Here is a 56,473-nt window from a genome sequence, read left to right as displayed (position 1 = left end):
TCTCGACCCGCTTGCCCAGTTGTCGATCGATGCCTTCAATGGCCTGGGCGGCGGTACCGGGGCGATTGTCCAGCAGCAACACCGGATGGCCGGCTTGCGCCGCGACCTGGGCGATGCCGGCGCCCATGGCCCCGGCGCCGATCACGGCGATGCGTGCAGAGGTGTTCAATGCGGTCATGACTCAGCGCCCCTTGAAGCTTGGGGTGCGTTTTTCCATGAAGGCACCGACGCCTTCGCGATAGTCCTCGCTGCGCCCAGCCAGGCGTTGCAGGTCGCGCTCCAGTTCCAGCTGTTCGTCGAAGCTGTTGCTCAGGCTGGCGTTGAGGCTGCGTTTGATCAGCGCCAGGCCGTAGGTGGGTTGAGTGGCGAGGTGGCGGGCCAGTTTCAGTGCTTCGTCGCGCAGGTCGGCGTCGTCCACGCACTGGTAGATCAGGCCCCATTGTTCGGCCTGTTCGGCGCTCAGGCGATTGCCAAGCAAGGCCAGGGCCTTGGCGCGGGCCATGCCGACCAGCCGTGGCAAGGTCCAGGTGCCACCGGAATCGGGAATCAGGCCGATCTTGCAGAACGCCTGGATGAAACTGGCCGAACGCGCCGCCAGCACCAGGTCGCAGGCCAGCGGAATGTTGGCGCCGGCGCCGGCGGCGACGCCGTTGACCGCGCAGATCACCGGTAGTGGCAGGTCGCGCAACTGGCGGATCAGCGGGTTGTAGAACTTCTCGATGGATTCGCCCAGGTCCGGCACGGCACTGCCCGGTGCGACATTGCGGTCGCTCAGGTCCTGCCCGGCGCAGAAGCCGCGACCTTCACCGGTCAGTAGTAAAACGCGCACGTCCGGGTTCTGCCGCACTTGCTTGAGAGCTTCTTTCACTTCGCCGTGCATCTGGGTGTTGAAGCTGTTGAGCTGCTCCGGCCGGTTGAGGCTGAGCAGGGCGACGCCGGCGTCGATGGAAAACAGGATGTGTTCGAAGTTCATGGTCTGGGCGTTCTCTTGGCAGTCGTTCGAATTCGTTGGATTACTGGCCGGTGAAGGTCGGCGCGCGTTTTTCCTGGAAGGCCGCAATGCCTTCGTCGCGGTCACGGGTGCCGGCCAGCACGGTGAAAGCGTGGCGCTCGAAGCGCAGGCCGCTGGCCAGGTCGGTGTCCATGGCCTTGAGCAGCGCTTCCTTGGCCAGGCGCACGGCCAGTGGCGCCTTGGCCGCAATGTTGCGGGCGATGTGCAGGGCGCGGTCGACGGTGAACTCCGGTTGAGTCACTTCGCTGACCAGGCCGGCGCGCTGGGCCTGGCGGGCGTCGATCGGCTCACCAGTGAGGACCATCTGCATGGCCATGGATTTGCCGACGGCGCGCAGCAAACGCTGGGTGCCTCCGGCGCCGGGCATGATCCCGAGTTTGATTTCCGGTTGGCCGAAGCGCGCGTCTTCGCCGGCAATGATGATGTCGGCGTGCATCGCCAGTTCGCAGCCACCGCCGAGGGCGAAGCCGTTGACCGCGGCGATCAGCGGTTTGCTGAAGTGGGTAATGGTTTGCCAAGAGGCCTGGCGCGGGTCGTCGAGGATGCCGACCAGGTTGCGTTCGGCCATTTCCTTGATGTCGGCACCGGCGGCGAAGGCCTTGCGGCTGCCGGTGAGGACCACGGCGCGGGTGTCGGGGTCGGCTTGTGCTGCGTTCAGTTCAGCGGCCAGTTCGCCCAGCAACTCGGTGGTCAAGGCATTCAGGGCTTGCGGGCGCTGCAGGGTAATCAGGCGGACGCCAGGCTCGATCAATTCGACGGCAAGGGTCAGAGGCATGGCGGATGCTCTCGCGGTGCACGCTCGGCGTGGTGCCGGCTCGTTATTGGATCGGCCGCAGGGGCCGGTTTTGCCCAAGTATAGCTACAACGTGATACGTAAATGCAATATGAAAATAGATTTAATGTGTCTTATTTGTTTGATTTTCAATTTTCTGTCTTCCTGCTTATGAGGCGCTGATAACGGGTTTTTCCCAGAATTCATTGGGTTTTGTAGCGTTTTTAGAGGCGCGCTGGCCTTCGTCGAAAAGGTGCGTTTCAAGTGATACGGTTTTTAGTCTTTGTGCTGGTAAAAGTGATGTGATACAAAATAGGCCATTATTTGCATCGCTTTGTGAGGGAACCTGCCATGACCTGCTACAGCCTTGATGGCCTGACTCCGGTGGTTGACCCGAGCGCTTATGTGCACCCGTCTGCCGTATTGATCGGCGATGTGATCATCGGCCCGCATTGCTATGTGGGGCCGTTGGCCAGCCTGCGCGGGGACTTCGGGCGGATCGTGCTGGAGGAGGGCGCCAACCTGCAGGACACTTGCGTGATGCACGGTTTCCCCGACAGCGACACGGTGGTGGAGCGCAACGGCCACATCGGCCACGGCGCGGTGCTGCACGGGTGCCGGATCGGCGCCGATGCGCTGGTGGGCATGAATGCGGTGGTGATGGACAACGCCCGGATCGGCCCGCGTTCATTCGTGTCGGCGGCGGCGTTCGTCAAGGCCGGCTTCGAATGCCCGGAGCAGTCGCTGGTGATGGGCGCACCGGCCAGTATCAAGCGCAGCCTCAGCGATCAGGAAGTGGCGTGGAAACAGGCCGGCACCCGGGAGTATCAGCAACTGGCCCAGCGTTGTCTCGAGCAGATGCAGGTGTGCGAGCCGCTGAGCGAACCGGAACCGGATCGCCCGCGTATCAGCGACAGTGGGTTGCGGCCCAAGGGCAGCGGTCAGTGAGTGCAGAATTTCCCTGTGGGAGCGAGCCTGCTCGCGAAAGCGGCGGGTCAGTCACCACAGATGTTGGATGTCAGACCGGTTCGCGAGCAGGCTCGCTCCCACAAGGGGATGCGATTAACTCGCAGACATTCGGTATATTCCTTTTCTTTTTTTGCACGGAACGCCCATGTCGTCCCTGACTCCCTTGAACCACCTGATTACCCGCTTCCAGGAGCAGACGCCGATCCGCGCCAGTTCCTTGATCATCACGTTGTACGGGGATGCCATCGAACCCCATGGCGGCACCGTGTGGCTGGGCAGCCTGATTCAGTTGCTCGAACCCATCGGCATCAACGAGCGACTGATCCGCACCTCGATTTTTCGCCTGACCAAGGAAGGCTGGCTGACCGCCGAGAAGGTCGGGCGGCGCAGCTATTACAGCCTGACCGGCACCGGTCGTCGCCGTTTCGACAAGGCCTTCAAGCGGGTCTACAGCACCACGATGCCGGCCTGGGATGGTTCCTGGTGCCTGGTGATGCTTTCGCAACTGACCCAGGACAAACGCAAACAAGTGCGCGAGGAACTGGAATGGCAAGGCTTCGGCGCGATTTCGCCGATGGTGCTGGCCTGTCCGCGCAGTGACCGTTCCGACGTCAACGCGACCCTGCTCGACCTCGGCGCCCAGGAAGACACCATCGTCTTCGAAACCACCGCCCAGGACGTGCTGGCCTCCAAGGCCCTGCGCCTGCAGGTACGCGAGAGCTGGAACATCGATGAGCTGGCCGCGCACTACAGCGAGTTCATCCAGTTGTTCCGGCCGCTGTGGCAAGCCCTGCGCGAGCAGGAAAACCTGCAACCGGCCGACTGCTTCCTGGCGCGGGTGCTGTTGATTCACGAGTACCGCAAGCTGCTGCTGCGCGACCCGCAACTGCCGGACGAGTTGCTGCCCGGCGATTGGGAAGGCCGCGCCGCCCGCCAGTTGTGCCGCAACATTTACCGTTTGATCTACGCCAAGGCCGAAGAATGGCTGAACGCTGCGCTGGAAACGGCCGACGGCCCGTTGCCGGATGTCGGTGAAAGCTTTTATCGGCGTTTTGGCGGACTGAAGTAGCACGTCATTGTTCAGGGAGTGGTGCGGTTCAGGAGACTTGAAGCATCCGGTGTCGTGTGGATTGACGTAGACAATAAAAATAAGCCTGCGTGAGGCCTGACATGATTTCTACAACAGCACAGCGCCATGATGGGTTCGACCAGTGGATCCATCAGATCAACCAGATCTGTGGCGCCTTCAACGCACAACCCCTGGGCAGCGAATTTTCCGGGCGCATCCGCGAATACCAGAGCGATGCGCTCAAACTCAGTTTCGTCGACGTGTGCCAGGCGCGTTTGTACCGTACGCCCCAGGAAGTCGCGGCGGGCGAGGGCGGCAAGTATTTTGCGGTGTTCCAGCTCGACGGCACGGCGGGCATGGCCCAGGGCGACGACAAGGTCTTGCTGTCCCCCGGTGACATCACGCTGATCGATGCCTCTCGACCCAGCGATTTCACCTACGGCGAAAACTCCCGGCAGTTGTCGCTGATCCTGCCGTATCAACTGGTCGAGCAGACCCTGCGCTTCAACCCGGTCAAGTGCGGCCACCGGATTGCCGCGACCTCGCCCATCGCCATGCTCTCGCACCGGCTGATCCTCGATGCCACCCGCCAGCAACACCTGACCCGACAGGAAAGCGAAGCGACCCTGGAGGCGATCGTCAGCCTGCTGCGCCCGGCGATCAGCCAGGCCGAAGACTGCACCGATGCCCATGAGCGGATCTTCCGTAAGACGCTCACTTGCATCGACGAAAACATTCGCTCCGAAGACCTGTGCCCGGAATGGCTGGCGCGGGAAGTCGGCATGTCCACCCGTGGCCTGTACCGGATGTTTGCCAAGAAAGGGCTGGTGGTAGCGCGCTACATCAAGAACCGTCGCCTGGACCTGTGCGCCGAATCCCTGCGCCAATCGGGCAAGGAGCAGAAGTTGTCGGTGCTGGGGTATTCGTGGGGGTTTTCCGATTCGAGCTACTTCTCCACCGCGTTCAAGTCGCGCTTCGGCATTGCGCCGGGGGAGTATCGCAAGCGATATGCCTGAACACCGATGAACCCTGTAGGAGCCGGCTTGCCGGCGATGGCGGTGTGTCAGACGGCAATGATGCTGTCTGACACACCGCCATCGCTGGCAAGCCAGCTCCTACAAGGGGTTTGTGTGCGGCATCCAACCTGTAGGACGATTCGCAATCTTGTTAACGCCAGGCGCCGCAGTTGCTTTTTGTGTTTAAAGGCCCTCAAGGTTACTTCGCGAAAGCCACAGCGCCTTGCGTCGTTGCCTACAGCTACGCCAGAATCCGCCGGCTTGTGCGCCTTGGGGCCGCTCGGTAACTTGATTCGTGTCACTGATTGTCAGTGATCGGGTTTAGTCGCCCGGCTAGTTTTCCTCGGTTGCATCAGTGTCATCCAGTCAGGCATCCGCCTGCACTTGATGGTGGCTGTGCGCATGGCGTCTTCGGGCGCACCGGGTTTTGGGAAACTTTACCGGTCGACTAACTTGCGCACGGCCACCACCCTTTCGTTTAGTCGCGAGATGGTTGTGGCCCTTACTGGAGAAAATTCCCATGTTCAAGGTCACACCGAATCCGCCGGACACCCCTCACGAACCCGCCGACCCTATTCCCTCAGCTGCCAACATCATGGCCACCCCGCGCAAACTCAGCACGATGTTCATCGTCAACCCGGAACTCGATACCGCAACCCTGCTGGCCCATGCCTGCGAGTCACTGGCATCGGCCAACGTCATGACCCTGGATCTGGCGGATCGAACGCAGGGGACAAGTCGCAATACCCTGCTGGGCATCGCGCAAGTGATCCTGTTGGGGGAGCTGGCGGTGAACCAGGCGCTGGACCGCATCGATGCGCTTGGGTAGAGGATCAACGATCGGGATGAGGCCTGACACACTGATGGACTCGCCTGACCACCGATGAACCTTGTAGGAGCCGGCTTGCCGGCGATGGCGGTGTGTCGGATGGCAATGATGCTGTCTGAGACACCGCCATCGCTGGCAAGCCAGCTCCTACAAAGGGGGTGTGTGTTTACTTCGGTGCGCTGAGGTTCAACGTCGGCGTTTCATCGAAGAAGTTCCACGGCTTGAGCAGCACATGCACCCACTCGGTCGGCATGATCGGCCATTCCTCGGCACGGGCGATGTGGGTGGTGCCGGTGGTCAGCCAGACCACATCGTCGGTGTTCTCGATGGAGTGATTGTCCTGGGTGAATTGCCCCAGGCCCGAGTCCTTGTCCGAGCGGTTCGGGTACTTGCCTTCCGGATATTTTTCCTCGGGATTGTATTGGGTCACCCACAGCTGCTTGTCCATGAAGCTCAGGCGGTGGTAGAGCCATTCGTCCTTGCCGAAGTTGGCGCCCTTGGCCACCGGGTGGGTGCCGCCGGCGTACGGAATCAACTGATAGGAAACCGGGTTGCCGACCTTGTTCTCCTTGCTGAAGTTGGTCAGCAGGCGCACGGTCGACGGGTCGAATTTCTGCGCCGCTTGCTGCTCGGTGCCGACCACTTTGGTTTCGGTCTGCATGGTGCTGGTGCGCGGGCCGCCACGGTCGTTGGGCAGCACCACCGGGTTCACTTCCACCAGTGAGTTCTGCTCGCCGTCCACGTCCATGTCGAGGCGGAAGTTGTAGATGTGCTGGTGCGTGGTGCCGACGATGTTGTGATCGAGCAGGGTGCCGTAGCGCGTGTCTTCCCTGGCGGTGTCTTCGTGCATGGTTTTGGACTTCACGCCCTTGACCGCTTCGATGCCGGTGGCGCCGGCGTCGATGCCGATGGTGCCGTTCTGCTGGAAGACCCAGTCGAAGATGTAGTCGTAGTTGCCGACGGTGCTGATCCAGCGCACCACCAGTTCACGACGCTCGGTGCTGAGGTTGGGCTGGCCCATTTCCTGGTGTTTGTATTCAGGGCCGGCGTAGCGCTCGAACACCGCCATGGCGCGGGGGATAGCGGTCGGTGCGCCGGTGTAGTCGGCGATGGTGGCGTCCAGCAGCACGGCGTTTTGCGGGGCGTCCTTGCCACGGGCAATCGGCGAGGTCAGGGTGCCCATGCCGTAGTCGCCGGAGTCGAGGTAGGCCTTGAAGTACCAGCCGATGTCCGGGTCGCCGTAAGGCACGATCATGCCGCCCAGCGAGCCTTCGTACATGATCTTGCGTTTCTTGCCCTTGTCGTCGTAAGTGACGGTGGACAGGATCGGCCCCACCCGCGAATCGAGGCGAACGTGGAAGTCCCAGTTCTGCCAGTGAATGCTGTTGCCGCTGATGGTGTAGTTCTTGCCCTCGGGTTCGATGATTTCCAGCGGCTTGACTGCGACGCCCTGGCGTCCGCGCCCGTCATACGGCGTCGGTTTCATCGGCACCGGAATGAGCGCGTCGTCTTCGATCTTGATCAGTTTCTTCTGTTCCAGGTCGACAATCGCCACCAGGCCCTCGATCGGGTGCGCCCAGTAGTTGCCGTCACCGGTGTTGAGGTAGCTGACGATTTTCAGCAGGCGCTTGTCCTGCGCCAGGCCGTCCTTGCCGTCGAAGTAACCGACGGTCAGTGGCGTGGCCACGACCTTCTTCACGTCGTTGATGCCGCGCTTGGCCAGGGCCTGGGCGTATTCCGGGCTGGTCTCGACGGCCGATTGCACCGTTGCGAAGTCGTCCAGCAAGACCATGCCGTGGGCGCCTTCGATGGGCTTCCAGGACTTGAGTGTTTTCGTGTCGAGATCCACCAGCGCTTCGATCACGTGTTTGCCGTCGAGCACCACGATCGAGGCCTCGCGCGGCTGGGCGACGTTCTGCCCGGTGAGGGCGAAGTTCCACATCTGATCCTTGGGCGGCGCCTTGACCGAGACTTCGGTGAAGCGGAAACCGGGCTGGTAGTTGTCCGATTTCTTGACGATGTCCACGGCCGTGGTGATTTCGGCTGCGCTCAAGGGATTGAGCGGGTTGGGGCGGGTCTCGACGACGAAGGTCTTGTCCAGCCCGGACTGGAACACCTGGTTGATGAAGTCGGTGGACATGAACGCCTTATGGTCCTTGAACACCACCGGCACCGTCAGCTCGATGCGCTTGCCGTTGAGCATGGCCACTTTGCTGTCGGGCTTGACCTTGAGATAGACCCCGTCCTTGGCAATGGTGAACAGGTTGGCGTAGTCGTCCCATTTCACCGTGGCACCAAAGGCCTCCAGACCCTCTTGCAGCGGCACCATGTCGGCATGACCGCCGTGGGCCTGGGCATTGCCCGCCCAGTAAGGCAGGCCAAGCGTGCCCAGCGTAATAGCCAGGGCGAGGCGGGCCAGCGGTTTTCTGTTTCGCAATGCAAGGGAGGTGAACATTCTGGGTTCCTTCGGAAAAGCCGATAACAGCCATGCCCGCACTTTGCTACAGCCGGTGAATGGCTGCATTGGGAATCCTGCCAAAAACCTTTGGATCTGTGCCTGATTGAGCGTAGTCGGGCGGATTTTGACTGTTTTGCTATCGGTTGTCGTACAACAATGAAGGGTCGATGACCCCTTTCAAAACTCATAAGGGAGCGAGTGGCGCGTCGCGGTACCAGGGCCCAAGAGCCTGTTTAACGGGTTTATTCGATTACATGTCGCATTTTCAGGGCGGTCAGGCCGTTCAGGTCTAAGGCGTTTTCTTGTTGACAGTGTCCCATGGGACTAGCTATAAATCTCCTAAGTCATACGACGACATATGACACGCACGTCCAAACTAAAAATAAAAAGAGTGTCGACCTCAACATGAATCCAATCGCCTCCCTCTCGCCCCTGAAGCTCCCGTGTTCAGCCATCGGCTTCTACGTGCACACACCTTTGCGCCCGTTACCTGAGACAACCCGTCACTGACTCGCGTAAGAAACGCGGGCTGAGCAATCAGTCTCTGTTTTCCAGTGAGTTGTCTGATGAGTTGTCCGAAATCAGTTGGCCCAATCCCTCGGCGGAATATGGCCCGTTTCGTCGTGGACTGATGCATTGAAGTGAAGCCCGGCGGCCCAATCGATCTCGTTTTACACCGAGAGATCATCACCCAAAATCTACAATAAAGTGATGCCATGAACTTGAACGAGCCCATTACTGCGCAACGCGTCAGCCAGTCTGTCGGTAAATACCGATGGACCATTTGTGCATTGTTGTTTTTTGCAACCACCGTCAATTACCTCGACCGCCAGGTGCTCAGCCTGCTGGCGCCGGATCTGTCGAGGCAGTTTGGCTGGAGCAACACCGATTACGCCAACATTGCCGCCGTCTTCCAGTTCACCTACGCGATTTCCATGCTGTTCGCGGGCCGTGTGGTCGACAAGATCGGCACCAAGGCCGCTTTTGTGGTGGCGATTTGTATTTGGTCGACCGGCGCCGTCATGCACGCCTTTGCAGAACCCATGGGCGAAGGTATCGCCGCCATCTGTGGCGCGCTGGGTATTGCGGTCATCCCGGTCTCGATCGCCGGTTTCATGCTGTCGCGCGCCGTGCTGGCGGTCGGTGAATCGGCCAACTTCCCGACCGCAATCAAGGTCACCGCTGAGTATTTCCCGAAGAAGGAACGCTCCTTCGCCACCGGCATCTTCAACTCCGGGGCCAACGTCGGCGCGATCCTGGCACCCATTTCGGTGCCGCTGATCGCTGGCTTGTGGGGCTGGCAGACAGCGTTCATCGTGATCGGCATGCTGGGCTTTATCTGGATGGGCGTATGGCTGGTGTTGTACGACAAGCCGGAGCAGCAGAAGCGCCTGTCGGCGCAGGAACTGGCGCACATCCGCAGTGATTCCCCCGCCAGCGCCGCTGTGCAGACGGGCGTCGACAAAAAGGTTTCGTGGTTCCAATTGCTGAAATATCGTCAGACCTGGGCGTTCGCCTTCGGCAAGTTCATGACCGACGGTGTGTGGTGGTTCTTTCTCTTCTGGCTTCCGACCTACCTGTCGGAGCAGTACGGCCTGAAAGGCGCAGCCATCGTGGTGCCACTGGCCGTGCTGTACAGCATGACCATGGTGGGCAGTATTGGCGGCGGCTGGTTCCCCAGCTATTTCATGGCACGTGGCGACAAGCCGTATGACGGCCGCATGAAAGCCATGCTGGTGATTGCCGTTTTCCCGTTGGTCGTGCTGCTGGCGCAGCCATTGGGTCACATCAGCGTCTGGGTACCGGTGTTGCTGATTGGTGTGGGTGCGTCGGCGCATCAGGCCTGGTCGGCCAACATCTTCACCACGGTGTCCGACATGTTTCCGCAAAAGACCGTCGCGTCCGTGGTCGGCATTGGCGGTATGGCGGGTGGGTTGGGCGGAGTCCTGCTGACCAAGATCGGTGGCTGGGTGTTTGACTACTACAAATCGGTGGGTGAAATCCGTACCGGCTACATGATCATGTTCGCCGTCTGCGCGCTGGCCTATCTGGTGGCGTGGAGTGTGATGAAGATGCTGGTGCCTCGCCACAAGGAAATTACCGACCTGTGAATGACGGCTTCGATGGCATCTTCGAGACGGAGTAACCTGTCGGATTGAACAAGGCCGCTGAGCAATCAGCGGCCTTTTTGCGTTTCGGGTTACGGGGGCCGTGTTTGAGGTGGGAAGCGATTGCTTTGGTTTAATAAGAAGCATTACTATTCACGCTCGTTTCCACAGCACACCGCAATGACCCTCAAGCTGCCCCGCAGACACGGCTTTTTCGAGCATTACGAAGAGTTGGTTGGTACCTGGACCCGTCGCCTGAGGAATCGTCAGCAGGCCGAGGACCTGGCCCACGATACCTTCGTGCGGGTGCTTGAGTCCGATTCGGCGCGGGTGGAACAGCCCCGGGCATATTTGCACCAGACCGCGCGCAACATTGCCGTGGATGGTTATCGGCGTGAGGACCGGCGGGGCGCCATGGAGTCAGAGGCGATCGATCTCAGTGAGTCGCCGACCGGCGACCCGGAGCATTTCATGCACGCGATCCAGCTGGCTGATTCCATCGAACGGGCGCTCACCGAGTTGCCGGTCAACTGCCGCAAGGTGTTTGTCTGGCAGAAAATCGAGGGCCTGACCCAGGCTGAAATCGCCGAACGCCTGGGGCTGTCCAAGAACATGGTGGAAAAGTATATGATCCGCACGCTTCGGCACCTGCGCGATCGCCTGGACGGGTTGCAGTCATGATCGGTCGCGCCATCTCCTCCCCAGCCCAACAGGAACTTCCATGATGGATACTCGTGATTGTGCGTGCGGGCAAACAACGGTTCGCGATGACGCGGCGCTATGGTTTGTACGTTTGCAGGAGCCTGTCGTCGATGTCGACGTGCGTCGCCGGTTTCAGGCCTGGCTAGACGAACACCCCCAGCACCGAAACGAATTCGACGTGCTCCAGAATTTGTGGAGCGCCGCCGATTTGCTGCCGGCGGCGCGTTTGCATGCCTTGTGTGAAACCCCACCAGCCCTGAAAAAACCTCGCCCTGTGCTGCGTTACGCGGTCGCCGCCAGCGTGCTCGCGGTGGCGCTCGGCCTGGGTCTGTTCAGCAGCCTGAATCATCCGGCACTTTACACCGCCGAGTTTTCAACGGCCCTGAATGAGCGCCGCCATGTGGCGTTGCCGGATGGTTCGGTGGTGGATCTGGACAGCCGCAGCCGGATTCAGGTGCGTTTTGAAAAGGGTCAACGCCACGTTGAGCTGAGCGAAGGCGAAGCGATGTTCAGCGTCGAGCACGACACCCGCCGACCCTTTGTGGTCGCGGCGGGCAGTGGCAAGGTCACGGTCACCGGCACCCGATTCGACGTACGCCGTGGCGCCAGCGAAATCCGGGTGGTGGTGGAGCAGGGCACGGTCAAGGTCCAGGGGCGCGAGGCGGCCGATAACGATTTCATCCATCTGACAGTCGGCCTGGGCACCCACGTCGATGCCCAGGGCAAGGTCGCGGCCGCCTATGCCGTCAACCCGGCGGAAATGACCGCCTGGCGCAGCGGCAAACTGGTGTTCAACAACGCCAGCCTGGCCGACGTCGCCGAGCAGGTCTCACGTTATCGGGAGAAACCGCTCAAGGTCGCCAGCGCAGCGGTCGGCGATCTGCGCCTGACCAGCGTGTTCAAGTCCGACAACACCGACGCACTGCTCAAGGCCTTGCCGAGCATTCTGCCGGTGGCCGTGCGCACCCTTGGCGATGGCAGCCAGGAAATAATTTCAAAATAAAATTCAGGTTTTTTTCGAGTTCATCGTCTTCCTGTTCAACTGCAACTGGTTTGCATTAACAAGCGCACACTTTTGCGATCCACAGGATTACGTTCGACGTGAAAAACTCCACCGCTAAAAACAACAAATTCCCCTGGTTGCCGCTGGCGCTCGCCCTGGCGGTCAACGTTGCGCTGCCCCAGGCCTTTGCCGCCGACGGCATCCACATTCCGGCGCAACCCTTGGGACAAGCCTTGAGCCAGTTGGGCCAGCAAACCTCGCTTCAGGTGTTCTTCAGCCCTGAGCTGGTCGCCGGCAAACAGGCTCCGGCGGTGGACGGCAATATTTCCCCGGAAGACGCACTGCGCCAGTTGCTGCAAGGCAGCGGCCTGCAATACCAGATCGATGAAGGTTCGGTGACCCTGATGCCGGCACCGACTTCGGCGGCCAACGGCCCGCTGGAGCTGGGCGTGACCGACATCAAGGTGGTGGGTGACTGGCTCGATGACGCCGATGCCGCCCTGGTGCAGAACCACCCTGGCGCACGGACGGTGGTGCGCCGCGAAGCCATGGTCGAGCAGGGCGCGATGAACGTCGGCGAGGTGTTGAAACGGGTTCCCGGCGTGCAAGTGCAGGACGCCAACGGCACCGGTGGCAGCGACATTTCCCTCAACGTCGGCGTGCGGGGCCTGACTTCGCGCCTGTCGCCTCGCTCCACCGTGCTGATCGACGGCATCCCGGCGGCGTTCGCGCCCTACGGTCAGCCACAACTGTCCATGGCACCGATTTCCTCCGGCAACCTCGACAGCATCGACGTGGTACGCGGTGCCGGCTCCGTGCGCTACGGACCGCAAAACGTCGGCGGTGTGATCAACTTCGTGACCCGCGCGATCCCGGAACAGGCCTCTGCGGAAATCGGCACCACCCTGGAAACGTCGCAGCACGGTGGCTGGAAACACATCGACACCGCGTTCATGGGCGGCACCGCCGACAACGGCATGGGCGTGGCGCTGTTGTACTCCGGCGTAAATGGCAACGGTTACCGTGAAAGCAACAACGGCAACGACATCGACGACGTGATCCTCAAGACCCATTGGGCGCCGACCGATGTCGACGATTTCAGCCTCAATTTCCACTACTACGACGCCAAGGCCGACATGCCCGGCGGCCTGACCCAGGCGCAGTATGACGCCGACCCCTTCCAGTCGGTGCGCGACTACGACAACTTCAGCGGCCGTCGCAAGGATGTGTCGTTCAAGTGGGCGCGGCAGATCGACGATCGCACCCAGGCCGAAGTGCTGACTTACTACACCGACAGTTTTCGTGGCAGCACCATCGCCTCTCGTGACCTGACGACTCTCAATTCCTATCCGCGCAGCTACTACACCTTCGGTATCGAACCACGGGTGTCCCATGTGTTTGATGTGGGCCCGACCACCCAGGAGGTCAGCGTCGGTTATCGTTACCTGAAGGAAGCCATGCACGAAGAGGCCAGCCGTGTGGCGCTGGTCAACAACGAGCCCGTCGTGCGTCCGGGGGCGGACGGCCATGTCTATCAGGACCGCACCGGTGGAACCGAGGCCAATTCGGTCTACATCGACGACAAGATCGACGTGGGCAACTGGACCGTCACCCCGGGTATTCGCTTCGAGCACATCAGTACCGACTGGCATGACCGCCCGGTACTCGACACGGCCGGTAAACCGGTGCCGGAGAAAAAGCGCAGCATCGAGAGCAACGAGCCGCTGCCGGCGCTGAGCGTGATGTACCACATGTCCGAGGCCTGGAAGCTGTTCGCCAACTACGAAACCTCGTTCGGCGCGCTGCAGTATTTCCAGCTGGGGCAGGGCGGTATCGGTAATGAGCCTGCCAACGGCCTGCAGCCGGAAAAGGCCAAGACCTACGAAATCGGTACACGCTACAACGATGACGTGTGGGGCGGTGAGGTGACGCTGTTCTACATCGACTTCGACGACGAACTGCAATACATCAGCAACGATGTGGGCTGGACCAACCTCGGCGCGACCAAGCACCAGGGCATCGAAACGTCGGTGCACTACGATATGGCGGCGCTGGACCCACGCCTCGACGGGCTGACCGCCAACGCCGGTTTCACCTACACCCGTGCCACTTATGAGGGGGAAATCCCGGGCTTCAAGGGCCGTGACCTGCCGTTCTACTCCCGTCAGGTGGCCACCGCCGGCCTGCGTTACGACATCAACCGCTGGACCTGGAACCTCGATGCGTTCGCCCAGTCGAAACAGCGCTCGCCGGGCACCGGGGTGAACGCCGACGGCAGCTTCAACGGCAACTACATCACCGAAGGCTCCGCCGACGGCCAGTTCGGTGATATTCCGGGTTACGTGACCTGGAACGTGCGTAGCGGCTATGACTTCGGCCCGCAGGTGTCGAACCTGAAACTGGGGGCGGGGGTGAAGAACATCTTCGACAAGCAGTACTTCACCCGCTCCAGCGACAACAACTCGGGCATGTACGTCGGCGCGCCGCGTACGTTCTTTGTGCAGGCCAGTGTGGGGTTCTGATAGACAGAGGTGAATTCATCGCTGGCAAGCCAGCTCCTACAAGGGATCCTGCGAGCACATTATTTGTGTACGACATTGATCAACTGTAGGAGCTGGCTTGCCAGCGAAGCTTTTCAGACCTTCAACACCCTCCCGCCAATGGCCACCGCCACCAGCAGCACCGCCATCAAGGCAAAGGCGAAACTCAGGCTGCTGCCATGGGCGATGAAACCGATGACGGCCGGTCCCGCGAGAATGCCCGCATAACCCAGGGTGGTAATGGCCGGCACGGCGATGCTTTCGGGCATGACCGTCTGCTTGCCCACGGCGGTGTACAGCACCGGCACGATGTTCGAGCAACCGGCGCCCAGCAGCGCGTAACCCACCAGCGCCGCCTCCCAACTCGAGGCGAACGTCGCCAGAAACAGGCCCGCGGCAGCCGTCAGCCCGCCGAACACAATCACCCGTGTCGCGCCCAACCGCCGTACGATTTTGTCACCGGTCAGGCGCCCGGCCGTCATGGTCAAGGCAAACGCTGCATAGCCGAGGCCCGCATACGCCGTGTCGATGCCACGTTCCTGGGCCAGGAATACCGCGCTCCAGTCCAGCGCCGCGCCTTCGGCGAGGAACACGATGAAGCACATGCCGCCGATGAACAGGACGATGCCATGGGGCACGGCGAACGCCGGCCCTGAGCTCTCACTGCCGTAGGGCAACAGGTGCGGCACGGCCTTGGCCAATGCGATCAGCAGCATCACGATCACCACCAGCGTGGCCCCCAGCGGCGAAATCCCCAGGCCCAGCAAGCCGCTCACGCCTGCCGCGCCGACTATCCCGCCGAGGCTGAACAGGCCATGGAAACCCGACATCATGTTTTTGCCGCTGGCGCGCTCGACGATCACCGCTTGCAGGTTGACCGTCGAATCCACCGTGCCGAGGCCCGCGCCGAACATGAACAGCGCCGCGATCAAGGCCGGAATCGATGACACCGTGGCCAGCAGCGGCAGGGCGGCACAGATCAGCAAGGTCCCACCGGTCGTCACCCGCCGGCAGCCGAAACGCGTGGCCAGGATCCCGGCCATCGGCATCGCCAGAATCGAACCTACCCCCAGACACAGCAGCAACAGACCCAGGGTGCCTTCATCCAGCCCGGCCCGGGCCTTGGCATAGGGCACCAGCGGCGCCCACGCGGCGATGCCGAACCCGGCGATGAAAAAGGCGATGCGCGTGGACATCTGTTCCAGGCGGCCGGGAACGAAGGCGGTTTGGCTGTTGAGGCTGGTCATATCAATCCCTGGCAAAAAACGTCGCGTCCTCAACGGACAGTGATCGACCGAGGAGGGTTCGATCAGTGCCCGGAAAGTTTTACGGTTAAACAGGGCGACATCCTTGCACAGCGCCGCTGTTTTTCGCGATATGTTGAGCCATTCCAATGACACACGGAGGGCGCCATGGCGCAGAGGTACGATGCACGGGGCAACATTTACATCGTGGTAGCGCCCGAAGAATTGCGCCGCCAGGGCATCGACTTGCCCGCTCAGGCGAGCCTGGCAGCACAAACTCGTCAGGCATGGGCTGCAGCGGCCATCGAAGCCTGCTGCAACTGGGCACCCGGCACACAACCGGCCGGCAGCAAGGATCATCGCAGCGACGGATTGCTGGTCGGACCGTTCCAGTCCTCGCCACCCTTTGACCTGCTGATCGTCAACACCGACGGTACCCTGGCCGAACGCAGTGGCAACGGGCTGACGATTTTTTCCCAGGCGTTGAGCGACCAAGGGCTTTTACCCCGCGACGAAGCCTGTCTGCTCAAGGTTCACCACGATAAATCCGACACGCCTTCCCCGGGGCAGACTTCGGTGAAAGTCGCTGAAGTCGAGGACGTGCAGGGTTTCTGGCTTGACCTTGGCCAGCCTGGTTTCGGGCCATCAGCGGTCAGTGCCGAGGGTGTTGAAACGGTGCTGTTGAATGGCCGCGAACTCAGCCACGTCAAACCGCTGTCGGCACTCAATGGCGCATGGTCACGTAGCCAGTTCGCGCGGGTCGGCAATCCGCATTGCGTGACGCTGGTCGAAAACGCCGACGACTTGCCGGGCAACGAGCAGATGCGAGAACCGGCGCTGGGTGAAGGGTTGATGCGAATTGCCTACGCCATGCCGGTCGGTGCAGGCAAACCCTGTCCGGCGGGGATCAATCTGCAATGGGCGATGCGCTTGTCCGAAGGACACATCGCCGCGCGGGTATTCGAGCGCGGCGAGGGGCCGACGGCGTCTTCGGGGACCAGCGCCAGTGCGGTGGCCTGTGCGGCCTGGCGCGTGGGTTGGGTCAGGGCCGGGGAAGTGAAGGTGACGATGCCGGGTGGCACGGCGCCGATCTTGCTGGAAGAGGAGCAGGGGGAATTGAGTCGGGTCAGTCTGTTTGGTACGGCTCGGATGATCGATTGATTTTGAAATAGCCTTCGCGAGCAGGCTCGCTCCCACAGGGGGTTTGTGAACAACATCAATCCAGTGTGGGAGCGAGCCTGCTCGCGAAGGGGCCAGTTCGGGTCAATGCAAATCTCAGCTCAGATCAGCGAACTCCACCACCGGCATCGTCCGCTTCATCAACACCTTGCCCTCGCGCACCGAGTACAACGGCAACCCCTGGCTGCGGATCACTTCGTAATCACTCTCCGCCGACAGAATCAGCAGGTTCGCCGGCCGCCCGCGTTCCAGGCCATAGCGCTCGCCGAGGTTCATGGCCCTGGCGCTGTTGTCCGTCACCAGGTCCAGCGCGCTTTGCAGGTTGCGATAACCGAGCATGTGGCAGATGTGCAGCCCGGCCTCGAGCACCCGCAGAATGTTGCCATTGCCCAGCGGGTACCACGGATCGACGATGGAGTCCTGGCCGAAGCACACGTTCATGCCCGCTTCCAGCAACTCGTTGACCCGGGTCACGCCCCGGCGTTTCGGGAAGTTGTCGAAGCGACCTTGCAGGTGGATGCTTTCGGTGGGGCAGGAGACAAAGCTGATCCCCGAATGCCCGAGCAGGCGAAACAGTTTGGCGCAGTAAGCGTTGTCGTAGGAGCCCATGGCCGTGGTGTGGCTGGCCGTGACCCGCGAACCCATGTCGCGGCTGCGGGCCTCTTCGGCGAGCACTTCGAGAAAGCGTGAATGCGGGTCGTCGGTTTCGTCGCAATGCACGTCGACCAGGCAACCGCTGCGTTCGGCCAGGTCCATGAGGAACTTCACCGAGCTGACACCCTGGTCGCGGGTGTACTCGAAATGCGGAATGCCACCGACCACGTCCGCCCCCATGCGGATCGCCTCTTCCATCAACTCGCGACCATTGCGGTACGACTCGATGCCTTCCTGAGGGAACGCGACGATTTGCAGGTCGACCAGGTGCCGGCTTTCCTCGCGCACTTCGAGCATCGCCTTGAGCGCGGTCAGTTGCGGGTCGGTGACGTCGACGTGGGTGCGCACATGCTGGATGCCGTGGGCGGCGAGGGCCTGGATGGTTTTTTTGGCGCGGGTCTTGGTGTCTTCCTGGGTGATGGTCGCCTTGCGCTCGCCCCAGCACTCGATGCCTTCGAACAGCGTACCGCTCATGTTCCAGCGCGGCTCGCCGGCGGTGAGGGTGGCGTCGAGGTGGATGTGCGGCTCGACAAAGGGCGGCACCACCAGATTGCCGCCGGCATCCAGGTCGCCAGGGCCCAGGGTCGGGGCCTCGATCTGGCGGGCGATGCTGCTGATCAGGCCGTTTTCCAGGTTCAACTCATGCAGGCCTTCCTGGTTGCGCAGACGGGCGTTGATGATGTGCATCGGGCGAGTCCTTTTAGCGATTCGTGTAGGCAATATCTCTACGTTAGCTCGCCAACGGCGGTCCCCGCCAGTGACATTGATCCAATGTGGGAGCGAGCCTGCTCGCGAAGGCGGTGTGTCAGCCAATTCGATGTCGGAGGTGACATTGTCTTCGCGAGCAGGCTCGCTCCCACAGGGGATTGGGTTTGTTCAGGAGGATTGTTGCAGGGGCAGAAAACGCATCAGCGCTGCGACTATGGCTTCGGGCGCATCTTCCTGAACCAGATGACCGGCGTTGGGTATCGGATGGAACTGCGCGCCGGGAATCATCTGCTGCAAGGCCCGCCCGCGTTCGACGGGAATCCACTGATCGTCTTCACCCCAGAGAATCTGCACCGGGCAGCGCATCGTCGGGTACAAGCCTTCGGCCTCACGGGTATAACGCTCGTCCATCTGCGCGATCTGCCGGTAGAACGCCGCTTGCCCCGGCTCCCCCAGCCACGGCTGAACGTAGGGGGCGAGTTCGGCGTCGGGGATGTCGCGCTGGATGGCCCCGCGAATATAGGTCGGCACGATGGCGCGCTGAATGTAATCGGGCAATCCGCTGAACGCCGCTTCATGCTGGCGCACATGCTGCACGAATGGCGAACCCCAGGGCGTCAACGACACCGGATCGATCAGCGTCAGGCTGCGGTAATCCTTGCCGTTGAGCAGGTGTGTGCGCAGGGCGGTGGCGCCGCCGAAGTCGTGGGCCACCACGTCGGGGCGATCCAGGCCCCAATGCTCCAGCAACTGTGACAGCAACTCGTTCTGCACACCCAGGGACACGTCACCATCGACTTTCTCGGATTGCCCGTAGCCCAGCAAATCGAAATAGTGCACCCGGTGCGTGGTGATGAAGTGCGGGGCAATCCGGTGCCAGACACAGGAGGAGAAGGGCGTGCCATGCACGAACACCAGCGGCGGGCCATCGCCGCGCACGGCGTAGCGCACGGCGTGCCCTTTGAAGCGATAGGTCTGGGGCAGTGGCCAGTCAGTCATGGGCTTGTCCTCTTGGTGGGGGAAGAGGCAAAAAGCATAGGCATAAAAAAACAGCCGATGAAGGCTGTTCTTTATTTCTCTGACCAACTGTAGGAGCGAGCTTGCTTGCGAAGAACGTCAACGATTACGCGTGGTATCTGGCAGCCCGCGGTGCTCTGGCGTCCATCGCGAGCAAGCTCGCTCCTACAAGGGGGCGGTGTCTTTATTCGCCGCGATAGATGCAACCGCTGGTGCAGGTTTCGTGGATACGAATCGCACTGAGCTCCGGCAGCAGGGGCTTCATCTCATTCCAGATAAACTTGGCCAGCACTTCACTGGTCGGGTTTTCCAGGCCGGGAATGTCGTTCAGGTAGTTGTGGTCCAGACGCTCGTACAGCGGCTTGAAGATCGCCTTGATCTCGGAGAAGTCGCGGATCCAGCCGGTGTGCGGATCAAGATCGCCGCTCAAATGGATCGCCACTTTGAACGAGTGACCGTGCAGGCGCCCGCACTTGTGGCCGTCCGGGACGTGGGGCAGGCGGTGGGCGGATTCGAAAGTAAATTCCTTGAAGATTTCCACAGTGTTTTCAGCTCTGTTCAGGTGGCGTTCGCCGCAGCGATTCGGGCAGGCGGCGAGTTTACCAGTTTGTCCTGACTAAAGGGTCAGCAAGCGCTCGCCGAGGCGACCGTTGGCGGCCAGTTCGAGGAATTCGTCGCCCATGCGGCGGCTTTCATCCATCGTCGTACGCCAGTATTTCTGCCGGCTCGGGGCGTCGCCCATGAAGCGCTTGAAGTCGTTACGGTCCGGCAGTTTGCCGTAGGGCAGGCGCGCCAGGTATTCCTTCGACGGGGCCAGCAGCAGCACGTTTTGCAAGCGGGCCGGGCAGGCGCGGCGCCATGGCAGGGTCTTGTCGAACCAGCCGGGAATCACCCGGTCGGTGAAATGTGGGTAGAGCACGATGTCATCGCCGCTGTAGGGCAGGTCCAGGTGATAGTCCAGCAGACCGCCGTCGCGGAAGGTGCCGGCGCCGGCGCCCGGCAGGTCGCGCACGCCTTCCATGACCATCGGGATCGAGCCCGAAGCCAGCAGGGCCTGGCGCAAATTGCCGGCATTGAGGGCGACGAAGCGCGACGGGAAGTCGTTCAAGGCGTCGACCGGCGGCGCCAGGCGGGGGTCGTGGATGATCAGGCGTTCGAAGTGCCGGGCCAGCCGCGCCCGGCCGCGCAGGTTGTCGGCGATGACCGAGGACAGCCCCAGCCCCAAGCGACCGCGATGGTCGTCGGCGAGCAGGCCGTGGCTTTTGACCACCATGATGTTCAGGCGGTAAGCGCTGTTGCCGAGGATCGAGGCATCACGACCGTCGAGCAGGTCATCGAGCATGCGCCGCGAGCTCTGGCTGATTTGCGCCATGGTCACGCCCTTGGCAAAGTTTTGCTCGGTGTACAGCTGCCCGAGACGCCGGATGCCCTCGGCGGCGTCCGGCAGGCAGGCGCTGGCGAAGCGCCAGGAGCCCACCGATGCACCAATCAGCGAGCGCTCCCGCGGTGTCGCCGGCAGCCACTCGCCGAACAGCGCCAGGTCCAGCCCTTGAATCCCCAGCGCCTTCGGACCGCCCGCCGCACCGGGCAGGGTGCCGACCTCGGCGGCGTTCAAGCCGCTTTCACGGATGCGCGCAAACGCCCGCGGACCAGCCTTGAGGGTCAGGGAAGGAAACTTGATGTGGATGGCCGTCATACCGGTCTCGAATGTTGGCAAGCGGGGAATTATAAACACCACATCCCCTGTAGGAGTGAGCCTGCTCGCGATGGTCGTCAACGATTACGCTGGCAACCTGACACCTCGCGGCGTTCCAAGGTCCATCGCGAGCAGGCTCGCTCCTACAGGGATGCGGTGTGGCCAATGATGGCAATTCAGTTTCAATTAAGTTCAGCGGGTTAAGGTGGCTCGCCTGGCCCCCCGACGCAACGCTGGTACCATTGTCGCTTTCGAGAAGCTCACACCACTCGCACTGGCCAGGTATCCCGGTAATCGGCAGCAAGGTATCGACCGGGTTCTGGAATTAGACCCGGTCAGCGGGCAGTGACTCAAGGATCATCAGGATTCGTAATGAAGGTGTTTCTACTCAATCGATGTTTCGCACGCAGGATGGCGCTGCTGCTTCTGGCATTTTGCTCGGCAGTGATGGCCCGCGACCTGGATCAGGATGAAGCCCTGCGCCTGCGTCAACAGGGCGTGATCCTGCCGCTGGAGCAGCTGTTGCAGCAAGCGATGGATCGCTACCCCGGCGCAAAACTGCTGGAAGCCGAACTCGAAGAGAAGCACGACATCTACCTTTATGATGTCGAACTGCTGACGCCCGAAGGCGTGGTCCGTGAGCTGCACATCGATGCGACTGACGGCCGATTATTGAAAGACAAGGAAGACTGATCCATGCGTTTGCTTCTGGTGGAAGACCATGTGCCCCTGGCCGACGAACTGCTGGCCGGTCTCAACCGCCAGGGGTATGCGGTGGACTGGCTGGCCGACGGTCGCGACGCGGTGCATCAGGGCAGCACTGAACCTTACGACCTGATCATCCTCGATCTCGGCTTGCCGGGCGTGCCGGGGCTTGAGGTGCTGGCGCAATGGCGCGCAGCAGGGCTGGCCACGCCGGTGCTGATCCTCACGGCCCGGGATTCCTGGGCCGAACGCATCGAAGGCCTCAAGGCCGGCGCCGACGATTACCTGACCAAACCCTTTCATCCCGAAGAGCTGTTTTTGCGCATCCAGGCGTTGCTGCGCCGCTCCCATGGCCAGGTCAACCAGCCGACGCTCCAGGCCGCCGGGCTGCACCTGGACGAAGGTCGCCAGTGCGTTGTCCGCGACGGTGCGGACATTCAGCTGACCGCCGCGGAGTTTCGCCTGTTGCGTTATTTCATGCTGCACCCCGAGCGGATCCTCTCCAAAAGCCACCTCGCCGAACACCTCTACGACGGTGAAACCGAGCGCGATTCCAATGTGCTGGAGGTCCACGTCAACCATTTGCGCCGCAAGCTCGGCAAAAGCGTGATCGAAACCCGTCGTGGCCAGGGCTACCTGTTCGGCGGGCAAGCCCGGTGAGATCGATCCAGCGTCGCTTGAGCCTGGGCCTGATCAGCGTGATGGTGGTCGTTGGCCTGGTGCTGGCGCAAACCAGCCTGTGGCTGTTCGAAATGGGTTTGCAGCGCTACCTCGAAGCCGGGTTGCGCAATGACAGTGAGAGCCTGCTGGCGGCGCTGGTGCGTGGGCCGCAAGGCTTGCAACTGGATGAGCGACGTCTGTCGCCGGCCTATCAGCGGCCGTTTTCCGGGCATTATTTCCGCATCGATTTCACCGATGGTCATTGGCGTTCCCGTTCGTTATGGGATCAGGAACTGCCGGCGCTCGATCACCCCGGCCTGCACGACGATCTGCAACTGGGGCCGGAAGGGCAACAGTTGCTGGTGCTGCGTACGGACTATCGACGCCTGGGGTTGCCGATCTCCATCAGTGTCGCCGAGGATTACACGCCGATACGCGAAAGCTTCCGGCGCGTGCAACAGCTCGGGTTGGGCCTGGGTTTGACCGGGCTGCTGCTGATTCTGTTGCTGCAACGGATTACCGTGCGCCGCGCCTTGCGTCCGCTGGAACAGGCCCGCGAGCAGATCGCGCAATTGCAACAGGGCCAGCGCTCGCAACTCGATGATCAGGTACCGCTGGAGCTGGAGCCACTGGTGGCGCAGATCAACCACTTGCTGGCCCACACCGAGGACAGCCTCAAGCGCTCACGCAATGCCCTGGGCAACCTCGGCCACGCGTTGAAAACACCGCTGGCGGTGCTGTTGAGCCTGGCCTCGAGCGAGCAGCTTGAGGCGCACCCGCAGCTGCGCAAGACCTTCAAGGAACAACTGCATCAGGTCGAGCAACGGCTCAATCGGGAACTCAATCGTGCGCGGTTATCCGGTGATGCGTTGCCGGGCGCGCTGTTTGATTGCGATGCCGAACTCCCCGGCCTGCTGGCAACCCTGAACATGATCCATGGCGAACACCTGGCGCTGAGCTACCGCGCTCCGGCCGGCCTGCAATTGCCCTGGGATCGTGAAGACCTGCTGGAGCTGTTGGGCAACCTGCTGGATAACGCCTGCAAATGGGCGGATGCCGAGGTTCGCGTGAGTGTCGCCGAGTTGGCGAACGGGTTTGAACTCAGTGTGGAGGATGACGGCCCGGGCATTCCCGAAGAGCGTCGCGATCAGGTGTTTGGCCGAGGGACGCGGCTGGATGAGCAGACTCATGGGCATGGCCTGGGACTTGGCATCGTGCGCGACATCGTCGATAGCTGGGGCGGGAAACTGTCGTTGCTGGAAAGCGAGTGGGGCGGGTTGAAGGTTGTCATCGAATTGCCCAGACACACTTGAAGCCATACCGGGAACCCTGTGGGAGCGGGCCTGCTCGCGAAAGCGGCCTGCCAGTCACATTGATAGTGAATGTGCTGCCGTCTTCGCGAGCAGGCTCGCTCCCACATTGAATGTCACTGCTCTTGTGAGGTTCCCCGGGTCAGGTGTGATGAATCTCCCGATCCTTGGTTTCCGGCATGAAGAAAATACCCAGCACGGCCGTCATCACCGCGATGACGATCGGATACCACAGCCCGTAATAGATATCCCCCGTGGCCGCCACCATGGCGAACGCCACTGTCGGCAGGAAGCCACCGAACCAGCCATTGCCGATGTGATAGGGCAGCGACATCGAGGTGTAGCGGATGCGCGCCGGGAACAGTTCCACCAGCCAGGCGGCGATCGGCCCGTAGACCATGGTCACGTAGATCACCAGGATCGTCAGGAGCAATAGCACCATCGGGTAGTTGGTCTTGGCCGGGTCGGCCTTCTCGGGGTAGCCGGCGTCCTTGAGGGCGGTGGCGAGGGTGGCGGTGAAGGCATCGTTTTTGGCCTTGAAGTCGGCGGCCGGCATGCCAGTGCCCTCGAAGCTCTCGATCACTTTCTCGCCGATGCGCACCTGCGCAACGGCGCCCGGCTCGGCGTTGACGTTCTTGTAGGGGATAGCCCGTTTGGCCAGCACTGTCTTGGCCAGGTCGCAGGAACTGGTGAATTTGGCCTTGCCTACCGGGTCGAACTGGAACGAGCACTGGTCGGGATTGGCGACCACCGTGACCGGGTTCTTCTCCTGCGCAATGAACACGTCGGGGTTACCGTATTGGGTCAACGCATGGAAGATCGGGAAGTAAGTCAGTGCTGCGATGATGCAGCCGGCCATGATGATGCCCTTGCGGCCGATGCGGTCGGACAGGCTTCCGAATATGACGAAGAACGGTGTGCCGATCAGCAGCGAGCCGGCAATCAGCAAGTTGGCGGTCTGTGGGTCGATCTTCAGCGTCTGCAACAGGAAAAACAGCGCATAGAATTGCCCGGTGTACCAGACCACGGCCTGGCCGGCGGTGCCACCGAGCAGGGCCATGATCACGATCTTGAGGTTTTCCCAGCGGGCGAAGGATTCAGTCAGCGGTGCCTTGGATGCCTTGCCTTCAGCCTTCATTTTCAAGAACACCGGTGATTCGCTCAGTTGCAGGCGGATGTACACCGAGACAATCAACAACAGGATCGAAAGCAGGAACGGAATCCGCCAGCCCCAGGCTTCGAAGGCTTCCGTGCCCAGCGCGGTACGGCAGGCCAGGATCACCAGCAGTGAAAGAAACAGGCCAAGGGTGGCTGTCGTCTGAATCCACGAGGTGAAGTAGCCGCGCCTGCCCTTGGGGGCATGCTCGGCCACGTAGGTGGCTGCGCCGCCGTACTCACCGCCTAGCGCCAAGCCTTGCAGCAAACGCAGGCTGATCAGGATGATCGGCGCGGCCACGCCTATGCTCGCGTAGCCGGGCAGCAAACCTACCACGGCCGTCGAGACACCCATGATCACGATGGTGATGAGGAAGGTGTGCTTGCGTCCGATCATGTCGCCCAGGCGGCCGAACACAATGGCGCCGAACGGCCGGACGGCGAAGCCGGCGGCGAAGGCGAGCAGGGCGAAGATGAAGGCAGTGGTTTCATTGACGCCGGCGAAGAAGTGCTTGGCGATAATCGCCGCGAGGGAGCCATACAGGTAGAAGTCATACCATTCGAACACGGTGCCCAGGGATGAGGCGAAGATGACCTTGCGCTCCTCCTTGGTGATCCCGTGGTGGGGCGCGCTGCCCGTGGTTGTATTGTCGATTGCTGCCATGAGTCTTCTCCGTTTTGCTCTTGTTGTAGGCCGGAGTTCTCACCAACACTTGCCGTACCCAGGCCCTGGGGCTGAAGTCATCGGATTACGTGGCTTGCATTCAAGTTGACGCCAGAAAAAGCTGCAAGGTTCCATGAAGCATAATCGGCTTGCGGCAGATATCCACTTGCCACCATTTCATTGAGCCGTGCGCAGAAAAAAATGTGGGAGCGAGCTTGCTCGCGATGGCGGAGTGTCAATCAACAAAAATGTTGTCTGACCCACCACCATCGCGAGCAAGCTCGCTCCCACAGGTATTTTGTTCGACCAGCAAGGCTTAAACGCGGAACTGGTCCATCAGACTCTGCTGCTGGTTCGCCAGGCTGTTGAGCGACTGGCTGACCCGTGCCGACTCATTGGCCTGGCCCGACAGCGACTCGGTCACGTCGCGAATGGTCGCCACGTTGTTGTTGATCTCCTCGGCCACCGCGCTTTGCTCTTCGGCGGCGCTGGCGATCTGCATGTTCATGTCGTTGATCACGGTCACCGCGTCGCCGATCTGGCGCAGCGCGGTCACGGCCTGGCCAACCTGCTCGACACTGCCCTGGGCCTGGCGATGGCTGTTGTTCATCGAGCCCACCACTTCCTGCGTGCCGCTTTGCAGTTGTTCGATCACCAGACGGGTTTCCTCCACCGACTCCTGGGTACGCCGCGCCAGGTTGCGCACCTCATCGGCGACCACGGCAAAACCGCGTCCGGCCTCACCGGCACGGGCCGCTTCGATCGCCGCGTTGAGGGCCAGCAGGTTGGTCTGCTCGGCAATCGCGCGGATCACTTCGAGCACCGTGCCGATCTTCTCGCTGTTGGCGGCCAGGCCTTCGACCTGAACCATGGCCGCGCTCATGTCGGCGGCGAGGTTGTCGATGCTGGCGGTGGTGCGGTCGATCACGGTCAGGCCCTGACGGGTCGCCTGATCGGCATCGCGGGCGGCATGTGCCGCTTGCGCGGCGCTGCGGGCGACGTCCTGGGCGGTGGCGCTCATTTCATGGGAGGCGGTCGCGACCTGATCCACCTGGCGGTACTGCTGCTCCATGCCGGCGCTGGTCTGGGTGGCGATGGCGGACGACTGGTCCGCTGTGCTGCGGGCGTCCTGCACCGAGCGTTTCACTTCGGCAATGATCGGTTGCAGCTTATCGAGGAAGCGGTTGAACCAGCCGGCCAACTGGCCCAGCTCATCCTTTTTGTCGTAGGCCAAACGGCGGGTGAGGTCGCCTTCGCCGCTGGCGATGTCCTCGAGCATGTTTGCCACGCCGAGAATCGGTCTGGTCACGCTGCGGGCCATCAGCCACACCAGCACCAGGCCCAGCAGCGCGGCGAGCCCGCCCAGGCCGAGCTCGACCAGTGTGCCGGCGGTGTTGCTGTCGTCCAGTTGCTTTTTCAGGGTTTCGGCGGGGCCGACCAGGACTTTCTCCGGCACGTCGAGCAGGACGCCCCAGGACTTGCCGCCGGGAATCGGCTGGAAGGGGGCCAGCACTTTCAATTGCTGATGGCTGTGCAGGCTGGCGGTTTTGCTGCTGGCGGCCAGCATGCGCAGCAGTTCGGTACCGCTGGCCTTGTCCACGGCATCCAGGCGCTGGCTGAGTTTGCTGGCGTCCGGGCTGTAGCCGGCGAGCAGGCCCGCCGGGCTGATGATGCTGACACTGGTCTGGCCGTCGTAGAGTTTCTTGCTGGCCCCCAGGCTGACCGCTTGCAGGCTGTTGAGGTTGATGTCCACCGACAGCGAGGCGATCACCTTGCCGTTGACCATCAGCGGAAAAACGATGCTGGTCATCAGCACGTTCTGGCCGTCGATCTCATAGAAGTAGGGTTCGATCACGCACGGCTTGAGCGTGGTGCGCGGGCAGGTGAACCAGGCGTTGGCCGCTTCGCCGCTGGGGCCGGTGCTGGTGTCGGCCATGTCCTTTTCCGGCAGCGCCATGGACGTCAGCTTGCCCGGCGTCGGCTGCGACCAGTAAAGGGCGAAACGGCCCTTGTCGTTGCTGCCCAGTTCCGCCTGGCCGGCGAACAGATCGTCCTTGCCGTCCAGCCCGTTGGGTTCGAACACCAGGGACAGGCCGAGCAGGTCCGGATTGGCCTGCAGAGCCGACTTGACCTGGCGGGTCAGGTCTTCGCGCAGGTCGAAGGCATCGAGGAAGCGCTTTTCGGCCTGCTCGCGCAAAAACAGCACCTGCCGGGAGAAACCGTGGCCGTACTGATAGGCGTCCATGAACTGCTGGCGAATCCCAAGTGCCTGGTTCTCGCCCTGGGACTCGATCCGGGCCTGGGCCGATTCGGTCAGCATCTCCATGCTCGAGGCTTTCACCAGCCCGGAGCTGTGCTCCATGCGGTACAGCGAAAGACCCACCAGCAGGGTCACGATGCCCGCCAGGCACAGCCCGGCCAGCAGGGTGATTTTCCATTGAATGGAAAGTTGTCTGAGCGACATGGAGGCGTCCTTATTCGATAAATATCTGAGACTTTGCACTGTAGCGGCCGCCGTTCGGCATTCTTTAAGCCGTCCACCAAATATCGAATCACCCCTGTAGGAGCTGCCGCAGGCTGCGATCTTTTGATCTTTGGCGTCTCTGCTGATGTTGAAGATCAAAAGATCGCAGCCTGCGGCAGCTCCTACACGGGTTTGTGTGGGCTTTGACAAGGCGGCAACGGTCCGGCAAAGTGCGCGCCCTCTAATAAAACCCATTCCTGTTATCCGCTGGCGGCTCACGCAGACTGCCGGCCGGACTCTTTCCGTTTGTCACGAGGTTACGAAATGAATGCAGTCATTGCCGCGGTCGGCATCATGCTGGTGCTCAGCCTGTCCCGCGTGCATGTGGTGATCGCCCTGATCGTCGGTGCGCTGGTAGGTGGCCTGACCGGTGGCCTGGGCATCGAGGCGACGCTCAAGGCTTTCAACAGCGGCCTGGGTGGCGGGGCGACGGTGGCGTTGTCCTACGCCTTGCTCGGGGCTTTTGCCGTGGCGATTGCCAAATCCGGCATGGCCCATGCGCTGGCCGACAAGGCGCTGGCGATGGTCGATCGCCAGCACGCCAGCGGCGGCGGCCAGGTCAAATGGCTGTTGATTGGCCTGCTCTGGGCCGTGGCCATCGCCTCGCAGAACATCCTGCCGATCCATATCGCGTTCATTCCGTTGCTGGTGCCACCGCTTCTTTATGTGCTGACCAAGCTGCAACTGGACCGTCGACTGATCGCCTGTGTCATGACCTTCGGCCTGATCACGCCCTACATGTTCCTGCCGGTGGGCTTCGGCAATATCTTCCTCAATGAGATCCTGCTGGCCAACGTCGCCCGCAGCGGTGTGGACATCAGCGGCATCAACGTGACCCACGCCATGGGCATTCCGGCGCTGGGCATGGTGGCGGGCTTGCTGATCGCGTTTGTCAGCTACCGCAAGAAGCGGGTCTACGACCTGGCAAAGATCGAGCAAGTCGAGCAAGTGGCGGTGCAATACAACCCGCTGAGCCTGATGGTGGCCGGCGTGGCCATCGCCGCGGCGTTCATCATTCAGTTGTTGCTCGATTCGATGATTATCGGTGCACTGGTCGGCTTCCTGATTTTTTCGGTGTCGGGCATCGTCAAATGGCGCGACACCGATGACCTGTTCACCGAAGGCATGAAAATGATGGCAATGATCGGTTTCATCATGATCGCCGCCTCGGGTTTTGCCGAAGTGATGAAGGCCACCGGTGAAGTGCAGACGCTGGTCGAGTCGTCGGCGTCGTACATCGATCACAGCAAAGGCATTGGCGCCTTGCTGATGTTGCTGGTGGGGTTGCTGGTGACCATGGGCATCGGCTCGTCGTTCTCCACCGTGCCGATTCTGGCGGCGATCTTCGTGCCGCTGTGCATGCAACTGGGCTTCAGCCCGTTGGCGATCGTGTGCATCGTCGGCACGGCCGGTGCCCTGGGCGATGCCGGTTCACCGGCCTCGGACTCGACCCTCGGCCCGACCTCCGGCCTGAACATCGACGGCCAGCACCATCACATCTGGGACACCGTGGTCCCGACCTTCCTGCACTACAACCTGCCGCTGCTGGCGTTTGGCTGGGTGGCGGCGATGGTTCTTTGACTTCACTTGCAGGAGCCGGCTTGCCGGCGATGGCGATTTCAAGGGCGCCATCGCCGGCAAGCCAGCTCCTGCGGTTTTGGTTTTGGGTGCCGTTAAAGCTTTTAACCACGCCAACAAAAACCAAAAGAGTGAACGTCATGCGCATGAGCCTCAAGGCCAAAACCCTGTCCGTTGCCGTCCTCCCAACGGCGGGAGCGAGCCTGCTCCCGGCTATGTTTTTCAATGCGAAGTGCTCTGGTTTTTATCGCTAAACAGTATTGAATGACTGTCAGGTTTGACAGTTGTCGGGTTTGGCTTATTGGACTTTTATTTCACTGAGGTAGCGAGGTAACTGAAAAGCTTTATAAAAAAACGGGGCCAAGTATGAGGTTTTCGCGACTCTCATGTTTCATCCTGGTTGGTGGCTGTGTTGTTTCGGTACAGGCTCTGGACATACCCAGCTCAGTGGACTGGCGTACCAGGGGAGCGGTTACCAGCGTGAAGCAATTGGGGACTTGTGGTTCCGGTTATGCTTTTTCAGCCGTGGGTGCCCTGGAGGGCGCATTGTTTTTGGAAACTGAAAAACTGGTTGAGCTTTCTGCGCAACAAATCCTCGATTGCAGTAGTGAGCAAGGTAATCAAGGTTGTGATGGCGGGCTGATGGATTACACCTATGACTATGTCAAGCAGAACGGTATTCAGTCAGAAGAGTATTACCCCTACACGGGCGGCGGTGGGCGCTGTGATGCTGGCGTAATCAGGGCTGTCGCAGCCAATACGGTAACCTATACGAACCTGCCTGCGGGCGATGAAGAGGCACTGCGTCAGGCCGTTGCCAAAGCGCCTGTATCAGCAGCGATTGACGCCTCTGACAACTTTCAAAATTACGCTGGCGGGGTATTGAACGATGATAGTTGCAATGAGGACGACTTGAATTACGCCGTGCTTATTGTTGGTTATGGCACCGAAGATGGCGAGGATTATTGGCTGGTGAAAAATAGCCGGGGGGCAGAGTGGGGAGAGGGGGGTTATATAAAGATGTCCAGGAATAAAGGTAATCAGTGTGGAATTGCCTCTTACGCGTCATTCCCAGTGGTTAACAAGCGAATAATTTATCAAGGACTCAAGTGAGCGATCGATCGCTCAATAAAGCGTCAACGGCAACACCTCTCCCCCAATAAATAACCCATCGGTTCCTGCAGCGGCGCTGCGCTTGCATTGAGCGGTGTCGATTGCGCTGTGGCAGTCGAGCCCTACACTGAACAGCACGGGTTGTATTTCATCTCCCCCGACGACCACCCACAGGAGTCAGACCCATGATTGACCGTGAAAGTATCTGCGATTGTCCGAAATGTTCCTGCAAACTCGGTGAACATCCGATTGCCCGTCACGGCAAGCATTACTGCTGTGAAGCCTGCGCCAAACACCATGAGCACGGCGAGGAGTGCGCTCATAAAGGCTGCAAGTGCTCCCATGGCTGACGGCATTCGCGACAAGCTATGAAAAGTGGAGCCTAGTCCGGCTCCACTTCCAGCCTGAGGCTGTCGTCCTCCAGGCGTTCGCTGTGGCGAACGGTGCCCTGCAAGCGCCGCCCTTCGACCCGCAGCACCAGGGTCCTGGCTTGCTCCAGATCTTCCGGCAGTGGCGCCGGGACGCGTACGGCGAAGCAAAACGGGTCATTTTCGACCGCTTCCAGTCCGATCCGGCACTCGGCGCTTTTGGTGATGCGGCCGAGCTGCGTGTCCAGGTCATAGTCCAGCTGTGCAGGGCTGTAGACGGATGTCGCACTCATATCGCTTCCCCCGGACCTGACGGTTGCCAGTGATTAGTTCGCCGGCCGCCACTTGACGTTTTCCACGCCGAATTTTTCAGCCATCGGCTTGCTGGTCTTTTGCACCTTCTCGCGTCCAAACCGGGGAATTCGCCCCACCCCCGCGTCACAGCTTGCCCAATGCCAGGCTTCTGCGTTATCCATTTTTTCCAGTCGGATAATGAATGATTTCGGAGTGCCATGGAGTGTGTACTCGATGACGAATAATTTTGCACTGTTCATAAAGCCCCGGTTCCTCCCTGTTGTACATAAAAGGATCGCGTGCCATCAGGAAAATTCACTCGGATTGTCGGATGCCGCTGGTTGCTGGCGACAAGTTCGGTGCCCCGTTACCATGGAATCTTCCCGAACCCCAATGAACATAGACCATGGCCCTCGCTGCACCGCCTGACCTGAGTGACACCGATGTGCCGGTGCAACCGCTGGCTCGCACCTATCCGCGTGGGTTGTACATCGAGCCTCATGAGCACGTCTGGGGCCAGTTGCTGTATGCGATGAGCGGGGTGATGTGGGTCGAGACGCCGCATGAGGCGCTGGTGGTGCCGCCGGGCGTGCCCCACGGGATTCGCGTGGTGTCTGACCTGCAAATGCGCAATATCTACCTGCGGCCGTCCCTGGCAGCGACCCTGGATGACAGTGTGCAAGTCATCGAAGTCGGCGGCTTGCTGCGCGAGCTGATCGTCGGTCTGGTGGAGCAGGGTAACGACGGAGCGCCCGAGTATTACGACGCGCTGGTGGGCCTGGCGCTGCTGGAACTCAAGCGGGCCAGGCGCTCGCTGCTGAAAATCCCGCTGCCGGACGATTCCGACCGGCGATTGATGAATGTGTGTCAGGCGGTCATGGCCTCGCCTTCACTGGATATTCCTTTCGAACACCATGCCGATAACGCCGGTGCCAGCGTGCGCACCCTGGCGCGGCTGTTCAAGGACGGTCTGGGCATGGGCTTCGCCGAGTGGCGGCGTCAGGTGCAACTGGCGACGGCGGTGGCCGGGTTGATCCAGGGCGTTGCGGTCAGCGCGATTGCCCGGGAGCTGGGCTATTCGCCGAGCAGCTTCAGTGACATGTTTCGTCGTGAACTGGGGGTTGCCCCTTCGCAGTTTCCTGTGGCGCAACGCCAGGGCTGAATTCGCCGACGCCATGCTTTGGCCGACATTCAGAAGCACTTGGCCGATGCTAGAAGGCGTCGCCCTCTAGACTCAGCGCATACCTCAATTGCTGCGGAATCTGCCATGAACTACCTCATGTCACTGGCTATCGGTCTGGGTGTCGGTCTGCTCTACGGCGCCCTGGATTTTCGTTCCCCCGCACCCCCGGCCATCGCGCTGGTGGGCCTGCTCGGCATGCTTGCGGGCGAAAAGCTCTGGCCGATGGGCCGCGAGCTGGTGGCTGGCTGGATCTCCTGAACCCTTTTCGACTCGATGGATACGCCCATGAAAGCTCTGCAATTCGATAAAACCGGTGATCTCTCGGCCCTGCGCTACGTGGAGGTGCCTACGCCTGTTCCGGGCGCCGATGAAGTGCTGGTCGAGATCAAGGCCGCAGGCCTCAACCCCAGCGATGTGAAGAACGTGCTGGGACGTTTTCCCTACACCACCTTGCCGCGAATTCCCGGTCGGGATTTTGCCGGGGTAGTCGTGGCCGGCCCGCAGGCGCTGATCGGTCAGGAAGTCTGGGGCACGGGCCGCGAACTGGGCTTTTTCGCCGACGGTTCCCATGCCCAGTTCGTCAAGCTGCCGGCCAATGGCGTGGCGCTCAAACCCAAGCACCTGAGCTTTGCCCAGGCTGCCAGCCTCGGTGTGCCGTACACCACGGCGTGGGATGCGCTGGAACGCAGCGTTGTCACTGCCCAAACCCGGTTGCTGGTCATCGGTGGCGGGGCGGTCGGCAGTGCCGCGCTGGCCTTGGCCAAGGTGCGCGGAGCCCGGGTACTGGCGGCCGCGCGGCGTCCGGAGCAGGTCAAGGACTTGCAGGATCAGGGCTATCAAACCCTGCAACTGGATAAACCCGAAGATCTCGCAGCCCAGGTCAATGCGGTCTATGCCGGCGGTGCCGAGGTGATTTTCGACACCACCGGATTCTGGTTGCCGGCCTCGGTGCCAGCCCTGGCCGCGTTCGGCCGCATTGCGATCATCGCAGCACCCGTGGACGGTCACGTGCAACTGCCGGCCCTGGCGTTGTATCGCAAGGGTGGCTCTGTCGTGGGGATCAATTCGCTGTTGTACGGTGTGCAAGCGTGCGCAGCGATGCTTGACCAGTTCGGAAAGTTCTTCGATCAGGATTTGTTGCCGTTGCCGCAGGGCTTGTTCGAGTCGCCATTGGCCGAAGGGCCGGAGCGTTATGCCGAGGTGAATCAGGGCAGCGGTGACAAGGTGATTTTACTGCCTTAACTGCGATCAATGTGGGAGCGAGCCTGCTCGCGAAGACGGTGGCACATCCAGCAATGATGCGACTGGCACACCGCTTTCGCGAGCAGGCTCGCTCCCACAGGGGGGCAGTACCCACCAGCGCATCTCCTGCAAAGAAAAAGGCTCGTTTGCTGTAGGATTAGTTACCTAGACTCCAAGAGGTGACCCTATGAGCGAGCCGATTCGCCTGACCCAATACAGTCACGGCGCCGGGTGCGGTTGCAAAATTTCCCCCCAGGTGCTGGAAGTGATCCTGGCCGGCAGCGGGGCGCAGAATCTCGACCCGAAACTCTGGGTCGGCAACGCCTCGCGTGACGACGCGGCGGTGTATGCCATCGATGAAGAACGCGGCGTGGTCTCGACCACCGACTTTTTCATGCCGATCGTCGACGATCCCTTCGATTTCGGCCGAATTGCCGCCACCAATGCCATCAGCGACATCTACGCCATGGGTGGCGATCCCTTGATGGCGATTGCGATCCTGGGCTGGCCGGTGAACGTGCTGGCGCCGGAAATCGCCCGGGAAGTGATCCGCGGTGGGCGTTCGGTGTGCGACGCAGCGGGCATCCCGCTGGCAGGCGGACATTCCATCGACGCACCCGAGCCGATCTTTGGCTTGGCCGTCACCGGTCTGGTGCAAAAGCGCCACATGAAGCGCAACGACACCGCAACCGCGGGTTGCCTGCTCTATCTCACCAAGCCCCTGGGTATCGGCATCCTTACGACGGCCGAGAAAAAGGGCAAGTTGCGTCATGCCGACATCGGCCTGGCCCGGGACTGGATGTGCACCCTGAACAAACCCGGCAGCCGTTTCGGCAAGCTCGATGGCGTGACCGCGATGACCGACGTCACCGGTTTCGGCCTGCTCGGGCACCTGGTGGAAATGGCCGACGGCAGCCAGCTCACGGCACGCATTGAATATGACCGAGTACCGCGTCTGCCGGGTGTCGAGTATTACCTCGAACAGGGTTGCGTACCGGGCGGTACGCTGCGCAATTTCGACAGCTACGCCAGCAAGCTCGGACGCCTTCAGGAGCTGCACAAACGTGTGCTCTGCGACCCGCAGACCAGCGGCGGCCTGCTGATTGCCGTAACGCCGCAAGGCAACGAGCAGTTTCTTGCCGTGGCCGCCGAACTGGGCCTGAGCCTGGAACCGATCGGTGAACTGGTCGAGCGACAGAGCAACGCGGTCGAGGTGTTTTGATGTCTCTCGATTGCACCGATTACCGCGACATCTTCCTCAACGACCGGCCCATGATGGACGCGCGCGCGCCGGTTGAATTCAACAAGGGTTCGTTTCCCGGTGTGATCAACCTGCCGTTGATGAATGACCATGAACGCCAGCGTGTCGGCACGTGCTACAAGCAGCACGGCCAGCAGGCAGCCATCGTGCTCGGGCATCAACTGGTATCGGGCGCGGTCAAGGCCGAACGCATCCAGGCCTGGGCCGACTTTGCCCGGGCGCATCCGGCTGGCTTGCTGTATTGCTTTCGCGGCGGCCTGCGCTCGCAGATTGTCCAGCAATGGCTCAAGGACGAGGCCGGCATCGACTATCCACGGGTGGGCGGCGGCTATAAGGCCATGCGTACCTTCCTGCTGGACACCCTCGATCAAGCGGTTGCCCAGTGCGATTTCGTCCTGCTGGGCGGGATGACCGGTACCGGCAAAACCGAGGTGCTCACGCAACTGGGCAACAGCGTGGACCTTGAAGGTCATGCCAACCACCGCGGCTCCAGTTTCGGCAAGCGCGCCACCGGCCAGCCTTCGAACATCGACTTCGAAAACCGCCTGGCCGTGGATGTGCTGAAAAAACGCGCCCGGGGTATCGAGCAGTTCGTATTGGAAGACGAAAGTCGTGCGGTGGGCAGTTGCGCGTTGCCGTTGCCGTTGTACCAGGGCATGCAGCAGTTCCCGATGATCTGGCTGGAAGACAGCCTGGAAGGTCGGGTCGAACGGATCCTGCGCGATTACGTGGTGGATCTGTGCGCCGAATTCATCGACGTGCATGGCGATGACGGCTTCGCACTGTTTTCCGAGCGGTTGCTGGAGAGCCTGAACAATGTGCAGAAGCGCCTGGGCGGTGAACGTCATCGGCGCATGCTGGTTTTGATGGAAGAGGCGTTGGCGGAGCAGGCCCGCAGTGGCGCGGTGGATCTGCACCGGGGTTGGATCGAAGGGTTGCTGAGCGAGTATTACGATCCGATGTACGCGTTCCAGCGGGAGAAGAAAGGTGCGCGGATCGAGTTTGCCGGGGAGCGGGGGGCGGTTCTCGAGTATTTGCGCGAGCGGGGCAGCCAGAAAGGTTGAGGGTGTTTTTGCCGGCCCCATCGCGAGCAGGCTCGCTCCTACAGTAAATCTTCGGTGATCACAGGTTTTGTGTACGGCGCAGATCCAGTGTAGGAGCGAGCCTGCTCGCGATGGGGCCCACTCAGACAACGCTTGCCTCAAGTCGGACAGGTTTCAGCACCATTATCCAGACCTTGCTTGTACACATGGCTCTGCAAACTGGCCTTGCCGTTGTGCCAGGTCAGGGTGAGCACATACAGCGAGTCGTAGTCGCTCGATTCCCAGTCTTCGGTGATGGTCGTTTTCTTGCCGGTGGCGTCGCCGGCCACCTTGTTGATCAGCTCCGGCAGGTAGCCGTGCGACCAGGCGGTGTAGATGACCGAGTTGTGATACTTGTCGTGAAGCAGTTCATCGGCCAGGTCGCTGGTGTCATTGGCGGAAAAATTGATGTTCACCGGCAGGCCCAGCTTGATGGCGCTGGGGCTGATGGTCATCAGGGGACGGATGTAGCTGTAGGAATTGTCGAACTCGCCTTCCTCGACGTTACGGGTCGGGTTCGCCGCAAACACGTAGTTGGCCTTGCCGAACTTTTCCGGCAGCAACGTGGCCAGGTCGATGGCGCGGTTCAGCCCCTGGCAATTGAGTTGGCCGAGGCCACCCTCGGGTTTTTCACCGTGGCGCAGGAAGACCAGGGTCTGGGTGCCATCCATCGGCTGGGCGCGACTCAGGCTGGATTCCAGCAACAGGAACACCGCGCTGACCGCCAGCAAGACGGGCAACAGCACGTAGGCGCGATGTTTAAAGCGTTTGGTAAAATTGAACAGATTCATGAATAAAGGGTTCTTCAGCGCAATTCGGTTAAGGCTGACAAACCTTTACACCACGACTTTCCAGCGTCGGGTGTGTTCCATGTCGTTGAAGCCGGTCCGTTTTCAAAGGGGGTGGTGCTCAGAGTCCCCTGAACCCGTTTGGTTCGATTCCGGCCAAGAGCGCAGCAATGTACCGGTAACCTTTAGCGGATTGCAGTGAAGGTTATCGACAGGATGTTGCGGATTTATGGACAGGCTACATCAGATGGTGGTGAAGCCGTCGTGATCTCTTTTGATCTCCTCTATCAGCGAGATTGATGGCTCCAGGGGATCGCTGAGCCGATATCTCCATTATGATCGTCACTCTCACTGTCTTCGTGGATCCTGCCCATGACCGATTTGTCCGCATTCCCCATCACCCGCAAGTGGCCTGCCCAATATCCGGAGTGGATTCAGCTGTACTCCTTGCCGACCCCCAACGGCGTCAAGGTCTCGATCATGCTCGAAGAGATCGGCCTGCCGTATGAACCTCACCGGGTAGGTTTCGACACCAATGACCAGATGTCCCCGGAATTCCTGTCGTTGAACCCCAACAACAAAATCCCGGCGATCCTCGACCCCCACGGTCCGGACGACAAGCCGCTGGCGCTGTTCGAGTCGGGAGCGATTCTGATCTACCTGGCCGACAAGAGCGGGCAACTGCTGGCCCAGGAATCGGCCGCGCGCTACGAAACGATTCAATGGCTGATGTTCCAGATGGGCGGCATTGGTCCGATGTTCGGCCAGCTCGGGTTCTTCAACAAATTCGCCGGCAAGGACTACGAAGACAAACGTCCCCGTGATCGCTATGTCGAGGAGAGCAAACGCCTGCTCAAGGTGCTCGACGGCCGGCTCGAAGGGCGCGACTGGATCACGGGCGAGCGCTACACCATTGCCGACATCGCCACCTTCCCGTGGGTGCGCAACCTGATCGGTTTCTATGAGGCCGGCGATCTGGTGGGCATTCAGAATTTCCCTAACGTCACACGGGTGCTGGAACGCTTCCTGGCACGGCCGGCGGTGGTGCGCGGGTTGCAGATTCCAAGCCCAATCGCTGGTTGAAATCATCCCTTGCAGGAGCTGGCTTGCCAGCGAAGGCGTAGTGTCAGGCCGCATTTGTATGACTGACCCGCCGCCATCGCTGGCAAGCCAGCTCCTGCATCTCGTCCTCTGATATCCAGGAATACCCATGTCCAGTCAGTTCCCCGAAACACGCCCACGCCGTCTGCGCCGCAATGCGAGCCTGCGCAGCCTGTTCCAGGAGACCGAGTTCAGCCTGAACGACCTGGTGTTGCCGATTTTCGTCGAAGAAGAAATCGACGACTTCGTGCCGATCAAAAGCATGCCCGGCGTGATGCGCATTCCGGAGTCGAAGCTGGCCGGCGAGATCGAGCGCTACGCCCGTGCCGGGATCAAGTCGGTGATGACCTTCGGTGTGTCCCATCATCTGGACAGCAGCGGCAGCGACACCTGGCACGACGACGGCCTGGTTTCGCGCATGTCGCGCATCGCCAAGGATGCGGTGCCGGAAATGATCGTGATGTCTGACACCTGTTTTTGCGAGTACACCGACCACGGCCATTGCGGCGTGCTGCACAACCATGAAGTCGACAACGACCAGACCCTGATCAACCTCGGCAGGCAAGCCGTCGCGGCGGCCCGCGCCGGTGCCGATGTGATCGCCCCGTCGGCGGCCATGGACGGGCAGGTCCAGGCAATCCGCCGGGCCCTCGATGACGCCGGATTTACCCAGACGGCGATCATGGCCTATTCGACCAAATTCGCCTCGGCGCTCTATGGTCCGTTCCGCGAGGCAGGCGGCAGTGCGCTCAAGGGCGACCGCAAAAGCTACCAGATGAACCCGATGAATCGCCGCGAAGCGGTGCGCGAGTCGCTGCTCGACGAACAGGAAGGCGCCGATGCGCTGATGGTCAAGCCGGCCGGTGCCTACCTGGACATCATCCGCGACATCCGCGAAGCCTCGCGCCTGCCGCTGTCGGCGTATCAGGTGAGCGGTGAGTACGCGATGATCAAGTTTGCCGCCCAAGCCGGGGCCATTGATGAAGACCGCGTGGTGCGCGAGAGCCTGGGGGCGATCAAGCGTGCCGGGGCAGACCTGATCTTTACGTATTTTGCGATGGATCTGGCGCTGGCGGGGATCTAAGAAACAGCGCAGTGCCCTGTAGGAGCCGGCTTGCCGGCGAAAGCGGTATGTCAGACACATGGATGCCAAATGTGCCGCCGTCATCGCTGGCAAGCCAGCTCCTACAAAGGGCTGGTGTTCTCAGGGCGTGCCAAAAAACGAGCGGATCCCGTGGTCACGGAAATACCGTTCGATCACTTTCGGGTCCGCGCACGTCTCGGCAATCGCTACATAGGTATCGGGCCGCAACAGATAAAAGCCGTTGCGCCCCAGGCCCGCCGCTTCGAACGCCGGACGCCAGTCGAACACATGCAACGGCAGATGGTGCTCGTGGCACCAGGCGATCATCTCGTCGCTGGTGTCGCCGTAGACATGCACCTGCCAGCTTATGCATTTGAGCGATTCAAAGTTGTCCCCCTCACCGTCATGGGCCCAGGGCAGGCGATCACCGCCATGCACGTGCCCGGCAACGCCTGTGCTCAAAGGCATGCCCCGATAATTCAGGGTGATCTGCGACACCGTGCGAAACAGGAATTGGCGGGAGGTTTCGAACGAGGTTATTTTCGGGATCAAGAACGGCGCCAGGCGCGTACGCAGCAAATCGGCCATCGGCCCGTCGGCGGTGACGAACGTGAAGACCCGGTCAGTGGTCGCCACCAGTTTGCGCGCGAAGGCGATGCGCTCGGTTTCATAGGTGTCGAGCAATCTGGCCTCGGCAGCGCCGCTCAGCACGGCCGCCAGTTTCCAGGCCAGGTTGATGGCATCGCCAATCCCGGTGTTCATGCCCTGGCCGCCCGCCGGGCTGTGCACGTGGGCCGCATCGCCGAGCAGAAACGCCCGGCCATTGCGAAAGTGATCCGCCACCCGATGATGCACGCGGTAGGTCGAGAACCAGTTCAGTTGCTCGATCTGCACCTTCATGTGCTCGATGGCCCGGCTGCTGACGTCTTCGAAGCACAGGGTCTCTGCGTGGTCGGCGCGCTCGTCGCGAACGGTGCCGATCAAGCGCGCGCGGCCACTGCCCGCCAGCGGGAACACGGCAAGGAAGTCCGCCTCGTCGAGGTCCACGTGCAGTTCACCGTTGAATGTCGGGCCGCTGCCCTGTACGTCGGCGACGTAGAAAATCTGCTGGTAAGTACCGCCGGGAAACCCGGTATCCAGGGTCTTGCGCACAATCGACCGGGCGCCGTCGCACCCGGCCAGGAAACAGGCCTGACAGATTTCCTGCTGGCCGTCTGGCAGATGCAGCGTGGCCGTGATGCCGTCGGCGGTTTGCTCGAAGCTTGCCAGTTCGGTGTTGCGTTCCACCGAGATGCCGAAGGCTTGCAGACGCTCGATCAGCAGCCGTTCGTGCTCATCCTGCGGGAAAATTTCCAGGAACGCGTAGGGTGTCAGTCCCGCGCCGACCTGGGTCAGTGGCAAGTGCGCCACGGGTTCGCCCTTGACCCAGAAGTTAGCGGCCGCCACCCGATGGCCGTATTGCACAACCGCGTCGGCCAGCCCGAGTTGTCGATACAGTTCCAGCGTCCGAGCCTGGACAGCCAGCGCCCGGGACGTGGTGCCAGGGGCCGAGGCCTTGTCGACAATCCGCACGCGCACGCCCAGTTTGCTCAGCCACAACGCCAGGACCAGCCCGGTCGGGCCGGCGCCGATGATCAACACATCGCTTCTGTGCATGAACTCATCCTCCTCGCTGGGTAGAACAAGTATGGACGACTCGGCCTTTGTAGGAGCGAGCTTGCTCGCGATGGACGAAAGAGCGCCGCGTTAATCCTGAAAGTACGCGTTATCGTTAACGTCCATCGCGAGCAAGCTCGCTCCTACAGGTACAGATACGGGCACTCGGTCCCCTGTAGGAGCGAGCTTGCTCGCGATGAACGAAAGAGCGCCGCGTTAATCCTGAAAGCACGCGTTATCGTTAACGTCCATCGCGAGCAGGCTCGCTCCTACAAATACAGGGCAGGGGGCTCCTCTATCAGAAGTCGATGGTGCCCGACAACTTCGCCGTGCGCGGTTCGCCCTGGGTCAGGTAACCCCCCTGGGCCGATTCCCAGTAGCTCTTGTTGGCGACGTTTTCCACGCCCAGGCGTACGGTCACGTCTTTTTCCTGGACTTTGAACGCGTAGCGGGCGCCGGCATCGAAGCGGTTCCAGGCCGGCAGGCTGAGGTTGTTCGCCGCGTCGGCGTATTGGCCGCCGGTGCGCAACATGCGTCCGTTCAGGGCTACGCCCGGCAGGCCCGGCACGTCCCAATCGACACTGGCATTGAACTGGAAGCTCGGCACGCCGATGGCCCGGTTGCCATCGTTGAGGCCGTCCTGGGTGTTCTTCAGTTCGGTGTCCATCACGGTCAGGCCGCTGAGCAGGCGCAGGCCGTCGATGGGTTCGCCGAAGACATTGAGTTCCACGCCCTTGTTGATCTGTTCACCGTCATGAACGAACACGGCGGTGGTGTCGTCGATGACTTGGGTGTAGCCGTCAGCCGGTTGTTCGATGCGGTACACGCCGAGGGTCGCACCATAGGTGCCCATGTCGACTTTGACCCCGGCTTCAACCTGTTTGGAACGCGACGGTGCAAACACTTCATTGCCGTTGACCACGACCCTTGAGCCGGAGGTCGTCGGAGCCGTCGGCCCCTGGGCCAGGCCCTCGATACGGTTGGCGTAGAAGGACACGTGGTCCCACGGCTTGAACACGATGCCGTACACCGGCGTGGTGATCGACTTGTCGTAGTTGGACGTGCGGTTTTGCGTGTCGTAGTCGTAGCCTTGAACGACCAGCTGTTGACGGCGTACGCCCAGGGTGACCAGCAGGCGATCATCGATAAAGCCCAGGGTGTCGGACACGGCGGCGCTGCGCATGAAGGTTTTGCCGGTGATGCCCGGATCGCCCAGGTCACCGCCGGAGAAGCCACCCGCCGGCGCCGGAACGTCAATCGGGTGGTAGATGTTGTTCGGGTATTGGGTCAGATCGAAATCGAAGGCGTTGCGCTGTTGGGTCCAGATCCCGGCCAGGCCGAAGTTCAGTTTATGGGTCACCGGACCCGTGGCGAAACGGCCATTGAGGCCGGCCATGGCGCTGGTGTTGTCTTCTTCGTGGGGAATGAACGAACCGCTGGTCACCGAGCTGCCATCGTTGCCCACCAGGGTGGTGGAGTCGTAGTTGCCGACTTCGCGGGTGTGCTTGGCGCCGCCGGCGGCGTAGGCGGTCCAGCTGTCGTTCAGGTCGTATTCGGCGCGTAGCATGCCGAAGGTGTCCTCGATCTCGCTGAAGCCCCACTTCTGCGCGTAGTTGGTGTCGGCGGAGGGCGCATCCGGGATGTGCGTGGCGTCGCCAAGGTTGACCGAGCTGCGGCCGCCGTTGATGCGTTCCTTCGAATAGACGAAATCGCCGGACAGGCGTAGCGCATCGCCGCGGTAGTCGAGGCCCAGGGCAAACAGTTTGGAGCGCTGGTTCTCGTCGTCGATGGCGGTGTCGCCTTCACGTTGGGACAGGTTCAGGCGGGCACCGAAGCGGTTGTCCTCGCCAAAGCGCTGTCCGATGTCCAGGTGTTCGCCGATGCGCCCGTCGTCGCTGATGTCCGTGGTGAACCGTCGCAGCGGCACGTCACTGGCGCGCTTGGGTTGCAGGTTGACGCCGCCACCGATGCCGGAACCGGTCGGGGTGACACCGTTGATGAAGGCGTTCGGCCCTTTGAACACTTCCACACGCTCCAGGGCATCGGTGGAAATGATCTGCCGCGGCAGGATGCCGTACAGGCCGTTAAAGGAAATATCATCGCCGTTCAGGGGCAGGCCGCGAATCATGAAGGTCTGGGCCTGGTTGGAAAAACCGGAAGCCTGACGCACCGAGGCATCGTTGAGCAGCACATCGCCGACGGTTTCGGCCTGCTGGTCGCGGATCAACGCTTCGGTGTAGGACGTCATGGTGAACGGAACGTCCATGATGTCCTGGTTGCCCAAGATACCCAGTTGACCGCCGCGGGCGACCTGACGACCGGCGTAAACCGGGGGCAGGTCGGACGTTATCGGGGCCTGGGCGTTGACATTGACGTCGCCCAGCACCAGCGGTTTTCCCCGGGTCTCGGTTGTTTCGGGCGTTGCGGCATGGGCCGTCAGTGACAAGGAGCAAAACAGGGCCAGTAGCGTCGGGCGAAAAGGCACGCGCAGTCGTGCTGGAGTGGTCATGATGGGTTCCTGGGCGGCGCGCGGCCGATTGGAAAGAGGGACGGCGCGGGAACTCCATGCGCAAATGCGACTCCTGATGCAAATGGTAGTAGTTCTCAGTAGCGTTGTGCAATGCGTTTTCTGCAAGGCACACAGGCATTTTCTGCACATGCAGATTTCGGATAACGGAGCTTCAGGGCCGTTTCAGTGGCAAATAAAGGCACATGGTGGACAACGGTCATAGCCGTTGCCCTGCCATTGCTCGTATGGTTAAGCCGGACCCAAGGATTAGATGGAACGACATGCAAGCCAATCGATTGATCTTCAGCATCGCCGCTTTGTTGATACTGGCCGGTTGCGGCAGCCAACGGACCCAGGAACCGGCGGCGCGTAGTCCGGCCCAGGTGAAGGCTGAGATTGTGCGATTGCTGCCGGCGAAAGCCGCCGATCCCCAGGGGTGGGCCACGGATATCCAGGTGGCGTTTACCGCGCAAGGCATCTCGCCGACCACGCAAAACCTGTGCTCGGTGCTGGCCGTGACCGAACAGGAGTCGACCTTTCAGGTCGATCCGAACGTACCGGGCCTGGGCAAGATCGCCCGCGACGAAATCGACCGTCGTGCCGCCAAGGCACACATTCCCGGCCTGCTGGTGAGCGGTGCGTTGAAGCTCGACTCGCCCAACGGCAAAAGCTACAGCGCCCGCCTGAATGCCGCGCGCAGTGAAAAGGAGCTGAGTGGTATTTTCGACGACTTCATCGGCATGGTACCGATGGGTAAAACCCTGTTCGGTGGTTTCAACCCGGTGCATACCGGCGGACCGATGCAGGTCAGCATCGATTTTGCCGAGCAGCAGGCCAAGGACTACCCGTACCCGGTGCAGGGCTCGATCCGTCATGAAGTGTTCACCCGGCGTGGCGGCATGTATTTCGGCATCGCGCACCTGCTGGGGTATCCGGCGAGCTACCCCCAGCCGCTGTACCGCTTTGCGGACTTCAACGCGGGTTGGTACGCCAGCCGTAACGCCGCGTTCCAGAACGCGGTGAGCCGGGCTTCCGGTATCCCGTTGGCGCTGGATGGCGACCTGGTGCGTTACGGTTCGATCATGCCCGGCACCACGGAACTGGCCGTGCGCACCCTCGGCAAGCAACTGGACATGCGCAATCCAACGATCCGCGAGCAACTGGAAGAGGGCAATACCCTGGCGTTCGAAGACAGCAAACTCTATCGACAGGTTTTCGAACTGGCCGAAAGGGCCGAAGGTCGGCCGTTACCCCGTGAAGTGTTGCCTGGGATCGTGCTGCAAAGCCCGAAAATCACGCGCAAACTGACCACCGCGTGGTTCGCCAAACGGGTCGATGAACGTTACCAGCGCTGCATGGCGCGGGCAGGGAAGTAATCGCGAGTTAAAAAAACGCATAAAAAACCCGGCGGGTGAGGCCGGGTTTTCGTCGAGTCCTGCGGTAAAGCCCTGCATTCAGACAGCGCGGCTTTCGATCAGACGATCCGAACCGCCTTCAGCGACGCGGTTCTGCAGCAGCTTGTCGGAGCCGCCTTCGGCAACGCGGTTTTCGATCAGGCGATCCGAACCACCTTCGGCAACGCGGTTTTCGATCAGGCGATCCGAACCACCTTCGGCAACGCGGTTTTCGATCAGGCGATCCGAACCACCTTCGGCAACGCGGTTTTCGATCAGGCGATCCGAACCACCTTCGGCCACACGATTCTCGATCAGGCGATCCGAACCACCTTCAGCCACACGGCTTTCAATCAGACGATCCGAGCCGCCTTCAGCGACCACAGGTTGAGCAGAGGTAGCGGCGAAAGCGTTAACTGCGAAAACCGAGAAAGCGATGCTGAGGAGGGTTTGGCGTTTCATGATGGTGTGCTCCGGGGTGCTTATGGGTTGGTATGGAGCAGATGTTACGCCGCGGATTTTTTAAGAGAACTTCATTGAGGTGATGGTGAACATCGATGGCAATGATAGGACCAGCGCCTTACCTATTGTGAGCTTGATGGTGCGATCGTCGGATGGTCGCTGTGTGGCAGGTGGCGGCTTCTACACTGGAAAGCTGGCGCGTTCCTCTGCCGGGACGGATGATGAGGCACTGCAGAGATCGCGGTGTGCAAGGAGACGATTATGTACCAGCTCTACGGCCATCAGAACTCCGGGGCCGCGGCCATCGAAGCCGCCCTTGAACTCTGTGATGTTCCTTATCGCTTCATCGATGTCGAGGCGTCCGCGGAGGCGGCCCATGCGCTGGAGAAACTCAATCCGCTCAAACAGATTCCGACCCTGCAACTCCCTGATGGCGCTGTCCTGACCGAGAGCGTGGCGATCCTGATTCACCTCGGGCTGAGCTTTCCCGCGTCGAGGTTGTTGCCCCAGGACCCGGCCGAGCGGGACCAGGCCATTCGCGCCATGGCGTACATCGTCAGCAATTGCTATGCGGCCATCGGCATCATCGATTACCCCGAACGCTGGCTGGCCGAGGTGGATGAGTCGTCCAGGCAGAACCTCATGGAGGGAACCCGCCGGCGCCTGCACTGGAGTTGGGAGGTGTTTGCCGACCAGTTTTCGGGCGAGTTGTATCTGGGCAGCGAGAAGCCAGGGGCTTTGGATGTGCTGACGGCGGTGATCTCGCGATGGGCGGGCAGTCGGGAACATCTGCGCACTGCGCGGCCCGGGTTTTTCGCCTGGCTGGAACGAATCGATCGTCACCCGGCACTGGCACCGGTGTTCGCCCGGCATTGGCCAGTCTGAAAGCACCACTTACCCTGTGGGAGCGAGCTTGCTCGCGATGGGGCCATGTCGGTCGACATCTATGTTGAATGTCTGGCCGCTATCGCGAGCAAGCTCGCTCCCACAGGTTTTCGGGTGAATGTTGTGTCCGGATTTACTCCCCGCGAATGTACTGCTCGAGCTGGCGAATCAGCTCCGCCTGTTCGGCAATCGCTTCCTTGACCAGGTCACCGATCGACAGCAGGCCGATCAATTTGCCGCCTTCGACCACCGGCAAGTGACGCAGGCGTCTATCGGACATGATGCCCAGGCAGGTATCCACGGTCTGATGGGTGTCGACGGTAATCACCGGTGACACCATGATGTCCCGCACGGGCGTGCCCACCGAAGAGCGGCCGTGCAGCACCAGTTTGCGCGCATAGTCCCGTTCGCTGATGATGCCCAGCACTTCATCGTTCTCCACCACCAGCAAGGCGCCGACGTTTTTCTCGGCCATCTTCATCAGCGCTTCGAGCACCATGTGATCGGGTTTGATCTGGTGCACTTCCTGATTCTTCTGATCTTTGAGCTTGAGCAGTTGGGCGACGGTTTTCATGGTGGTTACTCGGGTGTTGTCGTTGTCCTTGAAGAATCGTAGACGCAAGCGCTCAGGGCAAGGGCGAAAGCGGCAGATAACACGCAAAAAACGTCATTCGGCGGTTTTTCTTCGGTAAACCCCTTATTTCCGGCCAGCCCCTGACCTGTGGGATTTATGTTCATCCCGAATCCCGGGGCCATACGCGCTATCCCTGCCGATGCCGGGTAGAATCACCCTCTGAATCAGTTTCGAGGTTTGCAGTGGTGGATCTACAGCAGGGCTTCGTCCTGACCCGGCATTGGCGCGACACCCCGGCCGGTACGGAAGTCGAGTTCTGGCTGGCGACCGACAGCGGTCCCCGGCGTATCCGCCTGCCTTGCCAGCCCTCGGTGGCGTTCATCCCTGCTGCGCAGCGCCTGCAGGCCGAAAGCGTTTTGCATGACGAGAAGAACGTCGAACTCAGGCCCCTGGCCCTGCAGGATTTCGACCATCGCCCGGTCCTCGGACTGTACTGCCGGCAACATGGCCAGTTGATGCGCCTGGACACCGCGTTGCGCCGGGCCGGTGTCGAAGTGTTCGAAGCCGACGTGCGCCCGCCGGAACGCTACATGATGGAACGCTTCATCACCGCGCCGGTGCGCTTCAGTGGCACGCCGAATGCCGAGGGGCTGCTGCTCGACGCGCAGATGAAACCCGATCCCGACTATCGACCGAGCTTGAAACTGGCGTCTCTGGACATCGAGACCACGGCCCAGGGCGAGTTGTACTCGATTGCCCTGGAGGGCTGCGGCGAGCGTCAGGTGTACATGCTCGGCGCGCCCAATGGTGACGATAGCCAGGTGGATTTCCAGCTCGAGTACTGCGATTCGCGGACCCTGCTGCTGAAAAAACTCAACGACTGGTTTGCCCGGTTCGACCCCGACGCGATCATTGGCTGGAACGTCGTGCAGTTCGACTTGCGGGTGCTTCACGAACACGCCCGGCGCCTGGCGGTGCCCTTGAAACTGGGGCGTGGCGGCGAGGAAATGCAGTGGCGCGAACATGGCAACGGCAACCATTACTTCGCTTCAGCCGCTGGCCGCCTGATCATCGACGGTATCGAGGCCCTGCGTTCGGCGACCTGGAGCTTTCCCTCGTTCAGCCTGGAAAACGTCGCGCAAACCCTGCTCGGCGAGGGCAAGTCCATCGACAACCCGTACCAGCGCATGGACGAAATCAATCGCATGTTCGCCGAGGACAAACCGGCGCTGGCCAAATACAACCTCAAGGATTGCGAACTGGTCACGCGGATTTTCGCCAAGACCGAGTTGCTCACCTTCCTGCTGGAGCGGGCCAGCGTCACGGGGCTGCCGGCCGATCGCATGGGCGGTTCGGTGGCAGCGTTCACCCACCTGTACATGCCGCTGATGCACCGTCAGGGTTTCGTCGCGCCGAACCTCGGTGGCAAGCCACCTGAAGCCAGCCCCGGCGGTTTCGTCATGGATTCGCAGCCGGGACTGTACGAATCGGTGCTGGTGCTCGACTACAAGAGCCTCTATCCGTCGATCATCCGCACCTTCCTGATCGACCCCGTGGGACTGATTGAAGGGCTCAAGCACCCGGACGACAGCGAGTCGGTGCCGGGTTTCCGCGGCGCACGCTTTTCTCGCACCCGGCATTGCCTGCCCTCCATCGTCGCGCGGGTCGCCGAAGGCCGGGAAACCGCCAAGCGCGAACACAACGCACCGCTGTCCCAGGCGCTGAAAATCATCATGAACGCGTTCTATGGGGTGCTCGGCTCCAGCGGTTGTCGCTTCTTCGACACGCGCCTGGCGTCGTCCATCACCTTGCGCGGGCACGAGATCATGCTGCGCACCCGCCAGTTGATCGAGGCCCAGGGGCATGCGGTGATTTACGGCGACACCGATTCGACGTTCGTCTGGCTGCGTCGCGCCCACGGCCAGCAGGAGGCGGCGCAGATCGGCCAGGCGTTGGTGGCGCACGTCAATCAGTGGTGGCGCGAGCATGTGCAGCAGGAATACGGCTTGCAAAGCGTTCTCGAACTGCAGTTCGAAACCCACTACAAGCGCTTTTTGATGCCGACCATTCGCGGTGCCGAAGAAGGCAGCAAAAAGCGCTACGCCGGACTGGTGACCCGCGCCGATGGCAGCGACGAAATGGTCTACAAGGGCCTGGAAACCGTGCGCACCGACTGGTCGCCGCTGGCCCGGCAATTCCAGCAAGAGCTGTATTCGCGGATCTTCCTGCGCAAGCCCTATCAGGATTACGTGCGTGACTACGTGCGCAAGACCCTGGCCGGCGAGTTCGATGACCGGCTGGTTTATCGCAAACGCCTGCGCCGCACCCTCGATGACTACCAGCGTAACGTCCCGCCCCACGTACGCGCGGCGCGCCTGGCCGATGAGTACAACGACAGCCAGGGTCGCCCGCGGCAATACCAGAACGGCGGCTGGATCAGCTACGTGATCACCGTTGCCGGCCCCGAACCGCTGGAAGTGCGCAGCGCGCCCATCGATTACGACCACTACATCACCCGGCAACTGCAACCGGTGGCGGACGCGATACTGCCGTTTGTCGACGACGACTTCTCAACCCTGATTGGGGGGCAACTGGGCCTGTTTTGAGTCCATCAGCGACAAGGTCCAGTCATCCAGGATGCCGTGGAAGTACTGGTTCAAGGCTTGCTGGAAAAGGCTGTCGGCGGTATCGACCTGGGCGAACAGGGTCATCGAGGAATGAAATTTCAGGTCGTCGGGATGACCGAAAATCCCGGCCACCGAGCGCTCCCGGATGTTCAGCACTTCCTGGGTGCAGGTGCGCAGGCGGGGGCCGAGCAACGGATGCTCAAGGTAGGCCAGGGCCTCCTCCCGCGAGCGGATGGCAAAGCGGCGCGACATCTCGCTGTCGCCGAGCCCGGCAAACTGCGGAAAAATGAACCACATCCAGTGACTGCGCTTGTGTCCGTTGTTCAGCTCGTTTTGAACCCGGTCGAATACCGGGTCCTGAGCCTGGAGAAAGCGTTGCAGATTGAACGGGTCCAGGTGGTCGGTGCTTCTCATGGCGAAGCTCTCTGACTGCGTTGGCTCAGACCATGGCCAGCCGCTGTTTGCGTTGTGGCGCATGAAACGCCTGGTCCAGCGCCTCCAGATCCCCGGGTTCAAGTTGCAGCGTGGCGGCTTGGGCATTGAATCGCACATGCTCGGGCCGGACTGCTTTGGGGATGGCGATCACGCCGTCCTGGCGCATTATCCATGCCAGCGCCACCTGTGCCGGTGTGACGCTGTGCCGGGCGGCCACCTGCTTGAGCGTGGCATTGGCGAGCATTTTTCCACCCTGGCCGATCGGGCAGTAAGCCATGACCGGCAGCCGCTGTTGTTGGCTCCAGGGTAACAAGTCAAATTCTATGCCGCGCTGCTCCAGATTATAGAGCACCTGATTGGTGGCGCAGGCCGGGGCGTCCAGTTCCTGCAAGTCGTCGAGGTCGAAATTGGACACGCCCCAACGACCGATCTTGCCGGCTTGGCGCAGGCGCTCGAAGGCGTCGACGGTTTCCTCCAGCGGATACTGGCCGCGCCAATGCAACAGATACAGATCGATGTAATCGGTACCGAGCCTGCGCAGGCTGCGCTCGCATGCCTGGGGAATGCCATGGCGGCTGGCGTTGTGCGGGTACACCTTGCTGACCACAAAGACGCTGTCACGCTGGCCGGCGATGGCATCGCGGACCACTTCCTCGGCGCCGCCTTCGGCGTACATTTCAGCGGTGTCGATCAGGGTCATGCCCAGTTCGATGCCCAGGCGCAGTGCCGCGACTTCTTCCTTGTGCCGTGAGCGGTCCTCGCCCATCTGCCAGGTGCCCTGGCCGATGACGGGCACCTGGCCGCCAGCCAATTGAAGCGTGCGCATGCAAACCTCCTGTCTATATACGGTGATGTAGGAGTGTGTACCGTTTCATGATGTTCTGATCCGTTTTTTCTATGAACATTCCCCTGCCAGTGATCGATTGGTGTCGCCCGATACTGCACTTTTTCGAAATGTCCGGCTCTATCCATGGCAGCCTGCGGCGATCCCCACCGTCGGCCCATGCCCAAGTTCAACAACCCATGGCTCGAGTTTCAACCGCGATCACTACAAAAATCCGCCGTCATTGCCTGCTGCTTGCAGGTCTGTCGATGTTCTTCGTCACCGGTTGCAGCCAGCAGCAAGGCGGCGACATCATCACCCAGATGCGCGAAGGCCAACCCCAGGAGTTCCTGCAGACCAGTGTCGACCGCATGGCCACCCTGACCATGCGCGACAACCTCGACAGCCTTTACCTGCTCATGGGCAAGCTCTACCTGCGCAACCCCGATGAGCTGAAAAAGTCCGGTTTCCTCGATGCCCGTACGGCCGGCAAGCAAGTGCGCATGGCCATTGAACAGCAGCAGCCGTTACCGACCCTGGGCGGCAAAAAGGACCTGGCGGCCCTGCGTTTTGCCATGAGCCCGGAGTTTCTCGGCGATCGGGTCGGAGCGTTCATCTATGCCATCGGCAGCATGCTGGTGACCGCCCATGGCAATCGCACCGAGTTCTACATGACCGATACGATCAACCCGGTATTCGTCAGCAATGCCGCACGCAACATCGAGATTGCCACCTGGATCCTCAGCCAGCGACAAGACAAGGAAGGCCAACCCCTGCTGTTTTCCAACGAAATCTCGGAGGAGGGCAGCAACCTGAGCTTTGCCGTCGAGTTCGGCAAGATCGTCGCCCGGCTGGACCTGCTGACCCAGATGCTCGACGAGCGCTACCGGCGCATCGGCCTGAACTATGCCCAGAGCCTGCTGTTCCTGAATTTCCTGCCGGTGCAGTGAGTCCGACACGGAACCCTGTGGGAGCGAGCAATCTCGCTCCCACAGGGTTGCATGATGGTTCCGGAATAAAGATAGATCGCATCGATATAACTGGTTATAAGAAAAATCGCTATGCTGCGGGCCAGATTTCCCCTGCGATCTTTGTGGACGTATCAATGGATTTAGTGAACATCGGGTTGGTCGTGGCCGGGTTGGTGGTTGGCTTTATTGTCGGCATGACTGGCGTCGGTGGCGGGTCGCTCATGACCCCGATCCTGCTGTGGTTCGGTATCAACCCGGCGACGGCGGTCGGTACCGATTTGCTCTACGCGGCGATCACCAAGTCCAGCGGCGTACTGGTTCACCGAAAGAACAACAACATCGACTGGGCGATTACCGGTTGGCTGACCCTTGGCAGCGTGCCGGCGGTGGCACTGACGTTGTGGTTCCTGAGCACTTTGCACTCCAGCCCCGATGCAATGAACGCGATCATCAAGCAGGCCCTCGGCTTTGTGTTGTTCGCCACGGCACTGGCGATCCTGTTCAAGAAGCGCCTGCTCGACTTCGCCCACAAACGTGCTGGCGGCAACTACAACCCCAGCGGCTCGCGCCTCAATGTCCTGACGGTCATCACTGGCCTGGTCCTCGGCACCATGGTCGCGCTGACGTCCATCGGCGCCGGTGCACTGGGCACCGTGGCCCTGTTCATTCTCTATCCGATGCTGCCGACCCGCCGCCTGGTCGGCACTGAAATCGCCCACGCCGTGCCGCTGACCCTGGTCGCCGGCCTCGGCCATGCGAGCATGGGCAACATGGACTGGCAGGTCCTGGGTTACTTGCTGGTGGGTTCGTTGCCGGGGATTTACCTGGGCAGCCACCTGACCGGGCGCATCTCCGACGAACTGTTGCGCCCTTGCCTGGCGACCATGCTGTTGCTGATCGGCTACAAGCTGGCGTTCTGATTCAAGCTGCCACGCCAGCGTCACTCGCGGGTGAATATTTCCAGCAGATGCCCGTCCGGGTCATCGAAATACACCCGCCGTCCTCCCGCGTAATCATTGATCTCCTTCAGACGCTGCTTGCCCGGGTCGGCCCACCATGGCTGACCGTTGGCCAGCAGGCGCGCGAAGGTCGCATCGAAGTCCTCGTCGCCCATCAGGAATGCGTAGTGCTGAGACGCTATCGGCGGGTCGTTGTCGTAGAAATCCAGTGACACGCCGTTATCCAGTTTGACGATCAGCATCGGCCCGAAGGGCTCCGGGGCGGGCAGGCCAAGGAGGCCTGTCAGGAAATTCGCCGAAACCTGCTTGTCCCGGCACCAGACGATGGTGTGGTTCAATCGAGTGCTCATGCCCAGGTCCTCACGACGGATCAGGCGGGTTGTCATGAGTCTTCAGATTAGCCCAGCCTGTTGCGCAATGACCGCCCTGACCTAAGCTTGGGACAAGGCGAAAAAAATTGCGGTACGTCACCCGGAACAATCGCCGCGATGCGCAATCATTAGAGCGTGGATATCAAAAAGGAGATGCGCATGCTCATCAGGTCACTGACCATGGCTATCTTGCTGGCGATTGCCGGCACCTCGTTCGCCGCTGATGGCGACTCACCGCTGGACATGGACAAGGGCAGGGCCCGGCCACTGATTGTCATCGCTCCAAGCACTGTGGATCCGACCTGGGTCAGCCTGAAAAAGTCGCTGGATGAACCGGCCAATCGCAAGGGTTTCACCGACCGCAACATGGTGCTCTACACCGTGCTCAACCTGATGGGCCAACGCGACGGCAAAGACCTCGGGCCCCAGGACACGGCAGCGCTGATCCGCTCGCTCAAACTGGGTGCCGGCGCCAAGACCAAGGTGATTCTGGTCGGCAAGGACGGCGAAAAGAAACTGGAACAGTCGGACACCATCAAGCTGGACGAGATCTTCAGCGCAGTCGATCAATTGCCAGCGGCCGAGAAAGAATTCACCGCGACAGTGGCCGCTCCCGTCGCTGAAGCCGAGCCGGCGGCCAAAGGCGCCAAGCCCGGGAAAAACAGCAAACCGGCCAAGCCCGCCAAGCCGCCAGAAATGCCGGATGATTGATCCGGCCCTGAATCCTGCTGGTAAGCAATTAACCTGTGGGAGCGAGCTTGCTCGCGATGGGGACCTGACATTCAACATTTATATTGACTGTTACGGCGCCATCGTGAGCAAGCTCGCTCCCACAGGTTTCGTGTGTTAACTGATCAGTATTAACCTCCAGAGGTCGTCTTTTTTCTCTGGGAACGCAAACCAGGCTTACCGGGCAAGCGCACTCAAAATCTGATGCGCAATCCTGACCCGCTGCGCATTCGGGAAATTTTTGTTGGCCAGCATCACAATGCCGATCTCCTTCGATGGCACGTACACCACGTAAGCACCAAAGCCACCGGTTGAACCTGTCTTGTTGATCAGCACGTTCTGCGGCTGCGCTTGCGGCGGGTTCAGCCACTGGACTTCATGGGCCTGCATGGCCATCGGCGTGGAGTTGCCGTCCAGCAAGCGATCCAGAGTGATCGGGTAGCGATACATCTCCCAGCCCAGGCCCTGGGTCATGTCGCCAACGCTGTAGTAGGCGCTATGAGTCAAGGCGATGGCTTGCTGCAACGGCTTGTCCAGAGACGTCGGCTTCATGTTTGCGCCGACGTAGGCCAGCAAGTCAGAGGCGCTGGTTTTCACCCCGTACGCCTCGGAGTCCAGCGCCCCCGGAGTGACCCGCACCGGCTTGCCGTCCTTGTTGTAGCCCTGGGCGTACAGCGCCATCTGGTCCTGCGGTACATGCACATAGGTGTGCTTGAGGCCCAGTTTCGGCAGCAGGGTTTTCTCCATCAGGTCATCAAACGGCTGGCCCATGCTGTGGGCGGCGAGGTAGCCAAACAGGCCAAGGCTGGGGTTCGAGTACAGTCGGTGGCTGCCGGGGGCGTAGAGCGGTTTCCATTGTTTGTAGTAGCCGAGCATTTTGTCGGCCGAATCAGATTCGGCAGGAAATTGCAGCGGCAGGCCGCCGGCGCTGTAGGTGCCCAGTTGCAGCACGCTGATGTGGTCGAAAGCACTGCCGCGCAAGGCCGGCAGGACATGGCTGGCCTTGTCCGACAGTGACAGCTTGCCGGTGGCCTGGGCGTAGGCGGCGAGGGTGGCGGTGAAGGTTTTGCTGACCGAGCCGATTTCGAACAGGGTGTCCTGTGTGACGGGGCTGCCGGTTTCCGTCGAGGCGACGCCATAGTTGAAGTAGTGCGCTTGGCCGTTGACGGTGACCGCCACGGCCATGCCGTGGATACCTTCGGCCTGCATCACCGGTTGTACGGCGGCGTTCACCAGCGTCTCGATCTGATCCTGTGCCACGCACTGGCCTGCGGCAAATATCGCCATACCGGCGGCGATGGTTTTCAGCCTGTCCATGTGGGTTTCATCCGTCGTTGATTCAGTTGCGCGCCATTTTAGGGGGTTAAGCGCTATGCTCCGAGCGCTTTTTAAAGCGGCCGCCAACAGGCGGCCACACGCGACCCTTGAATCAACTCACTTGGCGATTCAACCCACTTGGCGTTTCAACGCACCAGGCACGGCCGCTTGTTGTCGAACGTCCAGCCGGGAATCAGGAACTGCATGGCCACGCTATCATCCCGCGCCCCCAGGCCCATGCCTTTGTACAGTTCATGAGCTTTGGCGACCTGATCCATGTCCAGCTCCACCCCCAACCCCGGTTTCTGCGGCACCTGCACGCAGCCGCCGACGATTTGCAGTGGGGCCTTGGTCAGGCGCTGGCCATCCTGCCAGATCCAGTGGGTGTCGATGGCAGTGATCTCGCCCGGCGCGGCTGCCGCGACATGGGTGAACATCGCCAGGGAAATGTCGAAGTGGTTGTTGGAGTGAGAACCCCAGGTGAGGCCCCATTCGTGGCACATCTGCGCGACGCGCACTGAGCCCTGCATTGTCCAGAAGTGCGGATCGGCCAGGGGAATGTCGACCGACTGCAACTGGATCGCGTGGCCCATCTCCCGCCAGTCGGTGGCGATCATGTTGGTTGCGGTTTTCAGCCCCGTGGCCCGGCGGAATTCAGCCATGACTTCGCGTCCCGAGTAACCGTTTTCCGCCCCGCACGGGTCTTCGGCGTAGGCGAGCACGCGGTGCTGATCGCGGCACAGGCGGATGGCTTCCTTCAGTGACCAGGCCCCATTCGGGTCGAGGGTGATGCGCGCATCGGGGAAGCGTTCGGCGAGGGCCGTGACCGCTTCGATTTCGGCGTCGCCGCTGAGCACGCCACCCTTGAGCTTAAAGTCCTTGAAGCCATAACGCGCGTGCGCCGCCTCGGCCAGGCGGACCACCGCATCGGCGGTCATGGCTTTTTCGTGACGTACGCGGAACCAGTCGTTGTCGGCGTCTGGCTCGTTGCGGTAGGCGAGGTCTGTTTCGTTGCGATCACCGACATAAAACAGATAGCCAAGCATCTTCACTTCATCGCGCTGCTGGCCTTCGCCAAGCAGGGCGGCGACCGGCACGTCCAGGTGCTGGCCGAGCAGATCGAGCAGCGCGGCTTCCAGGCCGGTGACGGCGTGAATGGTGATGCGCAGGTCGAAGGTCTGCAATCCGCGACCACCGGCATCGCGGTCGGCGAAGGTCTGGCGTACCTGGTTGAGAATCTTCTGGTAAGTGCCGATCGGGCTGCCGACCACCAGGCTGCGTGCGTCTTCCAGGGTCTGGCGAATGCGCTCGCCACCCGGCACTTCGCCGACGCCAGTGTGGCCGGCGTTGTCCTTGAGGATCACGATATTGCGGGTGAAAAACGGGCCGTGGGCGCCGCTGAGATTGAGCAGCATGCCGTCGTGGCCGGCCACCGGAACGACCTGCATGCTGGTGATGATCGGGGCTTTGGCGATGTCGTGTGCGGTCATGTTGTTATCCTTTTAAACCAATGATTCAGGCGTGGTGGGGCGCTGGTTTGCCCGGTGCGGTGACAGGGGCGACCTTGGGTTTGTTGCGTGCGGCAAAGACGATAATCGCGGCGATGATCGAGGTCGCGGCCAGGCCATAGAGTCCGCCCTGGATGGAACCGGTTCGCTCCTCCAGCAGACCGA

At 61.2% G+C, this 56,473-nt stretch carries 52 protein-coding genes and 2 pseudogenes (2 of these 54 only partly in view); 29 read left to right on the top strand and 25 right to left on the bottom strand.

Annotated features, from left to right (window positions below; all coding sequences use genetic code 11):
• The 3 genes in view from paaH to paaF are tightly spaced (at most 40 nt apart) and all read right to left on the bottom strand, a layout consistent with a single transcriptional unit that may run on beyond the window.
• Positions 1-178, bottom strand: partial view of a 3-hydroxyacyl-CoA dehydrogenase PaaH gene (gene paaH / locus CD175_RS05335; protein WP_104447958.1) — the beginning only. It extends 1,340 nt beyond the left edge of the window; the window shows 178 of its 1,518 coding nt (coding positions 1-178); it begins with the start codon at positions 176-178; its stop codon lies off the left edge, out of view.
• Positions 179-181: 3 nt separating this feature from the next.
• Positions 182-973, bottom strand: coding sequence for a 2-(1,2-epoxy-1,2-dihydrophenyl)acetyl-CoA isomerase PaaG (gene paaG / locus CD175_RS05330; protein WP_104447957.1), 792 nt, complete (start codon positions 971-973; stop codon positions 182-184).
• 40 nt (positions 974-1,013) lie between these two features.
• Complete coding sequence (gene paaF / locus CD175_RS05325; RefSeq protein ID WP_104447956.1) at positions 1,014-1,787, bottom strand: 2,3-dehydroadipyl-CoA hydratase PaaF; 774 nt, start codon at positions 1,785-1,787, stop codon at positions 1,014-1,016.
• Between the two features lie 348 nt (positions 1,788-2,135).
• On the opposite strand from paaF, the gene paaY reads away from it, so the two are divergent.
• The 4 genes from paaY to CD175_RS05305 all read left to right on the top strand — a co-directional run bounded on the left by paaY (position 2,136) and on the right by CD175_RS05305 (position 5,667).
• Entirely contained in the window at positions 2,136-2,732 is a 597-nt protein-coding gene (gene paaY / locus CD175_RS05320; RefSeq protein WP_104447955.1) for a phenylacetic acid degradation protein PaaY, read from the top strand.
• 166 nt (positions 2,733-2,898) lie between these two features.
• Positions 2,899-3,822, top strand: coding sequence for a phenylacetic acid degradation operon negative regulatory protein PaaX (paaX, locus tag CD175_RS05315; RefSeq protein WP_104447954.1), 924 nt, complete (start codon positions 2,899-2,901; stop codon positions 3,820-3,822).
• A gap of 101 nt (positions 3,823-3,923) precedes the next feature.
• A complete protein-coding gene (gene feaR, locus CD175_RS05310; RefSeq protein WP_104447953.1) occupies positions 3,924-4,838 on the top strand; it encodes a transcriptional regulator FeaR in 915 nt (304 codons plus the stop codon).
• Positions 4,839-5,358: 520 nt separating this feature from the next.
• Complete coding sequence (locus CD175_RS05305) at positions 5,359-5,667, top strand: DUF6124 family protein (RefSeq protein WP_104447952.1); 309 nt, start codon at positions 5,359-5,361, stop codon at positions 5,665-5,667.
• Positions 5,668-5,833: 166 nt separating this feature from the next.
• Here the strand turns inward: CD175_RS05305 and tynA are convergent, their stop codons facing one another.
• The gene (gene tynA, locus CD175_RS05300) at positions 5,834-8,122 is read right to left on the bottom strand and encodes a primary-amine oxidase (protein WP_104447951.1); all 2,289 of its coding nucleotides are present in this window, start codon (positions 8,120-8,122) and stop codon (positions 5,834-5,836) included.
• A gap of 719 nt (positions 8,123-8,841) precedes the next feature.
• Here tynA and CD175_RS05295 point away from each other — a divergent pair.
• The 4 genes from CD175_RS05295 (at position 8,842) to CD175_RS05280 (ending at position 14,460) form a co-directional block, all read left to right on the top strand.
• Positions 8,842-10,236 (top strand): MFS transporter, encoded by a 1,395-nt coding sequence (locus CD175_RS05295; protein WP_104447950.1) that lies wholly within the window; start codon positions 8,842-8,844, stop codon positions 10,234-10,236.
• Between the two features lie 177 nt (positions 10,237-10,413).
• On the top strand, positions 10,414-10,914 hold the full coding sequence (locus CD175_RS05290) for a sigma-70 family RNA polymerase sigma factor (protein ID WP_008021652.1): 501 nt from the start codon (positions 10,414-10,416) through the stop codon (positions 10,912-10,914).
• 40 nt (positions 10,915-10,954) lie between these two features.
• Entirely contained in the window at positions 10,955-11,938 is a 984-nt protein-coding gene (locus CD175_RS05285; RefSeq protein WP_104447949.1) for a FecR family protein, read from the top strand.
• 98 nt (positions 11,939-12,036) lie between these two features.
• On the top strand, positions 12,037-14,460 hold the full coding sequence (locus CD175_RS05280; RefSeq protein WP_104447948.1) for a TonB-dependent siderophore receptor: 2,424 nt from the start codon (positions 12,037-12,039) through the stop codon (positions 14,458-14,460).
• Positions 14,461-14,573: 113 nt separating this feature from the next.
• Here CD175_RS05280 and CD175_RS05275 read toward each other — a convergent pair whose 3' ends face one another.
• On the bottom strand, positions 14,574-15,725 hold the full coding sequence (locus CD175_RS05275; RefSeq protein WP_104447947.1) for an MFS transporter: 1,152 nt from the start codon (positions 15,723-15,725) through the stop codon (positions 14,574-14,576).
• Between the two features lie 165 nt (positions 15,726-15,890).
• Here CD175_RS05275 and CD175_RS05270 point away from each other — a divergent pair, with 165 nt between their 5' ends.
• A complete protein-coding gene (locus CD175_RS05270; protein WP_104447946.1) occupies positions 15,891-16,883 on the top strand; it encodes a diaminopimelate epimerase in 993 nt (330 codons plus the stop codon).
• 114 nt (positions 16,884-16,997) lie between these two features.
• On the opposite strand, the gene codA is transcribed toward CD175_RS05270, so the two are convergent.
• From codA to CD175_RS05250, 4 genes are all read right to left on the bottom strand, one after another.
• On the bottom strand, positions 16,998-18,242 hold the full coding sequence (gene codA, locus CD175_RS05265) for a cytosine deaminase (protein ID WP_104447945.1): 1,245 nt from the start codon (positions 18,240-18,242) through the stop codon (positions 16,998-17,000).
• Between the two features lie 189 nt (positions 18,243-18,431).
• Positions 18,432-19,262 carry an alpha/beta fold hydrolase gene (locus CD175_RS05260; protein WP_104447944.1) on the bottom strand — a complete coding sequence of 277 codons (831 nt, stop codon included), beginning with the start codon at positions 19,260-19,262 and terminating at the stop codon, positions 18,432-18,434.
• Between the two features lie 202 nt (positions 19,263-19,464).
• Complete coding sequence (gene queD, locus CD175_RS05255) at positions 19,465-19,821, bottom strand: 6-carboxytetrahydropterin synthase QueD (protein WP_003223505.1); 357 nt, start codon at positions 19,819-19,821, stop codon at positions 19,465-19,467.
• Between the two features lie 75 nt (positions 19,822-19,896).
• Positions 19,897-20,976: a hypothetical protein gene (locus tag CD175_RS05250; RefSeq protein ID WP_104447943.1), complete on the bottom strand. Its 1,080-nt coding sequence runs from the start codon at positions 20,974-20,976 to the stop codon at positions 19,897-19,899.
• Between the two features lie 372 nt (positions 20,977-21,348).
• Here CD175_RS05250 and CD175_RS05245 point away from each other — a divergent pair, with 372 nt between their 5' ends.
• From CD175_RS05245 to CD175_RS05235, 3 genes are read left to right on the top strand one after another with little or no spacing between them, the layout of a single operon-like run.
• On the top strand, positions 21,349-21,669 hold the full coding sequence (locus CD175_RS05245) for a PepSY domain-containing protein (protein WP_104447942.1): 321 nt from the start codon (positions 21,349-21,351) through the stop codon (positions 21,667-21,669).
• A 3-nt stretch (positions 21,670-21,672) separates the two neighbouring features.
• Positions 21,673-22,341: a response regulator transcription factor gene (locus CD175_RS05240; protein WP_104447941.1), complete on the top strand. Its 669-nt coding sequence runs from the start codon at positions 21,673-21,675 to the stop codon at positions 22,339-22,341.
• Entirely contained in the window at positions 22,338-23,654 is a 1,317-nt protein-coding gene (locus CD175_RS05235; RefSeq protein ID WP_104447940.1) for a sensor histidine kinase, read from the top strand. Before CD175_RS05240 ends, CD175_RS05235 begins: the two co-directional genes overlap by 4 nt.
• A 139-nt stretch (positions 23,655-23,793) precedes the next feature.
• Here the strand turns inward: CD175_RS05235 and CD175_RS05230 are convergent, their stop codons facing one another.
• From CD175_RS05230 to CD175_RS32035, 3 genes and pseudogenes are all read right to left on the bottom strand, one after another.
• Positions 23,794-25,470, bottom strand: coding sequence for an MFS transporter (locus CD175_RS05230; RefSeq protein WP_104447939.1), 1,677 nt, complete (start codon positions 25,468-25,470; stop codon positions 23,794-23,796).
• Between the two features lie 316 nt (positions 25,471-25,786).
• Positions 25,787-26,380, bottom strand: a pseudogene (locus tag CD175_RS32040) (methyl-accepting chemotaxis protein); the annotation flags it as partial.
• A gap of 264 nt (positions 26,381-26,644) precedes the next feature.
• Positions 26,645-27,715: pseudogene (locus CD175_RS32035) on the bottom strand (methyl-accepting chemotaxis protein); the annotation flags it as partial.
• Between the two features lie 543 nt (positions 27,716-28,258).
• On the opposite strand from CD175_RS32035, the gene CD175_RS05220 reads away from it, so the two are divergent.
• The 4 genes from CD175_RS05220 (at position 28,259) to CD175_RS05210 (ending at position 31,035) form a co-directional block, all read left to right on the top strand.
• Positions 28,259-29,575 carry a Na+/H+ antiporter family protein gene (locus CD175_RS05220; RefSeq protein ID WP_104447937.1) on the top strand — a complete coding sequence of 439 codons (1,317 nt, stop codon included), beginning with the start codon at positions 28,259-28,261 and terminating at the stop codon, positions 29,573-29,575.
• 20 nt (positions 29,576-29,595) lie between these two features.
• Positions 29,596-29,826 carry a hypothetical protein gene (locus CD175_RS31005; protein ID WP_146094550.1) on the top strand — a complete coding sequence of 77 codons (231 nt, stop codon included), beginning with the start codon at positions 29,596-29,598 and terminating at the stop codon, positions 29,824-29,826.
• Between the two features lie 112 nt (positions 29,827-29,938).
• The gene (locus CD175_RS05215) at positions 29,939-30,685 is read left to right on the top strand and encodes a C1 family peptidase (RefSeq protein ID WP_104447936.1); all 747 of its coding nucleotides are present in this window, start codon (positions 29,939-29,941) and stop codon (positions 30,683-30,685) included.
• Positions 30,686-30,870: 185 nt separating this feature from the next.
• Positions 30,871-31,035 (top strand): metallothionein, encoded by a 165-nt coding sequence (locus CD175_RS05210; protein WP_015094211.1) that lies wholly within the window; start codon positions 30,871-30,873, stop codon positions 31,033-31,035.
• A 32-nt stretch (positions 31,036-31,067) separates the two neighbouring features.
• Here the strand turns inward: CD175_RS05210 and CD175_RS05205 are convergent, their stop codons facing one another.
• On the bottom strand, positions 31,068-31,346 hold the full coding sequence (locus CD175_RS05205; protein ID WP_104447935.1) for a hypothetical protein: 279 nt from the start codon (positions 31,344-31,346) through the stop codon (positions 31,068-31,070).
• A gap of 33 nt (positions 31,347-31,379) precedes the next feature.
• A complete protein-coding gene (locus CD175_RS05200) occupies positions 31,380-31,607 on the bottom strand; it encodes a DUF6555 family protein (RefSeq protein WP_007971981.1) in 228 nt (75 codons plus the stop codon).
• Positions 31,608-31,753: 146 nt separating this feature from the next.
• On the opposite strand from CD175_RS05200, the gene CD175_RS05195 reads away from it, so the two are divergent.
• From CD175_RS05195 to mnmH, 5 genes are all read left to right on the top strand, one after another.
• Positions 31,754-32,509, top strand: a complete 756-nt coding sequence (locus CD175_RS05195; RefSeq protein ID WP_104447934.1) for an AraC family transcriptional regulator — start codon at positions 31,754-31,756, stop codon at positions 32,507-32,509.
• Between the two features lie 105 nt (positions 32,510-32,614).
• Positions 32,615-32,788, top strand: coding sequence for a DUF1427 family protein (locus CD175_RS05190; RefSeq protein WP_007982408.1), 174 nt, complete (start codon positions 32,615-32,617; stop codon positions 32,786-32,788).
• A gap of 27 nt (positions 32,789-32,815) precedes the next feature.
• The gene (locus CD175_RS05185; protein ID WP_104447933.1) at positions 32,816-33,772 is read left to right on the top strand and encodes a quinone oxidoreductase family protein; all 957 of its coding nucleotides are present in this window, start codon (positions 32,816-32,818) and stop codon (positions 33,770-33,772) included.
• Positions 33,773-33,959: 187 nt separating this feature from the next.
• Positions 33,960-34,994, top strand: coding sequence for a selenide, water dikinase SelD (gene selD / locus CD175_RS05180; RefSeq protein WP_104447932.1), 1,035 nt, complete (start codon positions 33,960-33,962; stop codon positions 34,992-34,994).
• A complete protein-coding gene (mnmH, locus tag CD175_RS05175; RefSeq protein WP_104447931.1) occupies positions 34,994-36,097 on the top strand; it encodes a tRNA 2-selenouridine(34) synthase MnmH in 1,104 nt (367 codons plus the stop codon). Before selD ends, mnmH begins: the two co-directional genes overlap by 1 nt.
• Before the next feature lie 137 nt (positions 36,098-36,234).
• On the opposite strand, the gene CD175_RS05170 is transcribed toward mnmH, so the two are convergent.
• On the bottom strand, positions 36,235-36,906 hold the full coding sequence (locus CD175_RS05170; RefSeq protein WP_104447930.1) for a histidine phosphatase family protein: 672 nt from the start codon (positions 36,904-36,906) through the stop codon (positions 36,235-36,237).
• A 369-nt stretch (positions 36,907-37,275) separates the two neighbouring features.
• On the opposite strand from CD175_RS05170, the gene CD175_RS05165 reads away from it, so the two are divergent.
• Positions 37,276-37,986, top strand: a complete 711-nt coding sequence (locus tag CD175_RS05165; protein WP_104447929.1) for a glutathione binding-like protein — start codon at positions 37,276-37,278, stop codon at positions 37,984-37,986.
• Positions 37,987-38,113: 127 nt separating this feature from the next.
• Positions 38,114-39,088 carry a porphobilinogen synthase gene (hemB, locus tag CD175_RS05160; protein ID WP_104447928.1) on the top strand — a complete coding sequence of 325 codons (975 nt, stop codon included), beginning with the start codon at positions 38,114-38,116 and terminating at the stop codon, positions 39,086-39,088.
• 120 nt (positions 39,089-39,208) lie between these two features.
• On the opposite strand, the gene CD175_RS05155 is transcribed toward hemB, so the two are convergent.
• Positions 39,209-40,744: an FAD-dependent oxidoreductase gene (locus CD175_RS05155; protein WP_104447927.1), complete on the bottom strand. Its 1,536-nt coding sequence runs from the start codon at positions 40,742-40,744 to the stop codon at positions 39,209-39,211.
• A 298-nt stretch (positions 40,745-41,042) separates the two neighbouring features.
• Complete coding sequence (locus tag CD175_RS05150) at positions 41,043-43,253, bottom strand: TonB-dependent receptor (protein WP_104447926.1); 2,211 nt, start codon at positions 43,251-43,253, stop codon at positions 41,043-41,045.
• Positions 43,254-43,534: 281 nt separating this feature from the next.
• Between CD175_RS05150 and CD175_RS05140 the strand changes: the two genes are divergently transcribed.
• The gene (locus CD175_RS05140) at positions 43,535-44,629 is read left to right on the top strand and encodes a DUF1615 domain-containing protein (protein WP_104447924.1); all 1,095 of its coding nucleotides are present in this window, start codon (positions 43,535-43,537) and stop codon (positions 44,627-44,629) included.
• 78 nt (positions 44,630-44,707) lie between these two features.
• On the opposite strand, the gene CD175_RS05135 is transcribed toward CD175_RS05140, so the two are convergent.
• On the bottom strand, positions 44,708-45,109 hold the full coding sequence (locus CD175_RS05135; RefSeq protein ID WP_104447923.1) for a hypothetical protein: 402 nt from the start codon (positions 45,107-45,109) through the stop codon (positions 44,708-44,710).
• 261 nt (positions 45,110-45,370) lie between these two features.
• On the opposite strand from CD175_RS05135, the gene CD175_RS05130 reads away from it, so the two are divergent.
• Entirely contained in the window at positions 45,371-45,994 is a 624-nt protein-coding gene (locus CD175_RS05130; RefSeq protein ID WP_104447922.1) for a glutathione S-transferase family protein, read from the top strand.
• A 133-nt stretch (positions 45,995-46,127) separates the two neighbouring features.
• On the opposite strand, the gene CD175_RS05120 is transcribed toward CD175_RS05130, so the two are convergent.
• Entirely contained in the window at positions 46,128-46,568 is a 441-nt protein-coding gene (locus CD175_RS05120; protein ID WP_007976812.1) for a CBS domain-containing protein, read from the bottom strand.
• A 245-nt stretch (positions 46,569-46,813) separates the two neighbouring features.
• Between CD175_RS05120 and CD175_RS05115 the strand changes: the two genes are divergently transcribed.
• Positions 46,814-49,174, top strand: coding sequence for a DNA polymerase II (locus tag CD175_RS05115; RefSeq protein ID WP_167399498.1), 2,361 nt, complete (start codon positions 46,814-46,816; stop codon positions 49,172-49,174).
• On the opposite strand, the gene CD175_RS05110 is transcribed toward CD175_RS05115, so the two are convergent.
• Positions 49,139-49,609 (bottom strand): DUF1810 domain-containing protein, encoded by a 471-nt coding sequence (locus CD175_RS05110; RefSeq protein ID WP_104447920.1) that lies wholly within the window; start codon positions 49,607-49,609, stop codon positions 49,139-49,141. The two genes, CD175_RS05115 and CD175_RS05110, sit on opposite strands and share 36 nt — an antisense overlap.
• Positions 49,610-49,634: 25 nt before the next feature.
• Positions 49,635-50,456 (bottom strand): aldo/keto reductase, encoded by an 822-nt coding sequence (locus CD175_RS05105; protein ID WP_104447919.1) that lies wholly within the window; start codon positions 50,454-50,456, stop codon positions 49,635-49,637.
• A gap of 197 nt (positions 50,457-50,653) precedes the next feature.
• On the opposite strand from CD175_RS05105, the gene CD175_RS05100 reads away from it, so the two are divergent.
• The gene (locus CD175_RS05100) at positions 50,654-51,403 is read left to right on the top strand and encodes a hypothetical protein (protein ID WP_104448080.1); all 750 of its coding nucleotides are present in this window, start codon (positions 50,654-50,656) and stop codon (positions 51,401-51,403) included.
• A 155-nt stretch (positions 51,404-51,558) separates the two neighbouring features.
• Positions 51,559-52,344, top strand: coding sequence for a sulfite exporter TauE/SafE family protein (locus CD175_RS05095; RefSeq protein ID WP_104447918.1), 786 nt, complete (start codon positions 51,559-51,561; stop codon positions 52,342-52,344).
• Between the two features lie 20 nt (positions 52,345-52,364).
• Here CD175_RS05095 and CD175_RS05090 read toward each other — a convergent pair whose 3' ends face one another.
• On the bottom strand, positions 52,365-52,733 hold the full coding sequence (locus tag CD175_RS05090; RefSeq protein ID WP_104448079.1) for a VOC family protein: 369 nt from the start codon (positions 52,731-52,733) through the stop codon (positions 52,365-52,367).
• 180 nt (positions 52,734-52,913) lie between these two features.
• Between CD175_RS05090 and CD175_RS05085 the strand changes: the two genes are divergently transcribed.
• The gene (locus CD175_RS05085) at positions 52,914-53,465 is read left to right on the top strand and encodes a DUF4174 domain-containing protein (RefSeq protein ID WP_007976822.1); all 552 of its coding nucleotides are present in this window, start codon (positions 52,914-52,916) and stop codon (positions 53,463-53,465) included.
• 195 nt (positions 53,466-53,660) lie between these two features.
• Here CD175_RS05085 and ampC read toward each other — a convergent pair whose 3' ends face one another.
• The 3 genes from ampC to CD175_RS05070 form a co-directional block, all read right to left on the bottom strand.
• Entirely contained in the window at positions 53,661-54,770 is a 1,110-nt protein-coding gene (gene ampC / locus CD175_RS05080) for a class C beta-lactamase (RefSeq protein ID WP_420849092.1), read from the bottom strand.
• Between the two features lie 176 nt (positions 54,771-54,946).
• Complete coding sequence (gudD, locus tag CD175_RS05075) at positions 54,947-56,290, bottom strand: glucarate dehydratase (RefSeq protein ID WP_104447916.1); 1,344 nt, start codon at positions 56,288-56,290, stop codon at positions 54,947-54,949.
• 25 nt (positions 56,291-56,315) lie between these two features.
• Positions 56,316-56,473, bottom strand: the final stretch of a protein-coding gene (locus CD175_RS05070; RefSeq protein WP_104447915.1) for an MFS transporter. The gene runs 1,189 nt beyond the window's last position; the window shows 158 of its 1,347 coding nt (coding positions 1,190-1,347); its start codon lies off the right edge, out of view — the gene reads right to left on this strand; the stop codon is at positions 56,316-56,318.

This window comes from Pseudomonas laurylsulfatiphila (assembly GCF_002934665.1).
Lineage (GTDB): Bacteria > Pseudomonadota > Gammaproteobacteria > Pseudomonadales > Pseudomonadaceae > Aquipseudomonas > Aquipseudomonas laurylsulfatiphila.
The sequence above is the reverse complement of the archived record's forward strand: the minus strand, read 5'-3'. Positions and strand labels throughout refer to the sequence as shown.

Bases quoted from the DNA above. Each gene is read 5' to 3' on its own strand.
- paaG (WP_104447957.1), bottom strand. From the start codon at position 973: ATGAACTTCGAACACATCCTGTTTTCCATCGACGCCGGCGTCGCCCTG.
- paaF (WP_104447956.1), bottom strand. From the start codon at position 1,787: ATGCCTCTGACCCTTGCCGTCGAATTGATCGAGCCTGGCGTCCGCCTG.
- paaY (WP_104447955.1), top strand. From the start codon at position 2,136: ATGACCTGCTACAGCCTTGATGGCCTGACTCCGGTGGTTGACCCGAGC.
- paaX (WP_104447954.1), top strand. From the start codon at position 2,899: ATGTCGTCCCTGACTCCCTTGAACCACCTGATTACCCGCTTCCAGGAG.
- feaR (WP_104447953.1), top strand. From the start codon at position 3,924: ATGATTTCTACAACAGCACAGCGCCATGATGGGTTCGACCAGTGGATC.
- CD175_RS05305 (WP_104447952.1), top strand. From the start codon at position 5,359: ATGTTCAAGGTCACACCGAATCCGCCGGACACCCCTCACGAACCCGCC.
- tynA (WP_104447951.1), bottom strand. From the start codon at position 8,122: ATGTTCACCTCCCTTGCATTGCGAAACAGAAAACCGCTGGCCCGCCTC.
- CD175_RS05295 (WP_104447950.1), top strand. From the start codon at position 8,842: ATGAACTTGAACGAGCCCATTACTGCGCAACGCGTCAGCCAGTCTGTC.
- CD175_RS05290 (WP_008021652.1), top strand. From the start codon at position 10,414: ATGACCCTCAAGCTGCCCCGCAGACACGGCTTTTTCGAGCATTACGAA.
- CD175_RS05285 (WP_104447949.1), top strand. From the start codon at position 10,955: ATGATGGATACTCGTGATTGTGCGTGCGGGCAAACAACGGTTCGCGAT.
- CD175_RS05275 (WP_104447947.1), bottom strand. From the start codon at position 15,725: ATGACCAGCCTCAACAGCCAAACCGCCTTCGTTCCCGGCCGCCTGGAA.
- CD175_RS05270 (WP_104447946.1), top strand. From the start codon at position 15,891: ATGGCGCAGAGGTACGATGCACGGGGCAACATTTACATCGTGGTAGCG.
- codA (WP_104447945.1), bottom strand. From the start codon at position 18,242: ATGCACATCATCAACGCCCGTCTGCGCAACCAGGAAGGCCTGCATGAG.
- CD175_RS05260 (WP_104447944.1), bottom strand. From the start codon at position 19,262: ATGACTGACTGGCCACTGCCCCAGACCTATCGCTTCAAAGGGCACGCC.
- CD175_RS05250 (WP_104447943.1), bottom strand. From the start codon at position 20,976: ATGACGGCCATCCACATCAAGTTTCCTTCCCTGACCCTCAAGGCTGGT.
- CD175_RS05245 (WP_104447942.1), top strand. From the start codon at position 21,349: ATGAAGGTGTTTCTACTCAATCGATGTTTCGCACGCAGGATGGCGCTG.
- CD175_RS05240 (WP_104447941.1), top strand. From the start codon at position 21,673: ATGCGTTTGCTTCTGGTGGAAGACCATGTGCCCCTGGCCGACGAACTG.
- CD175_RS05230 (WP_104447939.1), bottom strand. From the start codon at position 25,470: ATGGCAGCAATCGACAATACAACCACGGGCAGCGCGCCCCACCACGGG.
- CD175_RS05220 (WP_104447937.1), top strand. From the start codon at position 28,259: ATGAATGCAGTCATTGCCGCGGTCGGCATCATGCTGGTGCTCAGCCTG.
- CD175_RS05215 (WP_104447936.1), top strand. From the start codon at position 29,939: ATGAGGTTTTCGCGACTCTCATGTTTCATCCTGGTTGGTGGCTGTGTT.
- CD175_RS05210 (WP_015094211.1), top strand. From the start codon at position 30,871: ATGATTGACCGTGAAAGTATCTGCGATTGTCCGAAATGTTCCTGCAAA.
- CD175_RS05205 (WP_104447935.1), bottom strand. From the start codon at position 31,346: ATGAGTGCGACATCCGTCTACAGCCCTGCACAGCTGGACTATGACCTG.
- CD175_RS05200 (WP_007971981.1), bottom strand. From the start codon at position 31,607: ATGAACAGTGCAAAATTATTCGTCATCGAGTACACACTCCATGGCACT.
- CD175_RS05195 (WP_104447934.1), top strand. From the start codon at position 31,754: ATGGCCCTCGCTGCACCGCCTGACCTGAGTGACACCGATGTGCCGGTG.
- CD175_RS05190 (WP_007982408.1), top strand. From the start codon at position 32,615: ATGAACTACCTCATGTCACTGGCTATCGGTCTGGGTGTCGGTCTGCTC.
- CD175_RS05185 (WP_104447933.1), top strand. From the start codon at position 32,816: ATGAAAGCTCTGCAATTCGATAAAACCGGTGATCTCTCGGCCCTGCGC.
- selD (WP_104447932.1), top strand. From the start codon at position 33,960: ATGAGCGAGCCGATTCGCCTGACCCAATACAGTCACGGCGCCGGGTGC.
- mnmH (WP_104447931.1), top strand. From the start codon at position 34,994: ATGTCTCTCGATTGCACCGATTACCGCGACATCTTCCTCAACGACCGG.
- CD175_RS05170 (WP_104447930.1), bottom strand. From the start codon at position 36,906: ATGAATCTGTTCAATTTTACCAAACGCTTTAAACATCGCGCCTACGTG.
- CD175_RS05165 (WP_104447929.1), top strand. From the start codon at position 37,276: ATGACCGATTTGTCCGCATTCCCCATCACCCGCAAGTGGCCTGCCCAA.
- hemB (WP_104447928.1), top strand. From the start codon at position 38,114: ATGTCCAGTCAGTTCCCCGAAACACGCCCACGCCGTCTGCGCCGCAAT.
- CD175_RS05155 (WP_104447927.1), bottom strand. From the start codon at position 40,744: ATGCACAGAAGCGATGTGTTGATCATCGGCGCCGGCCCGACCGGGCTG.
- CD175_RS05150 (WP_104447926.1), bottom strand. From the start codon at position 43,253: ATGACCACTCCAGCACGACTGCGCGTGCCTTTTCGCCCGACGCTACTG.
- CD175_RS05140 (WP_104447924.1), top strand. From the start codon at position 43,535: ATGCAAGCCAATCGATTGATCTTCAGCATCGCCGCTTTGTTGATACTG.
- CD175_RS05135 (WP_104447923.1), bottom strand. From the start codon at position 45,109: ATGAAACGCCAAACCCTCCTCAGCATCGCTTTCTCGGTTTTCGCAGTT.
- CD175_RS05130 (WP_104447922.1), top strand. From the start codon at position 45,371: ATGTACCAGCTCTACGGCCATCAGAACTCCGGGGCCGCGGCCATCGAA.
- CD175_RS05120 (WP_007976812.1), bottom strand. From the start codon at position 46,568: ATGAAAACCGTCGCCCAACTGCTCAAGCTCAAAGATCAGAAGAATCAG.
- CD175_RS05110 (WP_104447920.1), bottom strand. From the start codon at position 49,609: ATGAGAAGCACCGACCACCTGGACCCGTTCAATCTGCAACGCTTTCTC.
- CD175_RS05105 (WP_104447919.1), bottom strand. From the start codon at position 50,456: ATGCGCACGCTTCAATTGGCTGGCGGCCAGGTGCCCGTCATCGGCCAG.
- CD175_RS05100 (WP_104448080.1), top strand. From the start codon at position 50,654: ATGGCTCGAGTTTCAACCGCGATCACTACAAAAATCCGCCGTCATTGC.
- CD175_RS05095 (WP_104447918.1), top strand. From the start codon at position 51,559: ATGGATTTAGTGAACATCGGGTTGGTCGTGGCCGGGTTGGTGGTTGGC.
- CD175_RS05090 (WP_104448079.1), bottom strand. From the start codon at position 52,733: ATGAGCACTCGATTGAACCACACCATCGTCTGGTGCCGGGACAAGCAG.
- CD175_RS05085 (WP_007976822.1), top strand. From the start codon at position 52,914: ATGCTCATCAGGTCACTGACCATGGCTATCTTGCTGGCGATTGCCGGC.
- ampC (WP_420849092.1), bottom strand. From the start codon at position 54,770: ATGGCGATATTTGCCGCAGGCCAGTGCGTGGCACAGGATCAGATCGAG.
- gudD (WP_104447916.1), bottom strand. From the start codon at position 56,290: ATGACCGCACACGACATCGCCAAAGCCCCGATCATCACCAGCATGCAG.